Origin of the sequence: Pseudomonas sp. QC2, assembly GCF_002859085.1 — a bacterium.
Classification (GTDB): Bacteria; Pseudomonadota; Gammaproteobacteria; order Pseudomonadales; family Pseudomonadaceae; genus Aquipseudomonas; species Aquipseudomonas petroselini.
This window is the reverse complement of the sequence record NZ_PKKS01000008.1, coordinates 343,139-399,583: the sequence shown is the minus strand read 5'-3', so window position 1 is coordinate 399,583 and position 56,445 is coordinate 343,139. Positions and strand designations below refer to the sequence as shown.

The following is a 56,445-nucleotide window of genomic DNA, read 5'->3' as shown; positions in this document are numbered from 1 at the left end:
CCTCGCGCCAGTACTTGATGCCCCATCTGATTGAGTTGCGCCGAACGCCCTTTACGGTCGAACAACTCGACCCCAAGCTCGGCCTCAAGGCGTTGCATCTGCGCGCTGACCGCTGCTTGAGTCAGGCCGATTTTGCTGCCGGCGGCTGCAAACGTGCCTTCTCTCGCTACGGCGATAAGGGTTTTCAGTTCTTTGATCATGCGCAAATAATAGTTATGTTTCGTTTGAAAATATATTCATATTTTTGTCGTTGGAAGGGACTTTCAACTCAGTGGGGGCCAGGTTCCCATCCCGACACAGGGCGGGTTGCGGTACGTTTCCGAAGGTAACTCTCCAAACTGGTTTTTGTAGTACTGGGAGAACATTCCAAAGTGCCAAAACCCCCAGCGCATGGCGGCTTCAGACACCGAAGGCACGCCACTTAAAATGTCTTTGCGGGCGCCGTGCAAGCGCACTTGGCGGATATACGTGCACGGATTGACACCCACCACCTGAATGAATGCGCTGTGCAGTCCACGCCTGCTCATGTGCAAGTGTTCGCACAAAGCCTCCACAGAGTGGTTGGAGGTTGGTTGGCTCAAAATAAACGCGCGCGCCCTGTCTACCATTGCGCGATGAACCCGATGATCGCGCGGTGAAGAGGATGAGGTATGGGACAAACTGCCCATCGCTTCCAGTGCCGCGACGGCGACATCCTCGGAGAGTTGCAGGCGCGTGGCCTCACTGTCGATCGAGTCCGGACACGCCACGGCTGAACCCAGGCCTGATAACAGCAAGGATTTGTATCGAGCGATCCCCTGTGTATCGCCCTTGAGTAGGCAGGCGCCGTTGACCAGGCGGTCGGCGCTCACCCCGTAAAGGCCCTGGGACAGGGTGTTCAGGAATGACACGTCAATTGTCGCCGCCAGGATGTCGGACTTGGTTGTCGCACAGAAACGGGCTTCTTCACCTTGGCGCATGATGAATAACGAGTCGGCCTGCATTTCCCTGTTCTGCCAAGAGCACGTCCCTTCATGCAAGGTCACACCTATCATCACGACATCGGTGTCAGCGACCGAGCGTTGATCGACGGCTTGATTGATCCATTCTCTGAACACTTGGACTCGCCCAAGAGATGCACGCGCGACGCCGCCTTCAAAGTTGCCACAGGAGAGCTGGGTATAGTCCTGCATCCAGTCAGGAAGAATTCTCGATTGAAGGAACGGATCATTTGACCGCTCACATGCAACTCTTGGAAGTGCGCAGGGCGGGAGTGCGGTATCTGGATTGTGCTGCATCACGACAGTCTCCGAAGTCTGCCGTTGAAGCAGCAATGTTCGTTCCAGCTTGCCGCGCGCAATCAGCGCTTCAGATAAAAGAATTGATCGCTAAATGCACGGTAACGAAGCACGGGGTTTTACTTTTGGTGCGTACTAAAAAAACAGTCATGTTTGGCGTGCACCACGCGCCGATATTGGATAGCGGCGAATTTTACGCGGGCGCAACAATGATCACGACGCATGTTGTCGATTCGGCGAGTCGGCGTATCAGGGGGACTCCCTTTAAACGCGCGTCACTTTAGTTGCGGGTCAGACAACTGCGAACTTACTGACACCGTCAGGGCAGGGACGTCGAAGGTAGATCAGTGATCTCTTGCGGGAAAACAATATCCATAGGGGCGAATATGCACACTGCAGAGCCAGGCATTACTGATAGCAAACCGGGCTTGTCCGGGTCTTTAGGTGTTACCTCGATTGTGCTGATGGTGATTGCAACGGCCGCGCCATTAACCGTGATGGTTGCCAATACGCCGCTGATTATCTCCATGGGCAATGGCGCCGCAGCGCCTTTTGACGCAATGATTGCAACGGTGATCATGTTTCTCTTCAGTGTGGGTTTCATCTACATGTCGAGGTACATCACCAACGCAGGGGCGTTCTATTCCTATATCCAAAAAGGCATGGGGCGGTCCATTGGGTTGGGATCCGCGACCCTGGCAGTGATCTCGTACTTCATGATCCTGGTGGCGTTGGAGGCTTACATTGGCTTCGCCTTGTCGCAGCTGTTGTTGACCACGCTGGGTATCACTATTTCCTGGTGGCTCCTGGCATTAGCTATTACCGCGCTGGTAGGGATCCTGGGCTATCAGAAGATTGAACTGAGCAGCAAATTCCTGGGTGTGGCATTGGTGCTGGAAATTCTGATTGTGTTGGTGGTGGACGCTGCCATTATCGGCAGCGGCAGTATTGGCCCGGATGCGCTGGAGCCGTTTTCGGCGACCACTATTCTGTCGGGGTCGCCGGGCCTTGGGATCATGTTTGCCATCTATTGCTTCACGGGGTTTGAGTCGACGGTGGTCTATCGCGAAGAAGCGGTAAACCCGAATGTGACCATTCCAAAGGCCACGTACATCGCGGTATTTGTGATTGGCGTGTTCTACGCCGTGTCGATGTGGTGCCAGGTGAACGGTGTGGGGTTATCGCAAGTGGTACAGCAAGCGACCGATCACCCAGGTGATATGTATCTGACCATGGTGGAGCGATTCACCAACAAAGCCTTTGTGGATGTAATGCAGGTTTTGCTGGTGACCAGTCTGTTTGCATGCGTGTTGTCGCTGCATAACATCGTCGTTCGCTATCAATACGTCCTGGGACGCTTTGGCGTGCTGCATTCAAAGTTGGGGAGCGTGCATCAGAAACACGGGTCGCCCTTTGTGTCCTCGGTATTGCAAACAACGTTGTCGCTGCTGGCGGTCGCCATTTGCGCGCTGATCGGGATGGACCCGGTCACCCAGATCTATGCGTGGGGTGCGACAGCGGGAACACTGGGTTACATGGTGATCCTGTCCCTGACGTGCGTTTCGGTACTGGTGTTTTTCCGCCGAAGCGACACGCCACATCCGTTCTGGAACACCGTTGTGGCACCCACCGGCGGGTTCCTCGGATTGGTCGCTTGCCTGATCGTGGCGGTCCAGAATCTGCCCGCGCTGGTTGGCGGTGAGAATGCCGGACTTGCAGCCTCCATCATGGAAATGATTGTGATGATTTCATTTGTCGTGGGCTGTGCCGCCGCCTTGATGATGAAGGTGATGAGCCCTGCGAGATTTGCGCTGTTGAAACAGGTGGGTTGAGTTCCCTTCTTCCTCCTGCTGCACATGTGAACAACGGCAGGCGCTCCACAGGGCGCCTGCCGCTTGATCGTTTTTTTTGATAGCATGCGCCGCATTATGAAGAAGCCCGCCCATGACATGCGCCAGCACATCATTGATGTCGCCAGGTCGCTGATGACCCAGAAAGGTTACACCGCCGTCGGCCTTACCGAGCTGCTCGCGGCTGCGGGTGTGCCGAAAGGGTCGTTCTACCACTACTTCCGTTCCAAGGATGAGTTTGGCCAAGCGCTGCTCGAAGAGTACTTTGACGAGTACCTCACGCGTGTCGATGTGCAGTTGGCCAGTGAGGGCTCCGGCGCCGAACGTCTGCTGATCTATCTACGCTATTGGGCCGAGACACAGGCGTTTGATCATACCGATCAAAAATGCCTGGTGGTCAAATTGGGGGCGGAAGTGTGTGACCTGTCCGAAAACATGCGCGGTGTGCTTGAGAAGGGTACTGCCCTGATCATCGATCGGATGATTCGTTGTGTTGAGCAGGGCAAAGCCGATGGCTCCATCGCCGCGTCCGTTGACGCCGCGATGCTCGCTGAAGCGCTCTACCAGATGTGGTTGGGCGCCTCGTTGCTGGTCAAGGTCAACCGGACTCGCGAGCCCTTTGACGCGGCGCTTGAAATGAGCCGACGTTTACTGGCCTAACCTGGCCTTGTCATGCTGCTCGACGTAACAACATGCACGCCTGGGGCCTGATTAATCGCGGCTTCCAGCAGTGCCCGCGCGATCAGCGCCGGGGGGTTGAGTCGCCAGCGCCCCGGCAACAACGGCGCCGCGAGTTTCAACAAGAGGATCATGACGCGCTCGGCAGGGCGCACCTCTTCACGCTTGCCTCCAATGACACCCGGCCGTACATACGTCAGCGATTCAAATCCAACTTTCGCCAGATCCTGTTCCAGGCGGCCTTTGACTTGGTTGTAAAAAAATGAAGACCCTGCATCGGCACCGATAGCGGAATTGAGCACGTAGGTTGACGTGCCGTGATCAGCAGCTAACCTGGCCACTGCCAGTGGGTAGGTATGGTCGACGCGTTCGAAGGCTTCTTTGGAGCCCGCTGTTTTCAGCGTGGTGCCCAGGGTGCAGATCACGGCATCCGCTTGCCATTGCTCTGCCTGTTCATCCAGATGCTCAAAATCGGTGAGGGTCGCGATGAGTTTCGGGTGTGCCGCCAGCGCTTTTCGCGTCGGCGCATAGACCCTTCCGACGCGTGGGTCCGACAGCGCTAAATCCAGGACATGACGCCCGACCAGCCCGCTCGCGCCGACCAGCAGCAGCTTGATGGGGGTTGGTGGATTCATGCCTGTCGACGATCCCGATCAAACGGCTGAATAGCTTCATCGACCGGCGTAGTGCCTTGGGTCAGTTCGATGATGACGCGACTCACACCGTGCTGTTCGATGATCTGCAACAAGGCGGCGGCGACGTCCTCGCGCGGCACGTCGCCGTAGGGGATGGCAAGACCGGCGTGGACTTTGCCAGTGCCAGGCGAGTCCAGCAACGTGCCGGGGCGGAGAATGACCCAGTCAAGATCGCTTGCAGCGAGGTGCACGTCCGCGCGTTTCTTCACGGCCATATAGTTTTCGAAGGTCTCGGACACCGTTTTGCCACGCGATGCCTCTGGAAACGCCGAAACCAGAATAAAGCGCCGGATACCCGCTAACCGAGCCGCGGCGACAGACAGCTCCAGGCCATGACCGTCGATGGCATCCGTCATCTGTGCGCCGCCTTTGCCGCCGGCACCAGCCGCGAATACCACGGTATCACTGCCCGCCATCAGCTTGGCCAGAGCCTCTGCGTCAAGCTCAAGCAAGTTACCCGCAATGGGGATGGCGCCGAGCGCCTGGAGGCCCTCGGCTTGTTCCGCATGACGGTATAACGAATGTGGTTGATGGCCTCGTTCTGCCAGCTGTTGAGCAAGGCTTCGGGCCACTTTACCCGAACCACCGACGATAAAAACTGAGTGCATAGCTCCTCCAGATCAGGCGATGTTTTACAAAAGGCCCGCCCAAGCGAACCTGCAAACGGTGTTGACGAATGCATGCTTGGTTTTATTCTATATCGCTCACTACAGAATATGTCAAGCGACGGGCGCTACTCCTTAGAGCCACTTTGGCGAAATAGCACCTGTGTCAGGAGCGAAAAAGCGGCTGATCTCTAACAAATATAATTGTTTAAATTCATACAGATATATTGTTTTAATTGTTTTGCGGGGGCCGCTAGCATTCACGCACTATCAACGAATGCTGAAGAGTGGCCCCATGCAATTGCTCGGAAATCTGCTGAAAGCGGTTAAACCCTCGCCCACGCTGGCAATCACGCGCAAGGCCGCCGAACTGCGCCGCAATGGGGTAGATATCATCAGCTTGTCGACCGGTGAGCCGGACTTTCCCACCCCTGATCACATCAATGCAGCTGCCAAAGCGGCGATTGATGCAGGCCAGACCCGCTATACCGATGTGGATGGAACTCCGGAGCTCAAAGCGGCGATCGTTCGCAAGTTTCAGCGTGAAAACGGCATCACCTACACGACCGACGAAATCAGCGTCGGCACCGGCGGCAAGCAAGTACTGATCAATGCGCTGCAGGCCACCCTTAACCCTGGGGATGAAGTCATCATTCCTGCGCCTTACTGGGTGTCCTATCCGGACATGGTGCGCTTGGCAGGGGGCACGCCCGTTGAGGTCCCTTGTGCGGCCCATCAGCACTTCAAGATCACTGCCGAGCAACTCGAGCAGGCAATCACGCCGCGTACCAAGTGGCTGATTTTGAATTCGCCAAGCAACCCGACGGGTGCGGGTTATAGCGCGACTGAGCTTGATCGATTGGGCGCCGTATTGTTGGAGCATCCGCAGGTCTACGTGCTGACGGACGACATGTACGAGCACCTGAGTTACGACGGATGGGTATTTTCCACCCTGGCTTCGCAGGTGCCGGCATTACATGATCGCGTGCTGACCGTGAATGGCGTTTCAAAGGCGTATTCAATGACGGGCTGGCGCATTGGTTATGCGGGCGGTCCTAAACCTTTGATAGCCGCCATGGCCACCATTCAATCGCAGACCACCAGCAACCCCTGCGCGATATCCCAGGCCGCTGCCGTGGCAGCGCTGGACGGGCCTATCGACTTTCTGTCTGAGCGTAATGAAGTGTTTCGTCAGCGCAGGGATCTTTGCCTGGACGCTTTTAACACTACCCCCGGCCTGGTATGCCGCCGTCCGGAGGGCGCTTTTTATCTCTTCCCTTCATGCTCGGGGCTGTTCGGGCGCAAAACGCCAGCCGGTGAGGTACTGACGAATGATGTGGATGTCTGCCGGTACCTGCTCGAAGCTGCGCAGGTGGCGGTGGTACCGGGGAGTGCGTTTGGCCTGGAAGGGTATTTCCGTATTTCTTTTGCCACGTCGACCGCGACGTTGGAGCACGCCTGCAAGCGTATCACCAGTGCATGTCTCGCGTTGACGGCGCAATGAACATCCGCGCGCGTCAGGGTGCCGCGTCGATGATCCTGGCGTGAGTTGCCTACTGCTCCGTGCTTGATTCCAGAACCTCGAGTGCCGCGTTTTCGGCATTCTTGATGTGCAGGGTGGCCATGCGTTGGGCACCTTCGCCATCACGGTTTTTGATGCAGGCCAGCAACTCATCGATTTCAGCCAGGCTTTCGCGCAATCGTTCAGGCCTGGAGAAAGATGTTGCTCGAAGCAGGTTGATACGACTGAGCAGTCCCTGGAGTACTTCAGTGATCAGCCGGTTGCCGCAGCAGCCGAGCAACACGTCATAGATTTTTGATTTGGCTTCAATCAGTGCGCGGCGATCCGGATTGCTGGACTGCTTGTGCAGGTTGTTGACGGCCTTACCCAACTTGACGATATCTTTATCGGAGGCAAGCCTGGCAAATTCATGGGCTGCAAAACCTTCAAGAAGGCCACGTAGCGCGTAAAGTTCGCGAGCTTCAGCAATGTCCAGGCTGGCGACCACCGGGCCCCTGTGCGGCACGATCACGATCAGCTTTTCAGCTTCGAGCTTACGCAGGGCCTCTCGAAGGGGCGGGCGGCTCACTTTAAGCATCTCACAAAGCTCGCGCTCCACCAGCCGTTCTCCGGGGGCGAACCGTCCATTCATGATGGCCTCACGCAGGAAGCTCTCCACATGCCCTCTGAGTGTTTCAGGGCGGCTCATTACCGGCATTGCATCACTACTCATAAAACTCCCGCCTTTAGGTCACACACAGCTTGATGCGTAATAGATCTGTTTATATTAATAGCAGATTGTATGCAGGTAGGCTTGTAGAGCCATCATATGGAGCAGCACACAGGCTTTGAGGCGTAATTGTAATACAATGTTGACGGGTATTCATATTCGGCCGCTGATGAAGCGACCCCGCAGAAAGCGGGGGGGAAAGGGCGACGCGCCTTTAAATTGATGAGCGCTCGCCGCGGTGTGCGGCGAGCCTTGATTAAAGCAGCTCGTTATTTCCACCAATACTCGATCTGTACGCCAAAATTTGAACCGTTGCGACTGGTGCCGAATGCACCGCTATCAGATAGCGCCGTTCCTGGCACGAGCTCTGATGCCGCCTCTTGCGCTGCCTTGTTCCACTGCGCATAGGTGTAGTACAAGCGGATTTCCGGTCGGGCCCAGAAGTCTTGGCCGGCAGGGGACCAGGTGGGCGCAACCGTAAATTTATTCAACTTGCGCATGCCGCCAGACGCATTCACTTGGTCATGGCCCACTTCGGTGACGAGTTTGATATGTTCCGTCAGTGCATAGCTCGGACGTACCCCAACCGACAACCAGCTTTGCCTGCCGCCGATATCGCGTTCATCTTGCTGATAGACTACGTTGAACTGGCCCCCGAAACGCGGCGTTACCTGCCAGTCGAAATACTCGACGGCACGCCAACTGCGCGAGCTGTCGTCCAGCGTCGGATCGCCGGTGTAGCCCAGCCCCGTGCCCGAGCCCTCGCCGTACTGGAGGGCAAATGTGTTATGCCCTCCCAGAAACGGCGTTTGCTTGTGTTGGGCGGTCACTGCCCAGCCGTTATGGACTTGCTCGCGATTCGGCTTTTCGATGTAACTCAACCCCAGTTGAAGTACACCGCCGGGGTTCACTTGAATGCCGTCGACATTGAAGTCGTGGCGGTTTATGTAGTCGCGCTGGAATACGTTGTCCTTACGCGAGAAGGCATAGCTGTACTTGTAGTCGCCTAATTGAACATTCTCCACGCCAGCGCCTGTGGCACTCTGGTTCCAGTAAAAGTAGTCTGAAATCAGCACGTCGTTTCGTTTGTAAAACCGTCTGCCTGCCCAGAGCGAGCCGCCGTTGAGCGCGGCTACATTACTCCATTGGCCGTACAGTTGGGCCATCCTTGCCCAGCCGTCATCACCCGTGAATTCAGGGGTATGCCCGTAGCCTTCATAGAAGGCGGCCATGCCATCCACGCTCAACACCGACCCGTCATCAAACTTCGCCAGGTCTTGTCGCAATTCAAGTTCACTGTACTGCTCGCATTCGTTTCCCAGCCGATACTTCGACTGTGCTCCCGGAAGCTGGAAGCAGGATTGAGTGCCGCCACTGGAGGACCCACCCGCACCTGCGCGCAAGTAACCCGAAAACTCCAGTGCATGTGCCGACAGTGGGAACACTATCGACGAGCAGGTCATCACTACGACGTTTTTTATCTTTCTGTTCATGAAGGTGTCATCCTTTTTATTATTGTTTTGCATTCAAATGACTAACTAACAGCGACGCGTCATCGCCTCTGGCATGTGGAGATGCCAAGGGTGGTGATTCAGAAAGTATGAGAGCGGCAGGCCCGGCTATGCGGGCCTGACGTGGCGCTTTATTTTTGGCGAACGCCGGCGCTTATCGCTGCCACGGCGATGACCAGGCCCTGTACCATCAGCTTGCCGGGCTCCTGGATACCGAACACGGTCAGTGCCGCAAAGAGGTAGCCGAAGGCGAGCACTGCGATAAACGGGCCCATCACGCCGCCGCGCGCGCTGCCGAATGTCACTGCGCCCAATATCGCTGCTGCGATGGCATTCATTGCAATATCCAACCCTGGTTTGATACTGCCGACCCCCAATGCCGAGGTCTGTAGTAATGCCCCCATCGCCCCTAAAATGCCCGCTGCGACGTGGCTGATGAAGATCACTCGCTGCACGGGCAACCCGGAGATGGTCGAGGCCTTCGGGCTGTCGCCGATGGCGGCTAAAAACTTACCGAATACCAGTGTGCGCACCGCCAATGCGAACACGATGGTCAACCCGACCCATATGTAAATCGCGTATGACAACCCCAAAAGCCGTTCGCTGGTTACCAGGTTGAGCCATTTAGGAACTGCCCCAGGTGGCTGTCCTGTGGTCAACCAGGAAACAGCGCCGAGCAGTACCGTCGTCATGCCCAGCGTGATCATCACGGCCGACGCCCGAATGTAGGCGATAAAGATGCCGTTGAGCACGCCCACCAGCATCCCGAGCAGAATCGGGATGATGACGATAAGCGCAGGATGCAGGCTGGAGAGTACGCCTGATGTGACGAGGTAGATGGTCATGGCGGACACACCGACAACCGAGAGGTCAATTGACCCGGCTCTCATCACCAGTGCCTGCCCCAATACGATGATGCCCAGTGGCGCACACTGGCGCAGGATGATTGAGGTGAACATCGGGTTCAACAGGTTGCTGGCGAAGAAGGCAATGATCACCAGCAGCGCGGCGAGTACCAGATAAGAGGGGGGCAGTTGCAGGACCCAGTGCAACACGGTTTTAGCCCGTTGGCTGGTCGTCCTGGCTGCTAGGGGTAACGGTGTATAAGAGCGGGCGTTCATAGACCAATCTCCTTGCGACGTTGCAGGCTTACCACTGCCAGCAGCAGTAACCCTTTCACACCGATCTGGATAAAAGCGGAAATGTTGGACAGGTTCATCGCATTGCCGATCAGGCTTACCAGCAGTGCGCCCACTACAGTGCCCAGCAGGCTGCCAACCCCGCCGCTTAGTTGAGCACCGCCTAACGCCACTGCCGTCACCGAATCAAGGTTGAACGCGTTGCCGACTTTGGCGTCGCCCGAAGACAGACGGCCCGCCAGGTAGAGCCCGGCAATGAACGCAAACAGCGAGCTCAGCAGGTAAGCAGCAATGATGATGCGTTGCGTATTGATACCGTTCAGACGCGCATTCTCGGCACTGCCGCCGGCGGCAAACAGGTGAACACCAAACGGCCGGCGATATAGCAGCCAGGCCGCCGCCGCTACCGGTACGCCGATCCAGAACAGTGACAAGGACACACCTGCGACATCGCCGTTTACCAGCGTCGTCAGCCAGGAAGGCACATCACCGCCTGGTATCGGACGCAGCAGCAGCGCCAAACCTTGGGCAAAGCTCATGGTTGCCAGCGTCATGATGATGGGGTGAACGTTGAGCCTGGCCACCCCAACCCCGTTGATCAGGCCGATTGACAGCGCTGCCAGCAGGGCGATGCTGAAGGTCATCGCGGCCGGGTAGGGCATGGCCACTAGGGTCGTGGTGAGACTCACTACAGCACCGTTGGAAACATCGAGGCCGCCAGTGACGATGACCATCATTTGGCCAACCGAAGCGAGCACCAGCGGGGCGGTTTGCGCCATGACGTTGGAGAGGTTTTGCCGGGTTAAGAACTCGGGGGAGCTGAGGGCGGCGACCAGCAGGACCAATGCCAGAATCATCAGCGCGATACGCAGCGTGCCACTTCTTGAGTTGCGAGGCATGGCGAAAAGATTGAGGGCGCTCATAAGGCATGAACTCCTGTGTGGGAGGCGACGTGTACATCCGAGTGTTGCGTGCCAATGGCGGCGTGCAAGATGCGTTCTTCGGTCGCCTCCGACCCGCTCATTTGTGTGACGATCCGGCCCTCGTGGATCACCAGGATTCGATCGCACAAGCCGATCAACTCCAACAGCTCGCGTGAAAGCACCAACAGTGCTCCGCCCTGTTCGACAAATTCGCGCAGCAGGCGGTAAATCTCAGCCTTGGCGCCGACGTCCACGCCGCGCGTCGGCTCTTCAAGAACGATGACGTCGACCCCCGACGCCAGCCAGCGGCCGATCAAGGCTTTTTGCTGGTTACCTCCTGACAGCGACTTGACGATCACCCGCGAATCGCCTTTGCCGATGTTCATATCGCGCATAAGCCCGGCAACCACAGATTTTGCATTCGTCAGGATCGAGCCAAGGGGGCGTCCTATTTGCGTACCCAGCGCGATGTTGTCGGCGATCGACAGGTTTAAAAACAGACCTTCGCTTTTCCTGTCCTCGGGGATGAAGCCCAATCCGGCTTGAATCATCGGTTCAATACCGTTCGTTGGGTCCAGCCGGATCGTCGCGCCGGTGGAGGGGGACATTTTGACAATGTCCGAATGCGCAGCCGCTTTGAGTCCGACGATGGCGCGTGCAATCTCCCGCTGGCCCTGGCCCTCCAGGCCGGCCACGCCCAATATTTCGCCGCGATTGAGGGAAAATCGGACGTCGGGCGAATGCGCTTCGACCTTGAGTGCACGTACGTCGAGTGCCACGTTTTTGGCGACTTCGCCGCGCGGCGGGAAAAAATCGACGAGGTCTCGGCCCACCATCAGGGCGACCAATTCATGCTCGGTCAGTGACGCGGTTGGACGCGTGGCGACATGCCGACCATCCTTCATCACGGTCACGGTGTCGCACATCTCGAAAATTTCCCGCAACCGATGTGAGATGTAAATGATCGCCTTGCCGGCGTCCCTCAACTCGTAGATGAGCTGTTGCAGCCGCTCTACGTCGGCGGCATTGAGCGCGGCGGTCGGTTCGTCGAAAATGAAGATGTCAGCATCGGCGGATATGCCCTTGGCAATCTCGACGGCCTGTTGCTGTGCGACGGTCAGGTTTTTTACCAGGGTCTTTGGGTCGAAGTTGAGTCCGACCCGAGAGAGTATCTCGGTGGCTTTTTTCTCGGCGGTTGCGTAATCCATCGCTCCCATTCGTGTGCGCGGTTCGCGTCCCAGGAAGATATTTTCCGCGACCGACAGATTAGGGATGAGCGTGAACTCCTGGAACACCGTGGAGATGCCCTTGTGCAGCGCATCCAGAGGGGAGGAGAGCACCAGGCGTTCGCCGTTGAGTTCCAGGCTGCCGCTGTCTGGTTTGTGCACGCCCGCGATGATTTTCATAAGTGTGGACTTACCGGCGCCGTTCTCGCCGGTCAAGGCATGGATCGAACCTTTTTCAAGTGAAAAGTCGATGCCATGCAACACAGTGGTATTGCCAAACGTTTTGATGATCTTCTGTGCGCGTAGCATGGTTGATCCTCCGGTTAAAGGCGCAGGCATGCAAATGCCTGCGCGATGGCGTCATCAGGATTATTTGGTGCCGTAGTATTTCTGGAGGTGCTCTTCCGGTATTTCGGAAGGGCTCCAGAAGGCATCCGACAGGTCCATGCGCACGTATTTATCCAGAGTGTCGGTAGTGACCGGGTCGGGGCGGTTCACGTAATGCTTGTAGACAGGTTTGCCCTCAAGCAGCGCGACGGCAGCGCGTACCGCCGCAGCGCTCAAGCCGGGTGGGCAGATGGGGCCAATGGATTTCAGGTTGTCGGTCTTCCAGCGGCGCAACCAGCCGTTCATGGCTTCGCCGGTGATCGGGGGCAGGGTGGCTACGCCCATTTGCTGCAGTGCATCGGCGCAGCCGAGCGACATGTTCGCGCCGTCAGCCCAGATGCCGTTCACTTCAGGGTTAGACAGGTAGAGGCTTTCGCACATGCGCTTGGCATCATCGTAGGACCAGTTGGCGTATTGATCGGAAATGATCTTGATGCCTGGCGCGGCTTTGAAGGCTGCCATTGCGCCTTTGTAGCGATCCTCATCAACCGGGTGCCCCGCGACGCCCCGCAGCAACCAGATGTTGCCTTTGCCGTTAGTCTGCTTGATAAGGTATTCGGCCATCACCTTGCCGAAGAAGAAGTCGTCTCCCTGGATCTCGGTGGTGAATTGGTCGGTACTGGTTTTGCCCAGGTAAACGACGACGGGGATACCTGCCGCACGGGCTTTCTCGATACCTGCTGAAGCTGATGTGGTGGTCAGGGGCGCTACGATGAGCACATCGACTTTTTGGGCGATGAGGTCTTCAATGTCAGCGGCTTGCTTGGACTGACTGAGGTCCGCACTTCGGAAGAGGTATTCCTTGATTTGTGGGATACCTTTGACGGCTTGTTCGGCTTCGTGAGCGGTTTGATAGGTATGGGTTGAACCGGCAAGACCGTAGTGGCTCATGCCAATTTTCCAAGGCCCTTTTTTCTTGAATTCGTCAGGCTTGGTCTGGGGGTTGGTCCCGCTCGCAGGTGCGGTATCAGCCAGCAGGTAGAGATCTTCGGCGAAGACTACGGGAGCACACAGGGCTACGGTGCAAGACAGGCTGAGCGCAGCTGCCCACCGTTTGATGGATGATTTCATGCTTGACTCCGTTATTGTAATTATAAGCCAGCGACCGGGCAGCCAGGCTGCCCGGTAAACCCAGGGTTAGAAAGGTTGTGCCGTAGGACGGATCAGGATTTCGTTGACGTCGACTTCCGGCGGTTGGGACATCGCGAACGCAATGGCGCCGGCGATGGCGGTAGCTTTCATCGCGATGTCGCGCACTTTCTTCTCTTCGGCCTTGGCTTCGACGTCAGTGATGGTCGAGGCCAGGTTGGACTCAACGGCACCCGGCGAGATGATGGTGGTGCGAATGTGCTCACCAATCTCCTGGCGCAGGCCTTCGGAAATGGCACGTACCGCAATCTTGGTGCCGCAATACACCGCGCTGTTGCGGGTGACGATGTGGCCCGCCACCGATGCGATGTTGACGATATGGCCGCTGTTCTGCGCTTTCATCACGGGCAGGGCAGCAGCAATGCCATACAGGACGCCCTTGATATTGATGTCGATCATGGCGTCCCACTCGTCTACTTTGAGGGCCTCGATCGGGGACAGTGGCATGATCCCGGCGTTGTTCACGATCACGTCCAGGCGGCCGTAGGTTTCCACGGCGACGTCGACAAAGTGCTGAACGTCCTGGCGGCGTGTGACGTCGACCACTACGTGAGTGGCAGTGCCGCCAGCGCTCTGAATTTCCTTAACGATCTTTTCCATCGCGGACACGGTATTGGCAGGCGCACCAATGACGACTTTGGCGCCCAAGCCGGCCAGGTACCTTGCAGTTGCTTCACCGATACCGCTGCTGGCGCCTGTAATTGCTACAACTTTGCCTTTTACGTTTTCCATTTTTGTTGCCTCGTATTGTTGTTTTAAGGGAACGCATCATGCTTGTGGGGAGGTTCACGAAAGCTTGCGATAGGTCTTGACCGAAATAGGCTCGGCCAACAGTGGATTGAGCCTTTCGACTGTTTTGGCGACGTGCTCACTATTGGCATGCCCGTCAACGTCCTCCTGAGTGGCCCACCCATCGACGATGACGAACTCGCTGTTGTTTTCGGTCGATTGGTACACGTCGTAGAACAGACAGCCTTTCTGCTTCAACGATGGACCGGCCAGACCCTGGATCAGGGCGCTGCCTTGCGTAATGCTCTCGGGTTTTACGGTGAAGCTGGCAACCACATAGATGGCAGTCATAAGGGCTCCTTCAGAACAGCAAGACGGGTTTGATGACCTTGCCGGACTCGGCATCGGCGATGGCTTCGTTGATGTTTTCAAACGGGTAGTGGGTGATGAAACGCTCGAACGGAAACAGCCCTTCCTGCTGCAACTGCACCAACTGAGGGATGAATACCTGGGGGATCTGGTCTCCCAGAATCACGCCCTGAAGCTTGCGGTTGAATGCAATCCAATCGAGGAGGATCGGGATGTCTTTGCCCAGGCTATCGAGGCCGAGCAGGGCGCAGTGACCACCTGGGCGAGTCGACTCGACGGCGTTGCGAATAACGTTGGGCAAACCGACGGCATCGATGCTGAAGTCTGCACCGCCGTCCGTGATTTTCTGAATCTGCTCGACGATATCCGTAGCCCGACCGTTGATGACGTGTGTGGCCCCAAGGTCCTTGGCCATTTGCAGGCGCGAGTCGTGCAGGTCGACGGCGACAATCACGCTGCAACGTCGAATCTTTGCCGCCATGATTGCTGCCAGGCCCACCGCACCGCAGCCGAATATCGCGATGGTGGCGCCCACGGGCGGCTGCATCGCGTTCATGACGGTGCCTGCACCCGTGGCCATGCCGCATCCCAATGGAGCCGCGATCTTTAAGTCAAAGTCTTTGGGCAGCTTTACCGCATTGTTTTCTGTCGCAAGGATGTAGCTGGCGAACGAGGACTGGCCGACGAAATTCGATGCAATGTCCGCATCCAGGATGGCGCGTTTGCCATTGGGGCGAGCGCCGGTCAGGTTGTACTGGACGTAGTTCCTGCAGTTCATTGGGTGCGCGCGGCGACAATCCGAACAGTAGCCGCAGGAACTCTGGCTCAGCGCAACGTGATCGCCCACCTGCAGGCTTTTTACGTCGCTACCGACTGCCTCGATTATGCCGACGCCTTCGTGGCCCGGGATTACCGGGTGCTTCGGGCCAAAAATACCGTCTCGCAACAAAAGGTCGGTGTGGCAAATACCCGTGGCGACCGTGCGGATGAGGATTTCATTCCCCTCCGGTTCGGCGATCGTCAACTCTCTGAGTTCTAGCGGGCTTTTGGCCTGGGTGGCCACTGCAGCAATCATACGAGGCATGCGGACGTGCTCCTTAGGCGTCTTGAAGACGCTCATGAATGACTTGCAAGTATTCAGATGCCCGGCGGCGTTGTTATCGATGGTACCGATAAATGCGGGATGGGCAGGGCTGAAGCATCAATATTTGTGTTCTTGTATTACAATATTATTGGTGTGTTGTAATCGAATATATCCGAACAAAACCAAATTGCAATAGGTGATCGGCAGCTTTTCGGGACGTGCCGGGTATTTTTTCCATATGGGCTGAAAGCCCCGAATATTGGGCGCGCACGCGTGCCTGGCCACTGATCGAGCCATTTAAAAGGTGAGACGGATAAGGAGATATACCGGGTGTTTACTCGCTTGCGATCAGCAAGGAAGGCACCCGGTCCAAGCGTTTGAAATTGTCAGGTCAGATGTTCTTGAGGTCTCGCCGGAATGTCTCCGGGCTGATGAACATAGTGGTTGCCGCAACCAGAGCGCTCAGGGTCATCATGAGGATCACTGCCCAAGGAGAGCCGTCAGCCCAAAGGATCAGTGCGCTGGCAAGCATTGGGGTAATACCCCCCAGCAGAATCGAGGCCGCCTGGTAGCCGATTGAAATCCCGGTATAGCGCACCGCGGTGGGGAACAGTTCTGAGTAATAGGCCGCCAGTGTGCCGTAGACCGGACCATGGCCGAGGCACAGTACCGCGATAAGCGCTATCGCCAGCAATACCAGCGAGCCACTCATGGCCATCAAAAAGAACGGGTAGGCGGTGATTGCGATAAATAACGCGCCCCCTATGAATACCGGACGGCGCCCGATGCGGTCTGAGACGGCACCCCAGAAGGGGATTGAGACAATGTTGAATAGCGCCGCCAGCATCACCACCAGGAGCACGTCGCTCTTGGGTATCTGGGTGTACTGCGACACAAAGGCGAGAATGAACACGGTGTAAATATAGTAATTTCCACCTTCTGCAAAACGCACGCCCAGCGCCAGAAGCAGTGGCTTGCGTTGAGTCGTGAACACTTGCGAGATCGGACTTTTTCGCTGCGCGACAGACTTTGTCATGGCTAGAAAGGCCGGTGATTCTTCGGTCTTGAGCCTTATGAAAAGACCCACTGCGGCCAGCAAGACACTGAACAGAAAAGGAATACGCCATCCCCAACTGAGGAAGTCCGCTTCCGGTAATGCAGACGCCGCAGCGAACGCCGCTGAACCCAGCACTAGGCCCGCAGAGACGCCGGTTTGGGGGAATGCTCCCCACATGCCTCGACGATTATCAGGCGCATGCTCCACGGCCATGAGCACGGCGCCTCCCCATTCTCCACCCACTGCAAACCCTTGCACGACGCGCAGCAGTATTAGCAGTGCGGGGGCCCACATGCCGATCTGTTGGTAGGTCGGTAGCATTCCGATCAATGTTGTCGAAATGCCCATGAGCATTAGGGTCAGTACCAGGGTTTTTTTACGCCCCAGTCTGTCGCCCATCTGTCTCGCAAAAAAACCACCCAGCGGCCGTGCGATGAACCCTACGGCGAACGAGCCGAATGCCGCGATGGTGCCAGCAGCAGGACTGAAGTTGGGGAAAAAAAGGTGGTTGAACACCAGCGCAGCGGCGACGCCATAGAGCGTGTAGTCGTACCACTCAATGACGCTGCCTATGACGCTGGAGATCAATACGCGCCGTTTGCCTGCATCGATTCTGTCACTCGGCAATGGCATTTCCCCGGTGAGGGGAGAGGCTTTAGTAGTCATATATCTACCTTATTATTGTATTACAATATTAGCGTCCTACTATCGTACTCTAGGGGTTCTTCACGCGTCTGCCAAGTATTTGGAACGTCGTCGTTGGCGCTGTGCGCTGGCGGGCGACGAAAGGTCTGTTGGGCATCCTGTCAACACTCACCAGGCTGAGCGGGGTGAATCAGTATTCTTGACATATTGTAGTACAATAATATAGCGTGAATTTGCTCAATAAATACAATAAAGGGTGCCGGGAACCCATGGTCCGCACCCATGCGCAAATGAGGTCTTCAATGGTCATCGATACCGGTCTGAAGGAAGTCTTCGATTACATCGTCGTAGGTGCAGGTACAGCCGGATGCGTTCTCACCAACCGTCTGAGCGCTGGGGGCAAGAGCGTTTGTGTGCTTGAGGCGGGGCCTCGTGACACGAACCCGCTGATTCACATTCCTGCGGGGTACATCAAGAATATTTACAGCAAGACGTTGACTTGGAATTTCGAGGCAGAGCCGAGTCCAGGTACCAACAATCGACGCTTTTCGCTGCCTCAGGGGCGGGTGTTAGGCGGATCCAGCTCGATCAACGGTTTGAATTACGTCCGCGGTCAGGCCGCTGATTACGATGGTTGGGCCGCCGCAGGAAACCCAGGCTGGGCGTACCAGGATGTGCTTCCGTATTTCAAACGCTCAGAAGCGTGGGAGGGGCCAGAAAACGCTACGTTTCGTGGTCGCCGTGGTGAGCTGCCGATCTCGCCCCTGGACTGGCATCACCCGGTCAGCGACGCGCTGGTAGATGCCGCTGAGTCAATCGGGATTCCACGCAATCCGGATCACAATGCGGGCAGGCAGGAGGGCGTGGGGTTCTTTCAGCGCACGATTCACAACGGGTTTCGCTACAGCTCCGCCAAGGCGTTCCTGCGTACGGCGGAAAAACGCAAGCACGTCAGCGTACGTACCGATGCCCAGGTGACGAATATCATTTTTGAGGGCAAGCGTGCGGTGGGCGTCCGTTACATCCAGGGTGGCCCTCATGGCAAGGTGGTCGAAATTCACGCCCGGCATGAGGTGATCCTGTCTGCCGGTGCACTCAATACCCCGAAATTGCTGCAGATTTCCGGCGTGGGACCGGTCGATGTGCTGGCTGAGATTGGTGTTCCGGTCGTGCATGCGCTGGAGGGCGTGGGGCGGAATCTGCGCGATCACTATGCGGTTCGGATGGTTTCGCGCGTTAAAGGAATCCGCACCATCAATCAGATGGTGCAGGGCCCCGCGCTGTTGCTAGAAATCGGGCGTTGGTTGCTGCGTCGCCCCAGCCTTCTGGCGGTCAGTCCTTCCCTGGTTCACTTGTTCTGCAAATCCGATCCTTCGGTGGATCGCCCGGATCTGGAGTTTGCGTGTTCACCTGCCAGCTTTCGTGAGGGCGTCGTGGGCCTGCTCGATTCTCACCCTGGGCTTACGTTAGGCGTATGGCAGGAGCGCCCCGAGAGTTTGGGGTACGTGCGTGCGCGCAGTCGTGATGCGTTCGACAAGCCGATAATTCAACCCAACTACCTGGCCCACGAGACGGACCAGAAAGTCCTCATTGGTGGGATGAAAGTGGCCCGCCAGCTTTTCCGCAGCCCCGCCTTGGCACGATTCGTTGAGTCGGAAACCTCTCCGTCCGCTGACCTGCAGACCGATGATGAGTTGCTCGACTTCGCCAGGCGCATGGGCACCACGGTGTATCACATGATGGGCACGGCCCGCATGGGCCCTGAAGATCAGCCGTTAACCGTGGTTGACGCCGAGCTTCGCGTGCATGGTCTGCAGGGCTTAAGGGTGGTAGACGCCTCCATTATGCCGTCGATGCCCTCTGCCAATACGAACGCGACCACCTACATGATTGCGGAAAAAGCCGCCGATATGATCCTGGGGCAAAAACTCCCGTCAGTTGAGATCGGCGCATGAAGGGGGCAAGTGTTGTGCTCACGAGGGTCAGTTCCTCGGCGGGTTTTGATGACGCCACCGTCGCTTACGCGGCGGGCGCCCAACGTGTTTTCCAGCAGCTTCAAGACGCGGCAAGCAGGCTTGCCGCTGTGTTGCTGGCGATGTCGTTTGAGCGCTCGAGAGCCGCGCTGGATCATGCTGCCCGCCTGGCTGCTGTCGCGCAGATAGCAGAGGGCCGGGATCTTTTGCTGGGCCTCACATCAACCCAAAGGACTGCGCATTTTCACCGGCATATGAAGGGTGGGCTGGAGCGCCTCACACAAACCGCCAAGGCGATTGACGGCACCTTGTCAGGCCATTCGGCGGCGCTCGATCCATTACCTCTGTTGCAAGCGGCGTGGAAAGAGCTTGAGTCTGCATCCCGATGCTTGCCGGGATTCGAAGTGGTGGATTTCAGCCATTCATGCTGTGCCAATCACGCGGCTGTAATCGTGAGCAATACGTAGACAAAATCCCAACAACAAGAAGGATAGGAAAATGTCGAATTACTCAATCTGGATGCTCGAATACGCATGGGTACCTGATGCCGCTGAGAGCTCTCTGGTGTACGGGAAGCACAATGCTGGAACCGCAAAGCTCCCTTATTGCTACACGTTGCTAAAAGGCCAGGGGCGTACCATCCTCCTGGACTGCGGGCTCAACAACGCGTCCCACGGTGCCGAATTCGTCAATCGCTTCAATGTCCAGAATTGGTTCGGGCCACAAGATGTCTTGGCTGAAGTGGGCTGTAAGCCGGAAGAGGTGACGGATGTGGTACTCACCCATGCGCACTTTGATCACATGGGAGGGCTGGAGCTTTTCCCCAATGCAACCTTCTATATTCAGCAGGAAGAGTTAGCCTCCTGGGTGTCGATCATGGCAATGGAGCGCCGGTTCCGTTGGCTGCTCACTGCAACTGACACCGGTGACATGATCTACGCCGTGCAGTTGGCGCGTGAAGGCAGAATGCGTGGGCTCAAGGGGGATATTGAAGATCTGTTCCCGGGTGTTGATGTGCGCCTGGCGAAAGACACCCACACTGCTGCGTCGCAGTACATTGTTATCAGGAACGATAACAAGCCGCAAAGTGCCGATGTGTTCGTCTATACCGGTGATTTGGTTTACCGCCATGAGAATCTTCATGGCGGCAACCCGGCCGATCCCTTTTATCTTCCGGTAGGGCTGGCATTCGGAAGTCAGACCAATTTAATCATGACCTCCGATGAAATAATGAAAACGGTCGGCGGAGAGATGTCGCGGGTGCTTGCTCCCCATGAAACAGAAATGGCCAATCTGTACCCAAGCCGGGTCACGAAGAACGGGCATTATATTGTCGAGGTGGCGTTGGGGGAGGGGCAGCAGTCGTTCGTGAATTGAATCACGGAGATCGCCAGGAGGGTGCAGTGCTTCCAGCACCCTCCATTGTCAGAGGTCGTCCGCGCCTATGCGGGCTCTACGAGGGCAGGAGCAAGCATGGCTACCGCTGTGGCGCCTATGCCTTGGAGGTCTTCACGGCTGGCAGCGTCATGCGCTTGCAGCGACATGCCTTCGAGCAGGGTATTCAAGGCAGAGGCGAGCAGGCGGGTATTGGTGTCGTGGCGCAGTTGCCTGTCCGCAACCGCGCGGTCCAATCGTTGCTGCAGGTAGTCACGGCCCTCCTGACGCAAGGCCTTGAGGGTTGCGGTGACTTCGCCGGCATCGTCGGAGACATTGACGGCCGCGAGTACGACCATGCAGCCACAGGGGGCTTCGGGTTCGGTCAGGATCGACGCTGAGGTGTGGAAGAAGTCGCTGATGGCGCGCACGATGTCCGGCTCGGTGTCCATGCGCTCCCACGTGGCATCCCAGAAGGTCGTTTCGTAGTAGGCAACCGCTTCCAGAAACAACTTGGCTTTGTTGCCAAACGCCGCATACAGGCTGGGAGGGCTGATACTCATGGCTGAACACAACTCCGCCACAGAGGCCGGCTCGTAGCCACGCTTCCAAAACACTGCCAGCGCATGCAGCAGAGCCTGGTCGCGGTCGAACGCGCGCGGGCGGCCTTTTGCGCGTGGAACAGGGGTTGGGGCGGGGTCGGTCATTGAGTGCAGCACCTTGGGGCGTATCGCCAGACAGCATGCCTGGAATAGATTTCTCCCCTAATGATACACAAAATGAACTTTTCGGTTGCGCAGCATAATGTTGAGATTTCAGGTCTACCGTGACGCGTGTCAAAAGGGCGGTACGGTGTATCGCTCAAGTACATGGCCAATACCGCTCAATAGCGGTATCACATGCTTCGCAATATCATCGGCGACTGCGGTGGGCACCATCTCTGCGTTTTGGCGAAAAAACAGTGGGTCCTGAAAAATCAGCCTGAGCTTCGACAGGCTGTTGCTGACCGCGGGCTGTCCGATGTTCAAGCGCTCGGACGCCCTGGTGACACTTTTTTCCTGATAAAGCGCAGCGAAGATCACCAGGCAATTGAGGTTGAATTGCGCAAGGCACTCGGTATTGAACGTTGACGTGGGGGGAGGGGTGTTCATGAGCTTGACCCTGTCATTTGTCGCCGTTGGTCGTAGAACGTGAAGCTATTCTAAAATTTACTAGACGACCGGTCTAGTTTTAATTAGAGTGGCTGCATTATGAAAAAGCATCATTCTGAAACACGCCAACACATCCTGGATGTCGCCAGGACGTTGATGACTCACAAAGGCTACACCAGCGTAGGGTTAGCTGAGGTGGTAGCGGCTGCGAGCGTACCGAAAGGTTCGTTCTACCACTACTTCAAATCCAAGGAAGAATTTGGTCAGGCATTGCTTGAACAGTATTTTTCCGACTACCTCGCAACAGTCGACACGCTGTTGATGGGCTCTGCACCCGCCGCGCAAAGGTTGCTGAGTTACTTCCAATATTGGGCGCAGACCCAGTGCTCTGATTTGCCTACCGACAAGTGCCTGGTGGTCAAGTTGGGCGCCGAGGTCTGTGACCTCTCGGAGGGCATGCGCCTGGTGCTCGACCGAGGTACGCAGGCTATCCACGCAAAGCTTGAGCGCTGTATTGAGCAGGGGCTTGTCGATGGCTCGATCACGTCCGTAGCGCCAAGCGCGACGCTTGCGCAATCGCTCTATCAGGTTTGGCTCGGCGCTTCGTTGATGATGAAGATCGGCAAGCGCGACGACGCCTTTGAAATATCCCTGACTCTGGCAAAGCGACTTTTGTCGTAGCTATTTTTTACCAACTTACTAGACGACCGGTCTATTTAAAAGAGGTCTATCATGACAGACAACGCCACTCGTACCGACTTATTCACCCCCATCAACCTGGGCGCGATGAAACTTGCCAATCGTATTTTGATGGCACCTGTAACCCGTAGCCGCTATGCCGAAGATGGTATCCCCAACGAGCTGCACGCTGAGTATTACGCTCAACGCGCCACCGCGGGCTTGATCGTCGCCGAGGCCACCAATATTTCCGCGCAAGGCCGCGGTTACGCGGCCACTCCAGGCATCTGGAGTGAGGAGCAAGTTGCGGGCTGGAAGAAAGTCACGGACGCCGTGCATGCCGCCGGCGGGAAGATCGTCAGCCAGCTATGGCATGTGGGGCGGTTCTCCAGTGTCGAGCTGCAACCTGACGGTGCCGCACCGGTCGCGCCTTCCGCGATCAAGGCCGAAGGCGACACCTATACCACCAACGGCTTCGTCCCGGTGTCGATGCCACGGGCGCTTGAAACCGATGAGATCCCGGGGATCATCGAGCAGTACAAACGTGCTGCCGAGAATGCCAAGCGTGCTGGTTTTGACGGGGTAGAGGTTCACTCGGCCAACAGCTACCTGCTGGACCAGTTCCTACGGGACTCGACCAACCATCGCACTGACCAGTACGGCGGCTCCATCGAGAACCGTGCGCGCCTGACCCTGGAAGTGACCGAAGCAATCGTCAAGATCTGGGGCAACGACCGGGTTGGCATCCGCCTGTCGCCGGTCACGCCTGACGCAGGCAACACGCCGCCCGACAGCAACGTGATGGCGATGTACGGCTACCTGATCCAGCAGTTGAACGCCTTCGACCTGGCGTACCTGCACTTCGTTGAAGGCGCGACCGCCACCTCGCGTGAAGTGCCGGAAGGCGTGGACATGGACGCATTGAGCGCGCAGTTCAACGGGCCCTTCATCGGCAACAACAACTACGACCTGGACATGGCTATCGAGCGCCGCGCCCAAGGCAAGATCGACGCCGTAGCGTTTGGTCGCCTGTTTATCTCCAACCCGGACCTGGTTGAGCGCTTGCGTCGTGGGGCCGAACTGACCATCGCACCGCGCGAGTCGTATTACGGCGGCGGCGCCAAAGGCTACACCGACTGGCCTGTCGGCAACTACTGATCCGCTTATATCCGCGATAACCCCAAAAACTGCCCGCACAGACGGGCAGTCACCAACGAGAGGAACGCCCATGAACTATCTGCAGAATAAAACCGCGATCATCACTGGCGCATCGTCCGGCCTGGGTGCTGCATCGGCACGTGCCTTGTCCGAGAAAGGCGTTCGAATTGTCGCAGCAGCCCTGGACCAGCAAGGCCTGGACGCCATCGTCAGCGAGTTGAAAGGCAAGGGCGGGGACGCGGTAGGTCGCGTCAGCGACGTTACCAACTCTGAGGATATGAAAGCGCTCGCGCAATTCGCCCAGGACTCTTTCGGTTCGGTGGATATCCTGATCAACAACGCAGGCTTGATGCTGTTTTCCAATTGGGTCGACCTGGCCACCGATGATTGGGAAAAGATGATCAACGTGAACATCAAAGGCTACCTGCATGGTATCGCGGCGGTGTTGCCGTTCATGCTGAAACAGAAGTCGGGCCAGATCCTGAATATGGATTCGGTCGCCGGTCACCAGGTTGGGCCGGCTGCGGGTATCTACAGCTCCACCAAATTCTTCGTGCAGGCCATGACTGAGTCGATGCGCAAAGAGCTGGGCGTGCAGCACGGCATCCGTGTCAACACGGTCAGCCCGGGTGTGATCAACACCGGTTGGGCCGATAAAGTCACCGACCCGGCAGGCCGTAAAGCGGCTCAAGAGCTGAATAAAATCGCTATCTCGCCGGACGACATTGGTCGCGCAGTGGTGTATGCACTGAATCAGCCTGAAAACGTCACCGTCAACGACCTGATCATTTCGCCGACCCGTCAGGATTGGTAAGTCATAAGCGTTGAAATCACCCAGCCCAGGCACCGGCGCAACGCCGTGTGCCTGGGCGCTACAGGATCCGTCCTGTCTCCCCCTGTAAAAGCAATGAGACCCTTCAATGACACACCGTATTTTGATTGTCGGCGGTGGCGCTGGCGGTCTGGAACTTGCGACGCGTTTGGGCAAGACCCTTGGCAAGCGCGGCACCGCTCACATCACCCTCGTTGACGCCAACCTCACCCACATCTGGAAGCCACTGTTGCATGAAGTCGCGGCGGGCTCACTCAATGCCCATGATGACGAGTTGAACTACGTGGCCCAGGCCAAGTGGAACCACTTCCATTTCCAACTCGGCCGCATGAGCGGCCTGGACCGTGCCGCCAGATCCGTTCGGCTTGCACCTACCCTGGATGGCGCCGGCCGGCAGCTGGTGCCTGAACGTGTTTTGAACTATGACACCCTGGTCATCGCCGTCGGCAGTACCACCAATGATTTTGGCACCGTCGGTGCGGCACAGCACTGCCTGTTCCTCGACACCCGCGAGCAAGCCGAACGCTTCCATCAGCAGTTGCTCAACCATTACCTGCGTGCACAAGCGCTCGGCGTTGCAGGTGAGAATATCCGTGTGGCGATCGTCGGTGCAGGCGCAACGGGCGTGGAGCTGGCTGCCGAGTTGCACAACGCTGCCCATGAGCTGGCCGCCTACGGGCTGGATCGCATTCAGCCGCATGACATGCACATCACCTTGATAGAAGCGGCCCCCCGTGTGCTGCCAGCGCTACCCAAGCGCATCAGCGATCCCGTGCACCGCACGCTGGAAAAACTGGGGGTGACCGTGATGACAAACGCCGCCGTCAGTGAGGTCACCGCCGAGCACCTTAAAACCCGCAACGGAGAATTGATCGAGGCCAGCCTCAAGGTTTGGGCGGCCGGTATTCGTGCACCGTCCTTCCTCAAGGATATTGATGGCCTGGAGACTAACCCCATCAACCAGCTGAAGGTGCGACCCACGTTGCAAACCACGCTGGACGACAATGTTTTTGCGTTCGGTGACTGTGCCGCGTGTCCTCAGCCGGGGAGTGAGCAGAATGTGCCGCCGCGTGCTCAGGCCGCCCACCAGCAAGCGTCAATGCTGGTCAAGAGCCTGCAGGCCAGGCTTGAAGGTAAAGCCCTGCCGACTTATGTCTACAAGGACTATGGCTCGCTGGTTTCGCTGTCACGCTTTTCGGCGGTGGGTAACCTGATGGGTAAACTGACGGGCAGTGTGACGCTGGAAGGATGGTTGGCGCGGGTGTTCTATGCATCGCTGTACCGCATGCACCAGGTCGCGCTCTATGGACTGGTGCCTACCGCATTGCTGATGTTGGGTAACCGTCTGGGACGAGGCACCGAGCCTCGGTTGAAACTGCACTAGATCATTAACTGGGAGCGCGCAGCGCCTTGTGGGCTGCGCTCTTGGCGCGTCAGCGCGGGGTGTCGCCAGGCACCGGTGCGTGTTCGGGAATAAGTTTCTGCTGCTTGAGCTGTGCCCAAAATGCGCCGGGGATCCGTGTCGAAAACGCTGCGACGTTCTGCTGAACCTCCGCCACCGACTGAGCGCCGAACACCAGCGCCCGTACAGCTGGATGACAGGCGCAAAACTGCAACGCCGCAGCCGACATCGCCACACCATGGTCGGCGCAGATCGACTGTATGACGGCCACGCGCGCTGCGATGTCGGCCGGAACGGCACGATAATCAAACATTGCGTCGGGACGTGCACCCATCGCCAGCACGCCTGAATTGAAGGCGCCTGCCGCGATGATCGAAACGTCGCGACGTTGCAATTCATCAAAATGCCCGTTGAGTGGCTCATGGTTGAGCAGCGTATAACGGCCGGCAATCATCGCACAGTCGAGGGCGAACTCCCGCGCCACCTCCACGACCACTTCGGTTTCATTGACACCCAGGCCAACGGCAGACACCACCCCTGTGCTGCGCAGTTCGTCCAGTGCCTTGAATCCACTCTCACGGATCTGATTCCAATAAACTTCAGCCCGTCGACCATGCCAGGCACGTCCCAGATCGTGCACCAGGAGTACGTCGATACGATCCAGGCCGGAGCGCTCAAGGCTGTGGTCCACCGAGCGCATGAATCCGTCATAGGTATAATCGTACTGGTAGTGAGGGTTGTGCAGGAACCATCTTGAGTCCGCCGGGCGCTGGGCAGCCGGGATGTCGCCGGTGTCGAGTACCCGGCCTACCTTGGTGCTGACGACCACATCGTTGCGTATATTCAGTTCGCGTAACGCACGACCCAAGGTGTATTCCGCGCGGCCCGTGCCATACATCGGTGCCGTGTCAAAATAGCGGATACCCGCTTCATGAGCTGACTGCACGATGGCCAGCGCCTGGTCGTAATCGATGTGGGCGTTATAGCCGATCTGCACCGTGCCCAAGCCGACGGCACTGAGTGCCACTTTGGCTTGACCGAGCGGGCGTTTCTCGATGGGGTTCATTACGCGTCCTCCTTTGTCGCGACGTCCAACGCTTCTCCGATCGCATAAAAGTGGCCACCTGCGATGTAGTGCAGGCTACGAAAGTCCGGGTGCGCACGCTCAAAGTGCCAATGGCCGTCGCTGAATACCCGTGTGTCGGCCCAGGCAGCGACGACTTCACCGATAAACAGGTCGTAGGTCGACTGGTTGTGCGGTTCGGGCAAAAGTTTGCACGCAAGCCAGGCTGAGCAGCCGGCCACGAATGGCACGTCATGCCCGCTGAAACTGAACAGCTCGACGCCGCTATGAGCCAGCTTCTGTGGATCTTCCTGCAGGCTGACGCTGCCGACATCGCGGGTCAATTGCAGCTGTGCCACGGTGGGAACCTGAATCACAAAGAGGCCGCTACGCTCTACCAGTTCGCGGGTTTTGGCGATCTTGTCCAGCACCACAGTGACTTTGGGCGGTGAGAAATCCAATGCACAGGCCCATGCCGCGGCCATCACATTTCGAGTCTCCTCGTGTTGAGCAGAAACCAGCACGGTGGGACCGTGGTTGATCAGCCGATAAGCTTTTTCAAGCGGCACTTCGGCAATGTGGTCGTGCATCGTAACTCCAGAAAAATTGAACCCCGCATCCATTGCTGGAGCGGGGTAGGGCACATTCACGCGGTGGCGGCTTGGTTCAGGTAAACCTGGAGGCTTTCATGACCACCGACAATGAGCGACTCGATGGTCGAGGTCCATTGCCCCTCTGGGTCAGGCTCGCGCGTATCGAAGGTCGCAGACCACAGAATCACGGTTTCGTCCTTGCCAGTCAACGGGATCAGGCGCACGGTCAACACGTAGTTGTCGACGGGCAGTGGCGCTTCAACGAAACGGTAGGAGAACTGCAGATTTACCGCGTCTATCGACAACAACTGCTCGCGCAGAATGGCGCCATCCTGCAACGTCAGCCGACGGATGCAACCGACCAGACCGTCCGGCTGACCGTCTTCGATGACGCTCTGCGGGATCGCCGGGTGCCACTGGCTGATTTTCCCGAAGCGCTTGAGTACATCCCAAACGCGCTCGGCGCCGCCGTCTACAACGGCGCTGTATTCAACTTTTGCCATGATTTATCACCTTAAGAAACAGCATTGCGTTCAGGCCGCTCGGATCAGCCTTCGAACTGGTGATAAACCTTGGCGATCACCTTCCAGGTGCCGTCGATTTTGATCAGTGTCAGGTAATCGTTGTAGTCGGCGCCAATCGCGTCCTTTTCCATGTCCACCCGTACCACGGCGGTGGTTGGGGTGATCGCCAGCACGTCCAGGCGAGTGCTGATATCCGGGGCCTTGCCATTAGTGCGGACGAAGTCGAACAGATTGCTGATCGGGCCGCCCAGCAGTTTGCCGTTGGTGAAGCCGTACATCACCGCTTCCTTGTGGAAGGCCTGCTCCAGCACTTCCGGGCTGCCGGCACGCAGGCCGTCTGCGTATTGCTGGGCCACGGCGACAACGGCGTTGTAGTCCTGGGTGGGTACTGCCTTGATGTTCTTGCTCATGGTCAAACTCCTTTGCATGGTTTTGGCGCCAATGGGGCGCGGTTCAAGCGGGTGGGTTAAGGAGCAACGTGGGTGTGGTAGATCTTGCTGATGACGGTCCACTTTCCATCAACCTTCAGCAGGTTGAAGAAATCGGTGAAGCAGAAGCCGGAGATGTCATTGGTATCGATGCGTGCGCTGGCAGCGGTGCCCACGATATCGACGTTGACGATGGCACCTTTGGCTTCCGGTGACGGCCGGAAGGCGCTGTCGATGATGTCGAACAGACCTTGGATCGGGCCTCCGGTCAGCTTGCCTTCGCTATCTACACCAAAGATGGTGGCCTGCTCGCTGAAGGCAGGTTTCATGATGCTGCTTTTGGCTTGCTTGCCACCTTCGTTGTAGTGGTTCAGCACCGTGACGATGGCGTTGTAGTCTTCGACGTAAGTTGGGTTGCTCATGGTGTTACTCCTAGTTTGAAGAGGGTTGAAGAAGGGCTTGGTTGATTGCTTTGCGTGCATATCGAGCGATGGTCAGTAAGGCGATCAATGCAACGACCAGTCCCGCCCAAGTCATCATTTGAGTCGAGCGATTGGTCGTTACCTCGCCACTGATTATCTGTGTGACATCAGCCGCCAGAGAGCCCAGATACGCATACAGAAATGTTCCAGGGAGCAGGCCGATCCAGGTCGCCAGAAGGAAATCTCGACGGGTGATTCGGCTGGCTCCGAGTCCGTAGCTCAGCGGAGCGAACGGCACGATGGACGCCAGGCGCAAGAGGAAAACAATTCGAAAACCTCCAGACTCGATAGCGCGGTCGACCGCCGCTGATGTGGGGCTGTTCGCCAGGCGTCGTTTGACCCAAGGGCGCAGAAGCGATCTGCCCAAGGCGAACGCGATCGCTGCAGACAGCAAACCAGCGGGCGAGATGAGCAGCGTTCCCCACATCGGGCCGTACAAAAAACCGGCGAGCGCCGTGAGCACCGAGGCGGGTACGAAGGCGACCGTGCCCACCACAAATATCGCGGCATACAGCGCAATCCCGACGACGTCTAGCGAGCGAATAATCTCGATCCACTGCGCGATGTGGTGTACGGCGAGGTCTATCACGTTGCCTATCCCATTCATTCGGTCGGTGGGAATGGTTCCCGTCCGGCACATCACTGAAAGCTATTTAGGTAGCGATCGCTACATATTGTGTGTATTTTATAGTGATCACTACAGTTAGTGTCAAGACATTTGCTGTCGGTGTTGGTGAAGGCGAAGTGGACGTTCGACGGTGCTTTGCGATCAATGCCTGACGGCCTGCTGGAGAGCACCATGACGCAAAAGTTTTACGCACAGGACACCTGTTTCTACAGCTCCATGGGCACCTACGGTTTTGAGGACAGGTGCGAGATGACTAAGGCGGTGGGTTATGACGCCACCTATCTTTCAATCTGGGATGGACGCAACTGGGCAGCTGTCCAGCAATTGAGCAGCGTAAAGGAGCGTTACGACCTGGAGGTAGCGGGCATCTATGTGGTGCTCAACCTGCGCCTTGGCGTAGAGGCAGAGCAGAACGCGGGCATCTATCAGATGCTGAAAGTGGCACCGCCAGGCTCCACCGTTGAATTGGCGATTAAAACCGCGGGGGACTTCGCGCGTTCGGATCCTGCGGGCGATGAGCCTGTGGTGCGCTGGTTGGCCGAAGCCTTGTCTATCGCGCAGCAGCGCAATATCCGCATCCTGATCTACTCGCATTTACTGCACTGGAGCGAAAAGCACGACGACGCCCTGCGTATTTGTGAGCGACTCAATCACCCCAATCTGGGGATCGTTTTCTGCGGCTACCACTGGTACGCCGGCGACGGCGAGCGGCTGGGCGCCACGCTCAGGCGGGCGCTGCCCTTTCTCAAGCAAGTGAATCTTTCAGGTTCACGCCGTAGCCCTCTGGGCTGGGGCCAGACCGCGACCATTGAAACCCTCGACCAGGGCGAAATGGACAATTTTGCGGTCATGGCGCTGTTGAAGCGGTTGGGTTACGACGGCTATATCGGTTGGCAAGGATGGGATGAAAGCGGCGATGCCTTTACCAAGCTGCGCAAGTCGCTGGAGGCCCTGCGCAGCATGGACGAGCGCGTGCGCAAATTCCCGCATTGGGCCCGTCACGTCGATCATCAATAAGGAGTTTTTATGTTTTCGTTGTCCAGTACACCGTACCAGGCGTTACCGGGTTTTCGTCGGACCTTCCAGCCTGGGAAACTGACCCTCGGTTTGTTTTTTCCGATAGAGGCTTACGAGGGCGATATGCCCACAATGCGCAACCAGGTCGCGTTGGCTCAGCAGGCGGAAAAGGCCGGTTTTGCCTGCTTATGGTTTCGTGATGTCCCGCTGCGCGATCCGACGTTTGGCGATGTCGGGCAAATCTACGACCCCTGGACTTACCTGGGCTATCTTGCCGGGCAAACCCGGGATATCGCACTGGGAACCGCCGCGATCGTTGTTCCCATTCGTCATCCGCTCCATTTGGCCAAGGCTGCAGCGAGCATCGATCAACTCAGCGGAGGCAGGTTGTTGCTCGGCGTGGCTTCTGGCGACCGTCCGGTGGAATACCCTGCTTTCAATGTGGAATCCCACAGCCGTGGGGAGCGATTCGTCGAGCATCTGGAGGTTATGCGCAAATCCCTCAGCACTCAGTTCGAACCGATTCGCTGGAGCGAGGGCGAGCTGAGGCATGCAGACCTGGTGCCCAAACCCTCAGGCCAATCCATTCCATTACTTATCACCGGCAGTAGTCGCCAGACATTGCAGTGGATCGCCAGGGAAGCCGACGGTTGGATCTCTTACCCGCGCGCCTTGGATAAGCAAAGGGATATCGTTCGCCTCTGGCACGAGACTGTGCGCGAGCAGGCAGGCGATGCCTTCAAGCCATTCAGTCAGTCCCTCTTTATCGACCTGACCCTCGACCCCGATACTGCCCCCACACCTATTCACCAAGGCTTCAGGTTAGGCCGCAATGCACTGCTGGAGATGCTGCACACCCTGCAATCCTTCGGGGTTAACCACGTGATGATCCAGCTCAAATATGGGCAGCGCTCGGCCCAGGAGGTTCTGGACGAATTGGGAGAGTTCATCGTGCCGCAATTTCCCGCGTTGACACGAGGTGTCTAAGCTGCATCAACCATTGTTACTCAAAGGTAAAGACTGTCGTTTTACAAGGCTGTAAACAGGAGAGCGTCATGAGCATACAGACACAGATGCAGGCTCAGGTGTTGAGCGATTATGCCGACGGTACGTTCACCCTGACCCAGGTTGATCGCCCTTTGGCTGGAGCCGGCCAAGTACTTGTCAAGATAGCGGCAAGCGGGGTCAACCCGATTGATTTCATGATTCGCAAGGGGCAGGCGCCCTATGCGATGCCTGAACTTCCCGCGATCCTCGGCACTGACCTCGCCGGCGTGGTGGAAGCCGTGGGCGAGGGTGTCACCGGCTTTAAGGTTGGGGACGCGGTGTATGGGCTGACGGGTGGCGTACGTGGCCTGCAAGGTTCCATGGCTGAGTACGCCGCCGTCGATGCCGACCTGCTGGCGCCCAAACCGAGTAACCTCAGCATGCGCGAAGCCGCGGCGATACCGTTGGTATTCCTGACCGCGTGGGAGGGGCTGATTGACCGTGCTGGCCTGCAATCGGGGCAGTCTGTGCTGGTGCAAGGCGGCGCCGGTGGAGTAGGGCACATGGCGGTACAAATCGCGGTTGCTCATGGCGCCAAGGTGTTCGCCACAGCATCATCCCAGAAGCGCGCAATTGTTGAGTTCTATGGTGCAACGGCCATCGACTACCGCAGCAGTACGGTTGAGCAGTATGTAAAACAGCATACGGGTGGGGCAGGTTTCGATCTGGTTTACGATACCGTCGGCGGTCAGACCCTTGATGATTCGCTGGTAGCCGCTCGCGCCTATGGTCATGTATTGAGTTGCTTTGCGTTCGGCACTCATAACCTGGCGCCAAGCTCGCTGCGGTGCGTGACGGTGTCCGGGATATTCGTATTGTTGCCGATGTTGAGCGGGGAGGGGCGTGCGCATCACGGTGAGATTCTGCGGCATGCCACACGCCTTGCCGAGGCAGGCAGGCTCGTTCCTTTGCTGGATGAGCAGCGCTTCTCCCTGGCAGACGCACACGCCGCGCATACGTTGCAGGAGTCGGGCAAGATGGTTGGGAAGGTGGTTATTGATGTCGTTTGATGGCTGTCGACAGATCGCGGCACTGTAATCACAACAAAAAACGCAGCCCGAGGGCTGCGTTTTGGTGTTCGAGGTTTAACGGCTGTGCTCGGTGTTCCAGGTCTTGATGGCTTCCGTCGCGACCCGGAACGCCGCCAATGCGCTCGGCACACCCGCGTAGATTGCAGCCTGCATCAACGCTGCGCGAATCTCCTCGACGGACACGCCATTGGTCAGCGCGCCCTTCACATGCACGCCCAGCTCATGGTGCTGGTTCATGGCCGTCAGCATGCCGATGTTGAGCAGGCTGCGGGTTTTGAACGGCAAGGTCTCGTCACCCCACACGGCACCCCAGCAATACTCGGTTACCAAGGCTTGCATGGGTTTATTGAAATCGTCTGCCGACGACCAGGACTTCTCAACGTGGGCGGCACCCAGTACGGCTTTGCGATTCTCGAAGCCTTTATCAAACAGTTCTTTATTGCTCATGGTTTCACCTGGCTCAGGGGAGGGGAGGTTAGAGATTGATGTCGATATCACGCGTCTCGCGCAGGAAAAACAGGCCGACCACAAACGACACGCCGATCCATGCCACCGGATACCACAGGCCGAAGTAGATATTGCCCATCTGTGCTGAAAGGGCGAAGGCGATGGTGGGCAACAGTCCGCCGATCCAGCCGCTGGCAAAGTGGTAGGGGAACGACATGGACGTATAACGAATACGCGCCGGGAACATTTCCACCAGCATGGGCGCGACCGGCGTCAGCGAGATCACGCCGCAAAACACCAACGCCATCAACAGCAGGAAAACTTTGCCGCGCTGGAACTTCTCCGGGTCGGCTTTGAGGGGGTATCCCGCCTGGTCCAATTGGCTCTGCAACGAGGTTTTCAGCGCACCCATGCGGTCCTTGGCGACCGCTGCGTCGAGGCCTACGGTGCCTTCAGAGACCAGCTGTGCCGAACCCACTTTGATCACCGCGTGGGCTTGGCCAGGCAGTGATTGGGTTTCGTAGCTGATGCCGGTTGCGGAGAGGGCCTGCTTGGCAACGTCGCACGGGCTGCTGAAGGTCCGGGTACCGGTCGGATTGAACATGAATGAGCATTGGGAAGTGTCGGTGACCAACGTCACCGGCGTGCGCTGTTCAGCGGCCATCAAGTCAGGGTTGGCGTAGAGCGCCACGCCTTTGTAGATAGGGAAGATGGACAGTGCCGACATCAGGAAACCCGCCAACAGGACGGGTTTGCGTCCGAGGCGATCACACAGCCAGCCGGCCAGCAAAAACATCGGCAGTGCAGTCATCAATGCCAGCGTCAGCGTGGTGTTGGCTTGCTGGGGATCGACCTTGAGGTTCTGGGTCATGAAGAACGTGGGGTACAGCACTGCGATGTAGTAAGCGCAGGTCATGCCGCCACAAATACCGAACAAGGCGATTACCAGGCGGCGCAGGTTGGCCTTGTCCAGAAAGGTTTCGCGCAGCGGTGATTTCGACAGGCGTTTCTCGGCTTTCATTTTCTTGAACGCCGGCGACTCTTCCATGCCCATGCGCACGGATATCGAGATGCCCAGCAGTACCAGCGAGAACAGGAACGGGATGCGCCAGCCCCAGGTATTAAAGTCGTCGCCGCTGATGTAACGGCAGGCCAGGATCACACCGAAAGCCAGCAGCAGCCCCAGGGTGCCGGTGGCCGAGATCCACGCCGTATTGAGGCCGCGCTGGCGATTGGTCGAGTGTTCGGAGACGTAGGTCGCCGCTCCGCCATACTCACCGCCCAGCGCAAGGCCTTGCAGCATCCGCAGTGCGATCAACAGGCTGGGGGCCAGGATCCCGGCGTATTCATAGGTGGGCAGCAGGCCCACCGCCACCGTAGAAATACCCATGATCACAATGGTAATGAGGAAGGTCTTTTTGCGCCCGATACGGTCGCCGATACGCCCGAATACCACTGCCCCAACCGGTCGCATCACAAAGCCGACCGCAAAGGTCAGCAACGCGAAGATAAACCCGGTGGCGGTGTCCAGGCCGGAGAAGAAATTAAGCGCGATCACCGACGCCAGCGCGCCATACAGGGTGAATTCGTACCATTCGAACACGGTGCCCAGGGACGCGGCAGCGATTACTTTGAGCGTAGAGCGGTCTACACCTTGGGTGGATTTCAAGTCCACCGACTCAGCAGTCGTTTTCATTTTTTCACAACCTGTATTGTTTTTATTGGTGTGTTCAGTTGGCAAGCGAAAAGCCGACGATGGCCTTGGTTTCCAAGTAGTCCATCAGTCCGTGCGCCCCCCACTCTCGGCCATTGCCGGACTGTTTGAAGCCGCCGAAGGGCGCGCCGATATCGGCCGGCGGATAGTTCAGGTGAACCTGGCCTGCACGCAGGTGCCCGGCCATATCGCGGGCGTGGTTCAGATCAGCGGATTGCACGTAGGCCGCCAAGCCGTAAGGCGTGCCGTTCGCGATTGCGATGGCTTCTGACTCGTTGTGATAGGCAATGATCGACAACACCGGGCCGAAGATTTCCTCTTGGGCAATGGTCATGTGCGGGGTTACGTTGGCGAACACCGTGGGCTGGACGTAATAGCCCTGTTGCAGGCCCTCGGGACGGCCGACGCCACCGCAGACCAACTCAGCGCCTTCGTCAATGCCGCGTTGCACGAGGGTTTGTACGCGTTCGAACTGAGCCCTGTTGACCAGCGGCCCCAGCTGGGTATTTTCATCCTGCGGATCACCGACACGATACTTCGCCACCTCGATCCGAGCGATTTGCACTACGTCGGCCATGCGTTCCGCCGGCACCAGCATGCGAGTCGGGATCGAGCAGGATTGCCCGCTGTTGGTGAAGCACGCGGCGATGCCCTTGGAGACTGCTTGGCTGAAATCAGCATCGCCCAGCACTATATTGGCCGACTTGCCCCCCAGCTCCTGAGCGACGCGTTTGACCGTGTCGGCAGCGGTTTTCGCCACGCGAATACCGGCCTGGGTAGAGCCGGTGAAAGACACCATGTCGATGTCCGGGTGCGCACTGATAGCGTGGCCCACGTTGGGTCCGTCGCCATTGACCAGGTTGAAGACCCCTGGCGGTACGCCCGCTTCGTCCAGCACCTCGGCAAATAGCAAGGCTGAGAGCGCAGAGAATTCGCTGGGCTTGAGGACGATCGTGCAGCCGGCCGCCAGCGCCGGGGCGATTTTCACCACGATCTGGTTGATCGGCCAATTCCACGGAGTGATCAACCCGCATACGCCGATCGCTTCGCGACGTATCTGGGTCGTGCCCTGCAACTCGTCGAACTCGAAACTGCGCAGCACGCGAATGATTTCCTCGATATGCAGCGAGCCCCGTGCCGCCTGGGCCGCCCGGGAGAAGGCAATCGGCGCGCCCATTTCCAGGGTCATCGCCTGGGCAAACTCTTCGTATCGACGCTTATAGATGCTCAATACCCGCTCAAGCAAATCGATGCGCTGCCCCGGTGTCCAGCGTGAATAGTCCGCGAACGCCCGGCGTGCAGCGTGTACTGCGCGCTCCACATCGTCGGCGTTGCCCATGGCCAGTTCACCATAGGCTTGCTCGTCAGCCGGATTGATCAGGGTAAACGTGGCCTTGCCCATCGGCTCGACCCATTGCCCATCAATGTAGAACTTGTCTGTAGGGTACATGGCGACACTCCTGCTCAATCGAACGTGATGATCTGGCGAACGGCTTCACCGTCACGCAGGCGATCCATGCCGACATTGATCTCATCCAGGGTCAATCGGTGCGTCACCAGCTTGTCGATCGGCAGGCGACCGAGACGGAATAATTCCAGGTAGCGCGGGATGTCGCGACTGGGCACGCTGCTGCCCATGTAGCTGCCGCGCAAGGTGCGCTCGTCAGCCACCAGGCCGACCATCGGCACCTCGAATGTCGCGTCCGGTCGAGCCAGGCCGGCGGTGACGACCTCGCTGCCGCGCTTGCCGACTTTCCAGGCCGTTTGCAACGCAGCGGATGCCCCCGCGAACTCCAGCGCCACATCAACACCTCCGCCGGTCAGGTCGCGGATGGCTTCGACCAGGTCAGGGTCGGCTGCATTAAACACATGCTGCGCCCCCAACGATTTGGCCATCGCCAGTTTTTCCGCATTGGTATCGATGGCGATCACTTGGCTTGCGCCCGCCGCTAGCGCGCCTAGCTGCGCCGCCAGGCCTACGCCACCCATGCCGACGATTGCGACGGTCGAGCCCAGTTTGATACTGGCGGTATTGGTCGCTGCGCCAACGCCGGTCAAGACGGCGCAGCCAAACAGTGCCGCATGTTCCAAGGGAATATCTCGGGCCACGCGCACCAGAGAGCGTGTCGAAACCACGGCGTATTCGGCGAATGCGGAGATGCCCGAGTGATGATTGAGGACTTGTTCCCCGCGCTGCAGGCGTCGATCACCGCGCAACAGCGTGCCAGCCGCGCCCGCCACCGCACCGGGGCCGCAAAGGGCAGGGCGCCCGCCCGAACATTCAACACAATGGCCACAGGAGGCGACGAACACAGTCACGACATGATCACCCACAACCAAGTCGTCGACATAAGGCCCGACCGCGATGACCACACCCGCGGCTTCATGCCCGATTACCATCGGCAGCGGACGTGGTCGCACGCCTTCGATCACGGACAGATCGGAATGGCAGATGCCGGCTGCGGCGATCTTGATCAATACCTCGCCGGGTCCCGGATCTCGTAGCTCAATCGTATCGATGCGCAAAGGTCGGCTTTGGGCAAATGGAGCCGGCAAACCCATCTGGTCCAACACGGCAGCTCTGATTTGCATGGGGATTTCCTTTAAATCAATTGTTTTTATGAGGGCGCGCTCAGCGATTTAGTCGTATCACTGTATTACAATATTACAGCTTCAACAATACAGGGGGTTTCAGGCAGCAAGTCGTAATTGGTCTGAATTATTGACATATTGTATTACAATACTTAAGGTGTTCTCACAAAGCGCCCGGGGTATCTGAGCACCTTGGCCAAAAAAACAATTAACCATCGAGATACGCTATGAACGACGATAACCAAGGCACTCGCCCTACAGTCCTCTTCATCGGGCTGGGGATGATGGGGCGCCCGATGGCAAGTCTTATTGCCAAGGCGGGATACCCTTTGTTGGTGAGCGACACCAACGACCAGGCTGTCAGTGATCTGTGTGCCGAAGTGGGCGCCCGTCGCCTTGAAAGTGCGCAGACACTTGCCGATGTCCGTATCGTCATCACCATGTTGCCCAACTCCCGCATCGTCAATCAGGTGCTTGTGGGCGACTATGGTGTCGCCAAACGCCTGGCGCAGGGCGCCTGCGTGATCGACATGAGTTCCTCGGAACCGCTCGAAACCCAAGCGCTGGGCAAACAACTGAATGAGCTGTCGCTGTGTTTCCTTGATGCGCCGGTTTCCGGTGGCGTGAAACGCGCTATTTCCGGGACGCTGCAAATCATGGTGGGCGGGGATGTCAACGTGCTCCAGCAACACCGCGAGCTGCTGGACGTCATGGGCAGCTCAACCCACGTTGGTCCAAATGGTGCAGGTCATGCGGTCAAGGCGTTGAACAACTTTGTGTCTGCCACCGGGTTGTTGGCCACCGTTGAGGCGCTGCATGTGGGTGAGAAATTCGGTGTAGATCCGGCAGTGATGACCAGCGTGCTCAATAATGCTTCCGGCGGTAACTTCACCACGGCCAACAAGGTCAACCAGTTCATGCTCAGCGGCACTTACGCATCGGGCTTCGCATTGCAACTGATGGTCAAGGACCTGAAAATCGCCGTCACCCTTGCAGAGCAGATGGGTCAGCAGATGAAGCTCGGCCATGAGTGCCTGGCCGTCTGGCAGGAAGCGGCGCAAAGCACCACGCCTCAGACCGATCACACTGAGATGTACCGCATCATCGATGCTCACGGCTAGTCGACAAGCTGCGCGCTACCGTCCGGGGCGTCACCGCTACGTCCCGGCTCTTCGTCCAACTGCTGGGTATCCGAACCATGAACATCGCCCCCGCGATTGAGCCTTTTGACGTGTTCGCGGTGAAATATGCCGAGCATCGGCGCACCGCCTCCTCGAACTTCCTCGGCGGCGACCCGCACGATGGGCCGATGCCCATGGATTACTTTATCTGGGTCGCGACCAACAGCACCGGCACTTGGGTGATTGATACCGGCTTCAACCAGGCCACGGCCCGCCAGCGTGGGCGAGACTTCATTCGTTGCCCGGCTGAATCGTTGCGGATGCTCGGTATTGATGCGGCCGCTGTCGACAACGTGATCATTACCCACCTGCATTACGATCATGTGGGCAACTTCGACCTGTTCCCATCGGCCACTTATCATCTTCAAGACCATGAGATGCTGTTCGCAACCGGACGGCACATGGCGCACACGTGTGCACACGAGGCCTATGACGTCGAGAATGTGGTCGGGATGGTCCGCGAGGTCTACCGCGGGCGTGTGCAGTTCCATGACGGTGACGCCACGTTGACGCCCGGCCTTTCCGTGCACCTGGTGGGAGGGCATACCATGGGTTTGCAAGTGGTGCGCATTTTTACCCGCCGAGGCTGGGTGGTACTGGCCTCCGACGCCAGCCACTACTACCGCAATTGTATCGAGGACCGTCCATTCCCGATCGTCTTCAATGTGGACGATATGCGCAGTGGCTGGGCCCGAATCAGATCGTTGGCCGATTCCGAGCATCATATTGTCCCGGGGCATGATCCCTTGGTGATGAATCGCTATCCACCGCTTGCTGGCGCGTCGGAAGGCTCGATCTGCGTGCTCCATGAGCACCCCACATATCGGTGATTCCTGACGGCCTTGGCTGTCGGTGTCTGATCAATATTATTTATATGAACCAGTAAATCTTATTGTTTTTATTCCTGGCGGCTGCTCGCTACTGTCCAACCCGCGCGTAACCAAGTCGCCGCCTGACTCAAGGCCACCTCGTTCTACGCAATCCTCTTATAAAAATGACTCGATAACATTCTGGAGTGCAGATGAACGTCAAACAGAAGTTGACCTGGGCGTTTGTTGTGATCGCCTGCTTGCCTGTCTGCCTGATTGCGACACTGGTGGTCATGGATTTGCGCAACGCCGCCCGCGATGATTTTATCGAGGGCAGTAACCGGGAAATACGCCAGGTTGAAACGGCGATGCAGTTGTACTTCGAAAGTATTCGCCAGAACGTCGACTACCTCGCCTCTCAGCCGTTATTGCGCAACGCTGACGGCAGCCTGAAAAACTACAGTGGCGCCAACGCTCCCAGCATTGCGCAAGGCGTGCTGGATAAGCAGATCTTTGATTTTTATGCGCACTTGGCCAATAGCCATTCGGCGTATTCCAACATCATTTTCGGTAACAGCACCGGCGGTTTTGTGTCCTGGCCCGACAACCCGAACCGGGCCAATTACGACCCCCGCGAGCGGCCTTGGTATAAGTCTGCGTTGAGCAGTCCAGGCAAGACCCTGCGTACCGATGCTTACTACTACGCGCCTAAAGATGCGGTGTATGTCAGCGTTGTGCGCAGCATCGATACCCAACTGGGTAGCAACAGTGGCGTGATCAGTATCGATGTGTCGTTGCAGCAACTCACCGAAATCATCAAACACATCAAACTCGGCGAGAGTGGTTACCTGATGCTGGTCGAGCGCGACGGCAAGGTGTTGGTTGACCCTCAGCAACCTGCGCATAACTTCAAGACGCTTACAGAGATCGGCGGCGGCTATGAACAGTTGGCCAACGCCCGGAAAAGCGCGTTTGAAGTTGAGCTCAACGGTGAACGTTATATGGCCAACGTCTGGCCCTCCAGCCAATTGGGTTGGAGCTTTGTGGGCCTGATCAAACAGCAGGAGGTGATGAGCTCTGCGACCCACTTGGCGTGGGTGATTGCGATCATTGCGGGCGTGCTGGCGCTGGTATTTGCCCTGGTGGGCGCGAGCTTCGCAGGCTTGATCGTAAGACCGATCCGCAGCGTCGCCAGCGGCTTGCAAGGCATCGCCGAAGGCGACGGCGATCTGACGCAAAGCCTTCACGTGCGCGGCAAAGATGAAACGGCGCAGTTGGCCAACTGGTTCAACCAATTCCTGGCGGCGATCCGCAGCATGATCAGCAGCATCGGCCAGGCTGCACATAACATTCTGACCACATCCAACGCTGCCACGCAGGTATCCAGCGACATGGCTGAGGTCGCAGGGCGCCAGCGTGAGGCCGTGGATATGGTTTCGACCGCCTTCCATGAAATGGTGGCCACCGCCAACGAGATTGCGCGTGCCTGCAGTCAAGCTGCCGAGTCAGCCGACAGCGGCTGGACAAAAGCACGCGAGGGTCAGCAGCAGATTGATGCGGCGGTCAGCAGCGTTGACCAACTGAGTCATGAAATCGAGAAGTCCGCCGAGTCGATGCAACAACTGGAACGTGACAGTAACGATATCCAGTCGATCCTCGGCACCATTCGCTCAATCGCCGAGCAAACCAACCTGCTGGCACTGAACGCCGCCATTGAGGCTGCACGCGCTGGCGAGCAGGGCCGTGGGTTTGCCGTGGTCGCCGATGAGGTCCGGGCGCTGGCCAAACGCACGGCGGACTCCACCGCCGAGATCGACGGGCTGCTGGGCACCTTGGCCAAGCGTACGGGCCTTGTCACGCACCAAATGCGTGCCAGTCTGGATGTCTCGCAACAGTCGGTTAGCCGAATCGGCGTGGCACGTACCAGCTTCGGCCTGATTCGCGATTCTGTAGATGTGATTCGAGACATGAACACTCAAATCGCCACGGCAGCTGAGGAGCAGCATCAAGTCGCCGAAGGCATCAATCTGCATATCAGCCAGATCCATGGCGATGCGCAACGTGTCGCAGAGTTGGCTGAATCGGCGCGTTTGAATTCATCGGGTTTGGCCGGGTTGTCTGCGGAGCTGGACAGCCTGGTCCGGCGTTTCCGTACCTGACAAGCGCGCAGGATGAGGGCCAGTGCCTGCATTGGCCCTCGTTGTGTGACGCTATTGCTTACTCATACCAGGCCGGCGATTTCAGCGCATTCCGCACGAACTCAGTGCTGTGACCGATCCACAATTGCGAGTGGGTCTGCTTGAGGAAATCTTCCATGGCTTGTCGCGATTCAGGCGTGCCGGCGTGCTTTTCCTTGTCCGGCATGCGGTTCTTCGTACGTTCTTCGGGGTAGTGGTAAAGGTCGCCGGAAATCAAGACCCCGCCGTATTGCTTGAGCTTCACGTACAGCGATTGATGGCCGGGGGTATGCCCCGGGGTTTGTTTCAAAATGACTGAGCCATCGCCGAAGACATCGTGATCGCCTTTGAACAGTTGTTGGGGGTTTTGTTTGAGTGAGGCGAAAGACGCCGCGTTTTCCGGGGTGGCCTGTGCAGTGAACATGAAATCCTGCTCGGCTTTGGAAGTCAGCCACGTTGCGGTCGGGAATTCGCTGATGTTACCCACGTGATCGAAATGCGAATGTGAAAGCGCGAGGTAGTTGATGTCCGTTGGTGCGACCCCAATGTCGGCCAACTGGCTGAGCAGTGTCTTGGTAACGATTTGTCCATAGCCATCGATGGCATTTTCATACACCGGTCGTCCGATCAAACGGTCAGACAGCCCGGTGTCGAACAACAAAACGCCTTTTGGGTGCATGACGAGGTAGCAGGTGACGGGCATGTTGGTATCGACCACTTCTTCACGCGTCAGGTTGTACGATTCCGGGTGGTTGTATATCAGCTGTCCACAATCGAGCACGTAGACGCGCAAGGTTTTTACGATCGGCAGCGGAGCCATCGCAGGCCGATGCTGAGCGGGTGAAGAGGAAGGTGTTTGGGCGTTGACCCAGCCTGCGCCGCATAGCGCAACTGCCATGCACAAGCCTAACCCAAGTGTCTTTTTACCGATTGCAATGCGCTTATTTTTCATCACGTTCTTCTTGTTTTATAAGGTGAATGATTACGCACGTTATCGCCACGTGGGTCGCCGCTGAGTGCGTGAATGGAGCCAATCACCCCATAAAAGCAAACGCCGCGCGTAGCCAGTGAGTGCGCAAATCACTCTAATTAATTGTATTACAATGTGTCAAAGTTATTGATTGGTTTGGGTGTGGCGCATTGACTGAAGCTGATGGCATAACGCGCATTGGGAGGTCAGAGGTTTTCGTCGATGACGATCTTCATCACCAGCGGGAGTACGGGTGGCGTATCAATTATCCCCTGCTGATGCAGCAGGTAATCGATACAGGCTTGCACCTGGCCTTCCGGGTCTTGGTCCAGCACCAGCGACATCACACCCTGGCGCAGCAGGCTTGCATGCAATGCGCTGGCCTCATGACCGATCCACACGGGGTGTGCATCTGCCTGGGCGAGGGCCGCCTGGATCCCCAACGATCCGCTGCCGGTGTCGTATAGTCCCGCCAAAGGTTGATCTGCAAGGCATTGCGCGACGGCTGCGCGGGTGAGTTCATCGTTGTCGAAGCACTCGATTGGGCCTATGACGCGCGTGTCGGGTGCATGTTGCGCCATCACGTCGATAAAGCCTTTGGCCCGCTCCTGGTGAGCAAAAAAATCCAGTGAGTTGACAACCAGCAGTACCACCCCGGGCCGCTGGCCGACCCACTGACTCATCAACCGTCCGGCGCTGCGCCCGGCGGCATGGTTGTCGATGCCGACATACACAGCACCTTGCACATCGGTGAGGTTGCTGGTGAGTAAAACGGTGGGCGTGCCGCCCTGCACGATGGCGTTTAATGCTTGGTGCACGGTGGGTGTATCGGGGGCGATCACGATCATGCCGTGGCGACGTGAGCGCGGTTTGCGCAGGGCGTCGAGCAGTTGCTGCGGTGAGCCCTCCGCCCAGCGTTGATGACGCAGGGTAAGGTGGGCGCTGAGGCGTTGGGCTTGGCGTTCGAAGGCTGCAGCCAGACGCTTGAAATGGTCGGTGGCGCTGTCGCTCAGCAACACATCGACAATCATCGGGCCGGTAAATGGCGCAGGCAGGCCCGGGCGGATGCCCAGGGCGCGTGCCACGGTCAGGACCTTGCGCCGTTTAACATCGGACACCTTGCCACGGTCATTGAGCACTCGGTCTACGGTGCTCAGGCTGACGCCCGCCAATTCTGCGACCTTCAACAGACCGTGACGCTTGAGTGTGCTGCTCATGCTAAGCACGCTTCCTGTGAGGGGTGGGCCTGTGAGTGTACCGGCAGGCCCTATACGGCGTCAGTGAGAGGTACCGTCCACGCTCAATTGCGCCGGCAATTTGCGCGCCTCGCGTACCTCGGCAACTTGATTGGCGGTCACCTCCGGCGCGGCATTACCCCAGCTGTTGCGGAGGTAGGAGAGTGTTGCCGCGATCTGTTGGTCCGACAGCTTCCATGCAAAGCTGGGCATTGCGCCGCTGGTGGGATTGTCGAGGGTCACCGCGCCGCGGCCGCCTTCCAGCACCGTGGTGATCAAGCTTCGCGCATTCTCAGCCTGGATACCGGGGTTATCGGCCAGGCTCGACGCCAGTTGATTGATCCCCTTGCCATCGCTGTTGTGGCACGCCGAGCAATTAGCCGAGTACACGTTGGCGCCTTGTTGCATCAATGGGGTACTCGCCTTGAGCGCCCGCGGGCTGCGGGTATCCGAACCGGGTAGGGTCTTGAGATAAGCGGCGATGGCGTACAGGTCTTCGTCGCGCATGTGCTGGGTCGAGTTGGTGACCGCTTCGGCCATCGGCCCGGACGCTACGGCCACGTGGTTGCTGCCGGTCTTTAGGTATTGCACCAGTTGCGCATCGCTCCAGCCGCCGATACCCACGTAGGGGTTGCCGGTAATTTCCGGTGCATGCCAGCCGGCCAGTTCGCCGCCTTGCAGGTACGCGCCACTCTTGTCACCGCCGAGGAAATTCTTCGGCGTATGGCAAGCCGCACAGTGCCCTAGGCCGTCGACCAGGTAGGCGCCGCGGTTGACCTGCTCGGTAGCGCCTGCCACCGGTTTGAACGTGGTGTTATCAAAGAACAGCAGGTTCCAACCCATCATCATCAGGCGGATGTTGAACGGGAAGGGCAGTTGATTGGACACGACTTCGTTATTCACCGCCGGCACTGTTTGCATGTAGGCCCAGAGGTCATGCATATCCTGGTCGCTGACTTTGACGTAGGCGTTATAGGGCATCGCCGGGTAGAGGTTCTCTCCGTGCCGGCCTTTGCCTTCACGCACCGCACGTGTGAACTCCTGCTCGGTCCAGGCACCAATGCCGGTATTTTTGTCGGAGGTGATGTTGCTGGCGAGCAACTTGCCGAACGGCGTTTCCAGTGCATAGCCTCCAGCAAAAGGTTTTCCATGACGGGGATCGGTATGGCAGGCCGCGCAGTCCCCGGCGATGGCCACGTAACGGCCACGCGCTACGGCGAGGTCTTCCTGTTGCTGGGTGCTTGGCGCCTTGATCCCGGCACTGTGGTCGGCCTGTTGCCCTGGCTGGGCAATGCTGTCCGCTGCATCGGCAACGCTGAATGCACCGTACAGGCCAATGGCCGAGCCCAGGGACAACACGGCAGTGGCTGTCAGGGCCATGCGAAGACGCGTGTTCATGCTGGCATCTCCACCAGTGGGCCGGGTTTGGCCAGGTATTGATCGATGATCGCCTTGGCAGTCCACAGGCTCAGAGCACCGATGGTCGAGGTGGGGTTGTAGCCGGCGTTGTTGGGGAACGACGAGGCGCCCAGCACAAATACGTTGTGCACATCCCAGCTCTGCTGATAGCGGTTGAGTACGCTGGTTTTCGGGTCCAGGCCCATGACCGCTCCACCGATGGTGTGGTCACTGGACGGTAAGTACGGCCCGTAGTTGACTGCGGCGGCATCAAAGCCGTTAACGATTTTCGCGCCCATGGCCTTGCCGATTTCTACAGCTTTTCCTTCGGTGAAACGGGCCATGCGCCGATCGTTTTCGTTGTAGTCAAATGTAACGCGAATCAACGGGTCACCGTTGGCGTCGTGGTACTCCGGATCCAGATCCAGATAGCACTCGTCGTGGGAAAAACTGGTGCCCTGGTTGAAGATGAACGTGCCGTTCTGGAAGGCATGGTTATAGGCCTTTTTCCATTCGCTGCCCCAGCGTGGCGTGCCTGGCGGCACGGCGTCGGCGTTACCGATGGGGCGTGCGCCACGGGCGACCACGAGGATTCCGGCCCCGCCGATAAAGTCCTTGCCGGTGTGGTCGAAGTTGTCGCCGTTATAGTCGTCGACCTGGGCGGAGAGGGCGCCTGCGCCAATGTACTGATTGAGTTGTTCGTCCTCGAAAAACAGATTGGCACCGGACACGGTCTGGAAGCTGTAGGCTCGGCCCACGACCCCGGTGCGCGTTTCGGGATCGTAGGGTTTGCCGATTTTCGAGAGCAACAGCAAGCGTACGTTTTGCATCTGGAAGGCAGAGAAAACGACGATGTCTGCCGGTTGCTCCCACTCCATCTTATTACGGTCCAGGTAGCTCACACCGGTGGCGGTTTTTCCGTCTGCGGCGAGGTTGGCGCGCAGCACGGCCGACTCAGTCAGTACGGTAAAGTTGCTGCGTTGCATCAATGCTGGGATCACGCAGGCATTGGGGCTGGACTTGGAAAAGTTGCCGCAGCCGTAATACAGGCAGTAACCGCAGTAGGTGCAAGGCCCCATGCGCACTCCCAGCGGGTTGGTATAGGCCTGCGACGCCTGGCCGGCGGGTACCATGAACGGGTGCAGGCCAAGTTTTTTGGTGCCGGCAGTGAACAGGTCGGTCAGCCGAGTGGTCGCCAGTGGCGGCAGCGGGAATTCACTCTTGCGGTTGCCTTCAAAGATGTTCGCGCCGTCGATCTTCTCGCCATTCAACACGCCGGCCTTTCCCGATACGCCGGCGATCCGTTCGAAGCGCTCATAGAAGGGCTCCAGGTCGTCATAGGTGACGCCCCAGTCCTGCACGATCAGGCCCTTTTCAATCTGCTGCTTGCCGTAGCGCTTAAGGGTAAAGCTGTAAGGCTCGAAGTCGAACGGCAGGAAGCGCCACGCCATGCCGGCCCAGTGCGTACCTGAGCCGCCGACGTTGTAGCCCAACTCGTTCATGCTCCAGTCGCGGGTCGGCAGGGCAGTTTGCGAACGGTTGTTGCGGAACGTGGTGGTCTCGATGGCCGGCGGCAGCAGCATGCTGCGGCGGGTGTCCCAGCGCAGTTCGTCGGTGTCTACCGAGGGCGGAAAATCAGTGGCGGTTTCAAACCACGGACCACGCTCGATCGCGATGACATTCAGCCCGGCGCGGGTCAGTTCTTCGGCAATCAGCGAGCCGCACCAGCCGAGGCCGACAATCACTGCGTCGACTTTGGGGCGTACATTGGCCATTCAGGAATTCCTCTTCGTTACAGCGAATCACGGTCAGTCGGCGATGATGGCGAGGCCTCATCACTCAAGTGTTCTGGGGGGATCAGAGCGTGTTATCGATCAGGCTGGTGGGGATGATGTTGAGCTTCTGGCCCTTCTTGGCGATGACGTCACGGAAGTCATAGCGCGCCCCCGGGAAACCAAGCATTTTCCAGCTCGCCATGCCTTTGTTGCCGCCGTAGATCGGATCAGACAGGAAGCCTTCACGCACGTTGGCCAGCACCTGTTCGAAGATCTCCTTGGCGCCGTCGTCAAACTCGGAACCAACCTTGACCGCGGTTTTTTCGAAGCTGCGCAGCACCAGGTCCTGTTGCTCGCCTTGCAGTTGCAAAAAGGGTTTGCCGAACTGCGCCTGGCTGTATTCGTCAATCGCCACGAGCCCTTTGCGCCAGCGGTCGGCGGGGGTGAGTGCCGACTGCGTGCCTTGCTCGAACGTACCTTTGACGAAACGTCCCAGCCGATACAACGTGGCGCCCTTGCCGTAGTCACCGGCTAATTGGCGGTCGATAAACGTCGCGCAACCGGCTTCCTTGCCTCCGATCGACAGCTCGTCCGTTGGAATCAACCGTTCGGCAATCGCTTCGGTGGTCTGAAACTCATGTTGATTGAAGAACGCCAGGCCGCCCTGACGTACGCTGGGCAGCGCTGGTAGGCTGGCCGTGGCCGGTTCCCAGGGTTGGCCACCGGTAATTTCTTCGGCGCGTGCAACAGGTAATGTCGACGCAGCCGCCAGCGCGATGGCCGATGATAAGAAGTCTCTGCGCTGCATGGGGGTTCCTTAGAGGCTCAGGCACGTTTCCCATGCGCGCACGGCTGCGCCCGCAGGGCTTGGGGCCAGCGGCAATCACACGAACATGGGCGGCGCAAGAAGAACGAGCGTGGTGATTCAGAATGTTTCGAGTGGGGAGTTTAGGGTGCGTCAAATGACCGCGCTATTAAAACTTTTGACGTGGAACCCTCATAATATCGGAGGAAGAAAAGCGTCAATCTATTGATAAAACGATTGATTTTACGCAGTGGTGTGCGGGTTCTGAAGGGCAGTTCTAAGCGCGCACCTATCGGATGAAACTGGTTTCTTAGGCTCTCATGGGGGCGCTTTCTAGCCAACCTGCTTTAGCTGGTCGCGCGCTCGCGCTATAGATCGACAGGAGACCTACTTTTTCAACAGAATCGGCCGATTGCTGCCCATCGGGGCAGCACGCGAGAGGCTAAGACGGTACGTATCGGAAGTGTATTATGACAAACAGAAAAAAGCCGCAACTCTGCAGGATCTGCGCCCCCCTACCTATCTGACTGTTCCACTATCAGGCCTCTGGTGGACAGCACTTCAGACAGGCCAGAATGGTTCGAACCTATATTCGGCATCCCGCCCCTATGACCCTCGATTCCAGTTCGTGTCTTATAAAAAGCCCGTCGCATGCCGAAGCTCTGGTTCCGGCTTCTACCTAGGACTTGCGGAGCCGAGATGAAAGGGTTTCACGTCGGATACGCTCGAGCAACGAGTCTAAATCCGTATCAGGATCGAGGAGCAAAAAGCTCTCTAGAAGAAGGGTCAGTGGATGCACATCCATTCTGCCAGCAAGCTCTGATGCTTTCTCCAAAGTAACGTTCTTGAGACCTCGCTCAAGCGTGCTGAGGTATGTCCTACTGCTGACGATTCCAAAATCTTCTTGGGTCAAACCTTGGCGAATCCGTGTATTGCGCAACGCGATGGCAAACGCTTCTCGCAGCTCCATTTTGATTAATCCACAAAAGGAACTATGAGGCCTTCTTGAGCTCTATAGGACTACAATCTATAGTGTTCATTTGACGGAGTTTTTATGGCCGGAGTACAGATGAGTGCATGTCAGTTATCCGTCACAAAGAATGAGCGAAGTCCCTCAACAATGCTCATTGTCGCAGTGGCGAATGTCTCTGAGCCGGAGCTGGGTGTAGAAATTATCAAGCGCATTTCGGGCCAAAATCTGATCGATCTTTTCAACGAACTGGATCGGCCTGATTCCGATAAGGCTATCGTTGGTGTCCTGCTGGCAGTTCCTCCAGAATTTAACGGATCTCAGCGATGGATCGCTGAAAGTGTGTTTGATTTTGGCCGCGCCGAGCTAAGGGTAGCGGATGACACTTGCTTAGATACATACGCCTACCGGCTTGCTTCAAAGGCTGTATTCAGAGACAACGCAAGGGTCGACCCAGCAGATATATTAGGCTGGAGATCACTCTATGAAACGCCCAATGCGAATGGTGACGTTGATCCAGAGCTAGTCGCCCATCAAACCTGGTTATCTATCGTGATCACTCGAATGGTCAACGCGGTAAATCTACCTGATGCGGAGGAAGCCACTGAGTAGTTACTAACTCTTCATTGGTGCCGTAGGTCAATTCCAAAGGCGACCTTTTGAAAGCCAACGCGGGGAGGAGGGTACGGATACTTCCGTCTTTTGAACTCACAAACTTAACGCTAGTCATCTGCCGACGATAGGGTATTAAGAACGCGACGGCTACGCTCACCTCCCAACAGTATTCACGAGAGGCGCCCATGAAAGGAAGACATAAAGTCACAACCTCTAAGTGGTTTTTGAAGGCTAAACTTGAGGCCGATGCTCAGCGCATGATGGCAACTAGACCTAATGAAGCAGCTAATAGATTTCTTGATGCGGCATTGCAATTTGGAATCGAACATGAACCTATTGGGCGCCTTGCTGGTGGTTAGCATAAGCTATTATCGCCAGCTTAGGCTTGACCCAGATGCTGAAACATAACTGACCAAGGCCCCTACATCATGAACCGTACTAATGCTGAAAGGAATAATCCGGAGGCTTCTGCGGTTGGCCGATTTCCGCTGGTACCAAAGAACTTCGATGGTTCACTATCTGCCCTCCACTAACGCCAGGTGTGGGTCGAATCTGGGGTGCAATGGTTAGCGCACTGAATTTTGAGCACCTTGTGCATCGATTGTGGGGATAAGTTGAGGATAACCGGTCAGCTCATACTGGCCTGAACCCCCGTCTGCAAATCCGAAGGCACATGTCATTGACCTTGAGGAAATATATTATTGCTATGGGATGAGTACGCTATGGACACTACTTTGAGAATCGCCATGCTTGTAGAGGAAGGCAAGCAACGAATTATATCCTCCGGGGACTGGCTGATAGCTGCGGAATTGAGTGAGTTGACGGCTCAAACGGTTGATGAGCTAAAGACTAGAGTTTACAGCTTGATGGGTGAAGGTCGAATTTTTGCCATAAACTACGAAGGCGTCGATTACCTTCCTACATACGCTTTTGACGCCAACGGCGGCTACCAGCCAGTCCCAGTACTGAAGGCAGTCATTGAGATATTGGCGACGCGCAAAGATGCTTGGGGGATGGCTTTCTGGTTCGGCTCCTCAAATTCCTACCTCGGTGGAAGGCAGCCGAAAGAGGTGATACGAATTGACCCCGGCATAGTCCTGTATGCCGCGAGCGATGAAGTTCGTGGCATTTTTCATGGATGATAAGGCGCACCAAACCTACAACCTCAACTCGTCGAACGCGAGCGATAGCATCGACAGGGACGGGGCAGTCATGAGATTAGTCAGCGATGGGCTCTTGGACGCAAGAACTGGCTCTTTGCAGGATCGTTAGGCAGCAGCAAACGGGCGGCAGCGATCATGAGTTTGATCCAGTCTCCGCGCCTGAATGGTCACGATCCGTAGGCATATCTGAAGGATGTTCTTACGCGGCTGTCGACTCAGCGGGCGAGTGAGTTTAATCAGTTAATGCCGCATAAGTGGCAACCGGTTTCATCACGCAAGGCGTGATGCCCGGACGCTAAATTTTGATCTATATATCACAACGATAGACACAGGTATCCACGGAGGTAGGATATCGATTCAGTGAATCAGCCAAGTTAGGAGGGAGGGTCCAATGACTGAATCATTACGGACGACTGTAAAGTGCCAAGACCCAGGCGACGGAAGCGGGGACGTCATCATTGATCTCCCCCCAAAGGTCCTTGCAGCACTGAACGTGGGGCCCGGTGATTTGCTTAGCATCGAGTTGGCTAACGCCGCGATCGTGCTCAAAGGTATTCGCGATGCAAATACCATATCCTAAAGCGTATTCGACCCAATGCTGTCAGTCGAGCCTCCGGTCGATGTCGACCATGGGCTACCCGTTCATGGCGAGGAAATATCCGAATATATCCTGATCACTATAATTTATAGTGCGTCCGATATATTGGTATAAATCAGTTGATGTCAGATCTGTCGTATACGTTTAATCTGCCTATCTGTACACAATGTTTGAGGTGGGCATGGCAAGGGATCTGCTACCGGCCATTCGATCGCCACGGTCGCTGGACGATTGGTCGTCGGGCTCTCTGTGGGCTTCTGCAAGAAGGGCCTGGGCGTGACCTTCGAGGAAGTCGAAAACCTCCTCTTGGATATACCCGTTGTATTGCTTGCGCCAGCCCTTTGATACGACCCATTCTGGTCTAAGCACTGCATAGTCAGCTTACTCAAGAGGCTGCCGCGCACGTCGTAGTTGTCATTAACCACCTCAAGCAACGTGTCGCATCGTTGCAAATACTCGGTTTCTTCCCTCAGTTCGATTTCCAATGCCCGCTTGGCCATTTCCAACGTGAAGGCCACACACTCAGTCGCATCAGGCTTCTTTACCCGATAGCCTTCAACTCCATCGCATTGACCAAATGGGCGTACCCCACTAGATTTCCCATTTTTTCCGCTGTTGTTGGGTAGATTTTCTTAACCGCGCCAAGATTTTCTTAAAATGTGCGCCGAACGCTCAGAAAATATTAACCGAAAATTGTCGTGCAACCACTATTTTGGGCTCTCCGCTTATCTGCGGTAAACGTCCCGCAATCACACCTTGCCGCATTGCGCTTTCTAAACGACCTGGGCTTTGAACGGATTGGGACAACAGCTACGTTGGCGCATGGAAATCCTAGCGATAGGGGTGATCGCGTTCGCTTAAAAATACGCGGACACCACCGCACTTAATGCTGGAGTTCGGTAGATGACTTGGTCGGAAGGTTAAATGTATATAGCGAGACCCATGACTTTTCGGCACAGGTAGACCTCACAATTTCCGCCAATCCTCAAAGGCGGAAATCGGGCATAAGGAGGAGGGCAGCCATTGATCCTCAGCTGACCAGCTTCGAGCGACTGACGTGGCGGTGGTCTAGCAGCAGCAGTAGGTAGAGCGAGCACTCCTTCATGCACTCAAAGTCTTGAGGGGGACTGGGCGTGGAGTGTGAGAAATCACGATGAAATGCGGGTTTGATCATGTCAAAGCACATCGCAACACCTCTGGAAGGAGATCCAACGGTGGTATTACGATGAAGCCGGAAACCTCCGCACATGTCGGTGTACGATATCGTCTAAAATATTTCGGTCGAGAACGGAGCTAGCACCCAATGAGTGATGCATTGCCAACTACTTTGATATGCCGGGATCCAGGTGATAGCAGCGGGGACATCGTCATAGATCTCCCACCGAATATACTAGCGGCAATGGGCGTCGGTTTGGGTGATTTCTTAAGCATCGAGTTGGTCGACGGATCGATAGTGCTAAAGCCAATTCGTCGAATCAAAGCTGAAGGTCGGGTTGACTCAGATTGAGCAGGCCGGTAGCTCGCCCATCTGAATCTCAGGACGTTCGAGTAGCACTAAGATGGAAGGAAATATCCAAATGCAGGAACAATTCCGCAATTTAGATTTTTACTTCTCTGAAATTTCGATCTTCACTTCCGGGTACCGATGAACGGAACGAGTATGGGCAACGGCGTAGCATTGTACATGATTTAACTTATGGGCGATGTCAGATGTTCATAAGTAATTCCCATCCTTGTTCTTAGGGACTACAGGCCTAATCGAGTGGAAGATGTTCATCGATCTATGTTCATGGGGAGTTGGCCAGCCCCCGCGCGGCGTATTTCCGTAGATGCAATGTAGGAGCGCAATTACGGGGCTACCCGGCCGGCCGTCCTCGAACAATTACTGTAACCGCGCCTCGCGTAGATCGAGGACTGCAGCCAAACCCCACGCGTCAAGAGTAGTGGAGTCATCTGGCCATCCCGTATGATGGCCGCCCCCCTTGTCGCTCGGTGCCGCTTCGCAATGTCAATCGCCCCGCTTGATCGGCTTATCTCTATATCATCAAGCCCTGACGAGTACGCAGGCGCCCAGCGGCTAAGTGATCTGGCCGAGGCCCCCTATGTTGTATTGCTCGGCGCGCCTGGCATGGGCAAGACCGTGGCATTCGAGCATTTTGCGGAGCGAGCGGGTGCATCGTGCATTTCTGCCTTTTGGTTCCGCCGCAAAGATCTTTCCGATGCCACGATGGTGTTTATCGATGCTCTCGATGAAGTCCCCATACAGAACGCCATTGAGATTGCAAAGAGCTTAGAAGAGCTACCGGCGATGCGATGGCGAGTGAGTTGTCGAGCAGAGGACTGGAACGAAGGTGGAAAGCTCAGCAGAGCGTTCGGTCAGGGCTTGGCAGCCCTTGACGAGGCCCCCGTCGTGGCTCAGTTGCAACCGCTCAGTGAGGAGGAAGCGGTCGCCGTGCTCACGGCGTTTGGCTGCTCAGAGCCCATCAGGCTCCTCTCCACGCTGCAGGCGCTGCGATCGACGCCCTTCGTGTTATCCCCGCTGGGGCTGAAGTTTCTCATGAGTGTGAAGCCCGAACGGTTGCCGTCGCTCACCCGTTTCGAGCTGTACGAGTCCGGTGCACGCCATTTCGCTACGGAGCACAATCCCTCCAAGGCAGAAGGCCGACAAGGCGGCGAACCTGCGCCCGATGTCGTCCTAGACCATGCCGGGCGTGTCTTTCTTACCCTGCTCCTGGCTGGAAAGCATGGCTTGCAGCGATCTGGTCCCATCGCAGAGACCATGCTGTCGGTGCATGACGCGGGGCTTGACCCGGTCGCTCGCGAGACTGTCCTGGACACCGCGTTGTTCATGAAGAAGGGCGAGGACTTCCTGCCCTTTCATCGCAGCATCCAGGAGTTTCTGGCTGCGCGCTACCTGGCCCGCTTGGTGACAGGCGCCCTCGGGGGCGCAAGACTGCATATCGAACGCGCGGTTGCACTGTTGGTGTCGGTCGATGGGTTGCCATCTGAAGGTCTGAAGGCGCTGTACGCCTGGTTCACCTGTCACCTAGTCAACGAGGGCGCACTACACCACGCCCAACGGCTGGTCCAGCGCGACCCGGAAACGCTGTTACTGCATGGCGATGCGGCCACGCTTCCCGTCGCGTCGCGCGTCACCGTACTGCAGGAGGTTGGGGCACGCGATCCGTTTTTTCGCTGGACTCCGGAGCAGTGGGGACCGGTGCGGATCTGCTCCGTGGGACTTGTCTCCCCGGACCTTGTGCCGCTGGTGATTGAGCTGCTGCAAACAGAGGCGTCCACGCACCGACTCAGCATGTTGCTGGAGGCGTTGTCGACCGGGCCGGCGCTGGCATCCACCGCTGACGCCTGCTGGAGCGTCGCGTTACGCCAGAGTGACGTGCAATGGTGCCGCGAGCAGGCCATTGATGCCTGGCTACATAATGCGGCGACATCAGCGGATGACATTTGGAGGCGGATCGACGAGCTCTGTACCTCCGGGGAAGCGTCGCGCGGTCACTTGCGCAGCATCGCACAACTTTTTTGCGCGATCCCCGCGCAACAGTTGGTGGTCGGCGACGTGGAGCGGGTTCTGGCTAGCCTGCAAAGAGCCAATGATGCACTTCTTCCGCGGGCTGCGCCGGAAGATGGACGCATGGAGAGCACCTACGCGATCAGGGACATCGCCTGGCATGTGGCAGCAGATTTGTGGCGCCCCCTGATATTGGATGCACCGAAGCGCTGGCGGCTACAGGCAGGCGTGGGTGCCTTGGAGCACAAATTCGCCTCGGTGCTGTGCATTGCTGCCTTGTCCGGCGACGGCGTAACCGTGGATGAGTTCGCGCACATGATGGTCGCGACCGGTGTGATCACCGGGGCCGAGTCAACCTGCAAGAAGGCTGCCGGAGAATGGTTGATCGCTCGGTCCACCTCCGAGGAGGTGTTGCACGCGTTGCTTTTGATTGCGGACCAGGACGTAGCCGATAGCGGGTCGCTTGCCCTCGGACTGCTCGCGCTTGGCCTGAAGCCTAGCGAAACGCTGGTGCGCCTGATGCTGAACTCTGAGCCACTGATATCCAACGTCGGTTCAGCATACGTCGGCAGACAGGTGGGTATCTGGGCACTGGAACGAGGGGAGCCCGTACCGGCCTGGCTGATCCCGGTACTCCACGAGAGCCCGGGTGCTGCTGCTGACGCCGCCCTGCAATACGTACGGCTACAGGTCGAAGAAGAATCGGAGCGGCAAGCGCACCAACAGGATAGCATCGAGCAGTGGCTGGTCCGTCAAATAGCCGAATGGCAGTTGCAGTTACCCTCAGTGGTAGCAGGCAAGGTCGACGGGGCCTTCTACTGGGGGGCAGAAGTATATTGCGGTAGTCGCCCGATCACGAGTCGTCATGTAAGCGGGATAGAAGCGCTGCAGGAAGTGTTCGGTGAGCCGCTGGCTCAGTCCATCCTTGAAGGGCTCGCCCGTGTGTGGTCGAAAGGTGAGCATGAAGATGACCGCGGGGCTAGGGGGGCCATCACAGCTGCGTCTGCTTCCATTCACCTGGCGGGCGGGCGGGATTTCTCCGCGGAACCTGCGGGACGAATTCTCCAGGTCCTTTTCGCCACAGTGTCGATGCGGGATGCCTATCTCAAGGAACGCTTAGAGGCCTGCTGTATTGATCAACTCAATCGATCATTCATAGACGATCCTGCTTACTTTGGTCAGCTCGCTCATAAGCGGGACGCCAGTTGGAATGCACTTTTGTACAAGCTGGGAGAGCATCCAGCGTCGTCCAAGTTACATGCGTGGGCCGTGCAGGTGGCATTGGAGCAACCTGATACGCTGAGTGGAAGTCTTCTAGACAGCGTGCTTCGGCTGGCTGAACTTAATGTTGATGCACCAGCACTGACACCACTGTTGGCTGATGTGTTGTCCCATTGGTCGAACCAGGGCGACGGTACTGATGCTTTGATCACTGGCAGCGATCGGCGCTGCGCTGACCGCCTGCGCTGGGCATACTTTGCCGTCTGCCTGCAGTCGGATGTGTTCAGCAATGACTTCGTACATGCCCTGG

The 56,445-nt window shown here is 57.3% G+C and carries 53 protein-coding genes and 2 pseudogenes (2 of these 55 only partly in view); 23 read left to right on the top strand and 32 right to left on the bottom strand.

Annotated features, from left to right (window positions below; genetic code table 11):
- Both QCBJ_RS08540 and QCBJ_RS08535 read right to left on the bottom strand, forming a co-directional pair.
- A protein-coding gene (locus QCBJ_RS08540; RefSeq protein ID WP_102060547.1) for a LysR family transcriptional regulator crosses the window boundary here: on the bottom strand, positions 1-200 show its 5' portion. 676 nt of this gene lie to the left of the window's left edge; the window shows 200 of its 876 coding nt (coding positions 1-200); its start codon is at positions 198-200; the stop codon falls past the left edge of the window.
- Between the two features lie 63 nt (positions 201-263).
- Positions 264-1,277: a helix-turn-helix domain-containing protein gene (locus QCBJ_RS08535; protein WP_064052612.1), complete on the bottom strand. Its 1,014-nt coding sequence runs from the start codon at positions 1,275-1,277 to the stop codon at positions 264-266.
- Positions 1,278-1,663: 386 nt separating this feature from the next.
- Between QCBJ_RS08535 and QCBJ_RS08530 the strand changes: the two genes are divergently transcribed.
- Both QCBJ_RS08530 and QCBJ_RS08525 read left to right on the top strand, forming a co-directional pair.
- Complete coding sequence (locus QCBJ_RS08530) at positions 1,664-3,109, top strand: APC family permease (RefSeq protein ID WP_064052512.1); 1,446 nt, start codon at positions 1,664-1,666, stop codon at positions 3,107-3,109.
- 96 nt (positions 3,110-3,205) lie between these two features.
- Positions 3,206-3,787 (top strand): TetR/AcrR family transcriptional regulator, encoded by a 582-nt coding sequence (locus QCBJ_RS08525; RefSeq protein WP_177410649.1) that lies wholly within the window; start codon positions 3,206-3,208, stop codon positions 3,785-3,787.
- Here QCBJ_RS08525 and QCBJ_RS08520 read toward each other — a convergent pair.
- Positions 3,784-4,440 (bottom strand): NAD-dependent epimerase/dehydratase family protein, encoded by a 657-nt coding sequence (locus tag QCBJ_RS08520; RefSeq protein ID WP_082893877.1) that lies wholly within the window; start codon positions 4,438-4,440, stop codon positions 3,784-3,786. The genes QCBJ_RS08525 and QCBJ_RS08520 overlap by 4 nt on opposite strands.
- Positions 4,437-5,108: an NAD(P)-binding oxidoreductase gene (locus tag QCBJ_RS08515; RefSeq protein WP_102060546.1), complete on the bottom strand. Its 672-nt coding sequence runs from the start codon at positions 5,106-5,108 to the stop codon at positions 4,437-4,439. Before QCBJ_RS08515 ends, QCBJ_RS08520 begins: the two co-directional genes overlap by 4 nt.
- A gap of 292 nt (positions 5,109-5,400) precedes the next feature.
- Here QCBJ_RS08515 and QCBJ_RS08510 point away from each other — a divergent pair, with 292 nt between their 5' ends.
- Complete coding sequence (locus QCBJ_RS08510; RefSeq protein WP_064052515.1) at positions 5,401-6,609, top strand: pyridoxal phosphate-dependent aminotransferase; 1,209 nt, start codon at positions 5,401-5,403, stop codon at positions 6,607-6,609.
- 49 nt (positions 6,610-6,658) lie between these two features.
- Here QCBJ_RS08510 and QCBJ_RS08505 read toward each other — a convergent pair whose 3' ends face one another.
- The 10 genes from QCBJ_RS08505 to QCBJ_RS08460 form a co-directional block, all read right to left on the bottom strand.
- Entirely contained in the window at positions 6,659-7,339 is a 681-nt protein-coding gene (locus tag QCBJ_RS08505; RefSeq protein WP_064052516.1) for a GntR family transcriptional regulator, read from the bottom strand.
- Between the two features lie 266 nt (positions 7,340-7,605).
- Positions 7,606-8,799 (bottom strand): maltoporin, encoded by a 1,194-nt coding sequence (locus QCBJ_RS08500; protein WP_371916660.1) that lies wholly within the window; start codon positions 8,797-8,799, stop codon positions 7,606-7,608.
- 179 nt (positions 8,800-8,978) lie between these two features.
- Entirely contained in the window at positions 8,979-9,968 is a 990-nt protein-coding gene (locus tag QCBJ_RS08495) for an ABC transporter permease (RefSeq protein ID WP_102060545.1), read from the bottom strand.
- Positions 9,965-10,909 carry an ABC transporter permease gene (locus tag QCBJ_RS08490; RefSeq protein ID WP_102060544.1) on the bottom strand — a complete coding sequence of 315 codons (945 nt, stop codon included), beginning with the start codon at positions 10,907-10,909 and terminating at the stop codon, positions 9,965-9,967. The genes QCBJ_RS08495 and QCBJ_RS08490 overlap by 4 nt, the downstream gene beginning before the upstream one ends.
- The gene (locus QCBJ_RS08485; protein ID WP_102060543.1) at positions 10,906-12,444 is read right to left on the bottom strand and encodes a sugar ABC transporter ATP-binding protein; all 1,539 of its coding nucleotides are present in this window, start codon (positions 12,442-12,444) and stop codon (positions 10,906-10,908) included. Before QCBJ_RS08485 ends, QCBJ_RS08490 begins: the two co-directional genes overlap by 4 nt.
- A 60-nt stretch (positions 12,445-12,504) precedes the next feature.
- Positions 12,505-13,593 carry an ABC transporter substrate-binding protein gene (locus tag QCBJ_RS08480; protein WP_102060542.1) on the bottom strand — a complete coding sequence of 363 codons (1,089 nt, stop codon included), beginning with the start codon at positions 13,591-13,593 and terminating at the stop codon, positions 12,505-12,507.
- 66 nt (positions 13,594-13,659) lie between these two features.
- Complete coding sequence (locus QCBJ_RS08475; RefSeq protein ID WP_102060541.1) at positions 13,660-14,403, bottom strand: SDR family oxidoreductase; 744 nt, start codon at positions 14,401-14,403, stop codon at positions 13,660-13,662.
- 54 nt (positions 14,404-14,457) lie between these two features.
- Entirely contained in the window at positions 14,458-14,751 is a 294-nt protein-coding gene (locus tag QCBJ_RS08470) for a putative quinol monooxygenase (RefSeq protein ID WP_158242094.1), read from the bottom strand.
- 10 nt (positions 14,752-14,761) lie between these two features.
- Positions 14,762-15,853, bottom strand: a complete 1,092-nt coding sequence (locus tag QCBJ_RS08465) for an NAD(P)-dependent alcohol dehydrogenase (RefSeq protein ID WP_102060539.1) — start codon at positions 15,851-15,853, stop codon at positions 14,762-14,764.
- A 391-nt stretch (positions 15,854-16,244) separates the two neighbouring features.
- A complete protein-coding gene (locus QCBJ_RS08460) occupies positions 16,245-17,576 on the bottom strand; it encodes an MFS transporter (RefSeq protein WP_256581472.1) in 1,332 nt (443 codons plus the stop codon).
- 281 nt (positions 17,577-17,857) lie between these two features.
- On the opposite strand from QCBJ_RS08460, the gene QCBJ_RS08455 reads away from it, so the two are divergent.
- Genes QCBJ_RS08455 through QCBJ_RS08445 form a run of 3 tightly spaced genes read left to right on the top strand, consistent with a single transcriptional unit; the run spans position 17,858 to position 20,905 of the window.
- The gene (locus QCBJ_RS08455) at positions 17,858-19,510 is read left to right on the top strand and encodes a GMC family oxidoreductase (RefSeq protein ID WP_102060538.1); all 1,653 of its coding nucleotides are present in this window, start codon (positions 17,858-17,860) and stop codon (positions 19,508-19,510) included.
- Positions 19,507-19,995, top strand: coding sequence for a hypothetical protein (locus QCBJ_RS08450; protein WP_064052527.1), 489 nt, complete (start codon positions 19,507-19,509; stop codon positions 19,993-19,995). The genes QCBJ_RS08455 and QCBJ_RS08450 overlap by 4 nt, the downstream gene beginning before the upstream one ends.
- Before the next feature lie 31 nt (positions 19,996-20,026).
- Complete coding sequence (locus QCBJ_RS08445; RefSeq protein WP_064052528.1) at positions 20,027-20,905, top strand: N-acyl homoserine lactonase family protein; 879 nt, start codon at positions 20,027-20,029, stop codon at positions 20,903-20,905.
- A 65-nt stretch (positions 20,906-20,970) separates the two neighbouring features.
- Here the strand turns inward: QCBJ_RS08445 and QCBJ_RS08440 are convergent, their stop codons facing one another.
- Positions 20,971-21,609 (bottom strand): TetR/AcrR family transcriptional regulator, encoded by a 639-nt coding sequence (locus tag QCBJ_RS08440; RefSeq protein WP_102060537.1) that lies wholly within the window; start codon positions 21,607-21,609, stop codon positions 20,971-20,973.
- 129 nt (positions 21,610-21,738) lie between these two features.
- Entirely contained in the window at positions 21,739-22,053 is a 315-nt protein-coding gene (locus QCBJ_RS08435) for a LysR family transcriptional regulator (RefSeq protein ID WP_102060536.1), read from the bottom strand.
- Between the two features lie 99 nt (positions 22,054-22,152).
- Between QCBJ_RS08435 and QCBJ_RS08430 the strand changes: the two genes are divergently transcribed.
- The 4 genes from QCBJ_RS08430 (at position 22,153) to QCBJ_RS08415 (ending at position 26,105) form a co-directional block, all read left to right on the top strand.
- Positions 22,153-22,734: a TetR/AcrR family transcriptional regulator gene (locus QCBJ_RS08430; protein ID WP_102060535.1), complete on the top strand. Its 582-nt coding sequence runs from the start codon at positions 22,153-22,155 to the stop codon at positions 22,732-22,734.
- A gap of 51 nt (positions 22,735-22,785) precedes the next feature.
- A complete protein-coding gene (locus QCBJ_RS08425; protein WP_102060534.1) occupies positions 22,786-23,889 on the top strand; it encodes an alkene reductase in 1,104 nt (367 codons plus the stop codon).
- A gap of 70 nt (positions 23,890-23,959) precedes the next feature.
- Positions 23,960-24,703, top strand: coding sequence for an SDR family oxidoreductase (locus tag QCBJ_RS08420; protein WP_102060533.1), 744 nt, complete (start codon positions 23,960-23,962; stop codon positions 24,701-24,703).
- A gap of 106 nt (positions 24,704-24,809) precedes the next feature.
- Entirely contained in the window at positions 24,810-26,105 is a 1,296-nt protein-coding gene (locus QCBJ_RS08415) for an NAD(P)/FAD-dependent oxidoreductase (protein ID WP_102060532.1), read from the top strand.
- Positions 26,106-26,154: 49 nt separating this feature from the next.
- Here QCBJ_RS08415 and QCBJ_RS08410 read toward each other — a convergent pair whose 3' ends face one another.
- The 6 genes from QCBJ_RS08410 to QCBJ_RS08385 are packed head-to-tail and all read right to left on the bottom strand — an operon-like array spanning position 26,155 to position 29,802.
- Entirely contained in the window at positions 26,155-27,189 is a 1,035-nt protein-coding gene (locus tag QCBJ_RS08410) for an aldo/keto reductase (protein WP_102060531.1), read from the bottom strand.
- The gene (locus tag QCBJ_RS08405; protein ID WP_102060530.1) at positions 27,189-27,776 is read right to left on the bottom strand and encodes a flavin reductase family protein; all 588 of its coding nucleotides are present in this window, start codon (positions 27,774-27,776) and stop codon (positions 27,189-27,191) included. The genes QCBJ_RS08410 and QCBJ_RS08405 overlap by 1 nt, the downstream gene beginning before the upstream one ends.
- 56 nt (positions 27,777-27,832) lie before the next feature.
- Entirely contained in the window at positions 27,833-28,282 is a 450-nt protein-coding gene (locus QCBJ_RS08400; RefSeq protein WP_102060529.1) for an SRPBCC family protein, read from the bottom strand.
- Between the two features lie 44 nt (positions 28,283-28,326).
- A complete protein-coding gene (locus QCBJ_RS08395) occupies positions 28,327-28,713 on the bottom strand; it encodes a nuclear transport factor 2 family protein (protein WP_064052537.1) in 387 nt (128 codons plus the stop codon).
- A 56-nt stretch (positions 28,714-28,769) separates the two neighbouring features.
- Complete coding sequence (locus tag QCBJ_RS08390) at positions 28,770-29,153, bottom strand: nuclear transport factor 2 family protein (RefSeq protein ID WP_102060528.1); 384 nt, start codon at positions 29,151-29,153, stop codon at positions 28,770-28,772.
- 10 nt (positions 29,154-29,163) lie between these two features.
- Positions 29,164-29,802 carry a TVP38/TMEM64 family protein gene (locus QCBJ_RS08385; protein WP_256581471.1) on the bottom strand — a complete coding sequence of 213 codons (639 nt, stop codon included), beginning with the start codon at positions 29,800-29,802 and terminating at the stop codon, positions 29,164-29,166.
- A 210-nt stretch (positions 29,803-30,012) separates the two neighbouring features.
- Here QCBJ_RS08385 and QCBJ_RS08380 point away from each other — a divergent pair, with 210 nt between their 5' ends.
- The 3 genes from QCBJ_RS08380 (at position 30,013) to QCBJ_RS08370 (ending at position 32,915) form a co-directional block, all read left to right on the top strand.
- Positions 30,013-30,858: a sugar phosphate isomerase/epimerase gene (locus tag QCBJ_RS08380; protein ID WP_102060582.1), complete on the top strand. Its 846-nt coding sequence runs from the start codon at positions 30,013-30,015 to the stop codon at positions 30,856-30,858.
- Between the two features lie 9 nt (positions 30,859-30,867).
- Positions 30,868-31,845 carry an LLM class oxidoreductase gene (locus QCBJ_RS08375; protein WP_102060526.1) on the top strand — a complete coding sequence of 326 codons (978 nt, stop codon included), beginning with the start codon at positions 30,868-30,870 and terminating at the stop codon, positions 31,843-31,845.
- Positions 31,846-31,913: 68 nt separating this feature from the next.
- Positions 31,914-32,915 carry a zinc-dependent alcohol dehydrogenase family protein gene (locus QCBJ_RS08370; protein WP_102060525.1) on the top strand — a complete coding sequence of 334 codons (1,002 nt, stop codon included), beginning with the start codon at positions 31,914-31,916 and terminating at the stop codon, positions 32,913-32,915.
- Positions 32,916-32,990: 75 nt separating this feature from the next.
- Here the strand turns inward: QCBJ_RS08370 and QCBJ_RS08365 are convergent, their stop codons facing one another.
- From QCBJ_RS08365 to QCBJ_RS08350, 4 genes are read right to left on the bottom strand one after another with little or no spacing between them, the layout of a single operon-like run.
- Positions 32,991-33,383 (bottom strand): carboxymuconolactone decarboxylase family protein, encoded by a 393-nt coding sequence (locus tag QCBJ_RS08365; RefSeq protein ID WP_102060524.1) that lies wholly within the window; start codon positions 33,381-33,383, stop codon positions 32,991-32,993.
- Between the two features lie 28 nt (positions 33,384-33,411).
- Positions 33,412-35,079, bottom strand: a complete 1,668-nt coding sequence (locus QCBJ_RS08360; RefSeq protein WP_064052543.1) for an MFS transporter — start codon at positions 35,077-35,079, stop codon at positions 33,412-33,414.
- Between the two features lie 34 nt (positions 35,080-35,113).
- Positions 35,114-36,547: an aldehyde dehydrogenase family protein gene (locus QCBJ_RS08355; protein ID WP_102060523.1), complete on the bottom strand. Its 1,434-nt coding sequence runs from the start codon at positions 36,545-36,547 to the stop codon at positions 35,114-35,116.
- Positions 36,548-36,561: 14 nt separating this feature from the next.
- Positions 36,562-37,689 carry a zinc-dependent alcohol dehydrogenase family protein gene (locus tag QCBJ_RS08350; protein WP_102060522.1) on the bottom strand — a complete coding sequence of 376 codons (1,128 nt, stop codon included), beginning with the start codon at positions 37,687-37,689 and terminating at the stop codon, positions 36,562-36,564.
- A 227-nt stretch (positions 37,690-37,916) separates the two neighbouring features.
- Here QCBJ_RS08350 and QCBJ_RS08345 point away from each other — a divergent pair, with 227 nt between their 5' ends.
- The 4 genes and pseudogenes from QCBJ_RS08345 to QCBJ_RS30655 all read left to right on the top strand — a co-directional run bounded on the left by QCBJ_RS08345 (position 37,917) and on the right by QCBJ_RS30655 (position 41,838).
- Entirely contained in the window at positions 37,917-38,810 is an 894-nt protein-coding gene (locus tag QCBJ_RS08345; protein WP_064052546.1) for an NAD(P)-dependent oxidoreductase, read from the top strand.
- Between the two features lie 77 nt (positions 38,811-38,887).
- Positions 38,888-39,700 (top strand): N-acyl homoserine lactonase family protein, encoded by an 813-nt coding sequence (locus QCBJ_RS08340; protein ID WP_102060521.1) that lies wholly within the window; start codon positions 38,888-38,890, stop codon positions 39,698-39,700.
- Positions 39,701-39,891: 191 nt separating this feature from the next.
- A pseudogene (locus QCBJ_RS30660) lies at positions 39,892-40,980 on the top strand (cache domain-containing protein); the annotation flags it as partial.
- Between the two features lie 15 nt (positions 40,981-40,995).
- A complete protein-coding gene (locus tag QCBJ_RS30655) occupies positions 40,996-41,838 on the top strand; it encodes a methyl-accepting chemotaxis protein (protein WP_371916659.1) in 843 nt (280 codons plus the stop codon).
- 58 nt (positions 41,839-41,896) lie between these two features.
- Here QCBJ_RS30655 and QCBJ_RS08330 read toward each other — a convergent pair whose 3' ends face one another.
- The 6 genes from QCBJ_RS08330 to QCBJ_RS08305 form a co-directional block, all read right to left on the bottom strand.
- Positions 41,897-42,808: an N-acyl homoserine lactonase family protein gene (locus QCBJ_RS08330; RefSeq protein ID WP_082893879.1), complete on the bottom strand. Its 912-nt coding sequence runs from the start codon at positions 42,806-42,808 to the stop codon at positions 41,897-41,899.
- Positions 42,809-43,032: 224 nt separating this feature from the next.
- Entirely contained in the window at positions 43,033-44,043 is a 1,011-nt protein-coding gene (locus tag QCBJ_RS08325; RefSeq protein WP_102060519.1) for a LacI family DNA-binding transcriptional regulator, read from the bottom strand.
- Positions 44,044-44,103: 60 nt separating this feature from the next.
- The gene (locus tag QCBJ_RS08320) at positions 44,104-45,459 is read right to left on the bottom strand and encodes a cytochrome c (RefSeq protein ID WP_102060518.1); all 1,356 of its coding nucleotides are present in this window, start codon (positions 45,457-45,459) and stop codon (positions 44,104-44,106) included.
- Positions 45,456-47,234 (bottom strand): GMC family oxidoreductase, encoded by a 1,779-nt coding sequence (locus tag QCBJ_RS08315; RefSeq protein ID WP_102060517.1) that lies wholly within the window; start codon positions 47,232-47,234, stop codon positions 45,456-45,458. Before QCBJ_RS08315 ends, QCBJ_RS08320 begins: the two co-directional genes overlap by 4 nt.
- Before the next feature lie 82 nt (positions 47,235-47,316).
- On the bottom strand, positions 47,317-48,042 hold the full coding sequence (locus QCBJ_RS08310) for a gluconate 2-dehydrogenase subunit 3 family protein (protein ID WP_102060516.1): 726 nt from the start codon (positions 48,040-48,042) through the stop codon (positions 47,317-47,319).
- Positions 48,043-48,718: 676 nt separating this feature from the next.
- A complete protein-coding gene (locus QCBJ_RS08305) occupies positions 48,719-49,009 on the bottom strand; it encodes a helix-turn-helix transcriptional regulator (protein WP_102060515.1) in 291 nt (96 codons plus the stop codon).
- Between the two features lie 84 nt (positions 49,010-49,093).
- Between QCBJ_RS08305 and QCBJ_RS08300 the strand changes: the two genes are divergently transcribed.
- The 6 genes and pseudogenes from QCBJ_RS08300 to QCBJ_RS08270 all read left to right on the top strand — a co-directional run.
- Positions 49,094-49,621: a hypothetical protein gene (locus tag QCBJ_RS08300; protein WP_256581470.1), complete on the top strand. Its 528-nt coding sequence runs from the start codon at positions 49,094-49,096 to the stop codon at positions 49,619-49,621.
- 188 nt (positions 49,622-49,809) lie between these two features.
- A complete protein-coding gene (locus QCBJ_RS30125) occupies positions 49,810-49,983 on the top strand; it encodes a hypothetical protein (protein ID WP_158242093.1) in 174 nt (57 codons plus the stop codon).
- A gap of 363 nt (positions 49,984-50,346) precedes the next feature.
- On the top strand, positions 50,347-50,766 hold the full coding sequence (locus QCBJ_RS08295) for a hypothetical protein (RefSeq protein ID WP_102060513.1): 420 nt from the start codon (positions 50,347-50,349) through the stop codon (positions 50,764-50,766).
- A gap of 87 nt (positions 50,767-50,853) precedes the next feature.
- A pseudogene (locus QCBJ_RS08290) lies at positions 50,854-51,072 on the top strand (transposase domain-containing protein); the annotation flags it as partial.
- A 106-nt stretch (positions 51,073-51,178) separates the two neighbouring features.
- Positions 51,179-51,367, top strand: coding sequence for an AbrB family transcriptional regulator (locus QCBJ_RS30345; protein ID WP_102060512.1), 189 nt, complete (start codon positions 51,179-51,181; stop codon positions 51,365-51,367).
- Positions 51,368-53,513: 2,146 nt separating this feature from the next.
- Positions 53,514-56,445: the 5' portion of a hypothetical protein gene (locus QCBJ_RS08270; RefSeq protein ID WP_145994225.1), read on the top strand. Its footprint extends 1,022 nt past the window's final position; the window shows 2,932 of its 3,954 coding nt (coding positions 1-2,932); it begins with the start codon at positions 53,514-53,516; its stop codon lies beyond the right edge, outside the window.

Coding starts and splice junctions, on each gene's coding strand:
- QCBJ_RS08535 (WP_064052612.1), bottom strand. CDS start 1,277: ATGCAGCACAATCCAGATACCGCACTCCCGCCCTGCGCACTTCCAAGA.
- QCBJ_RS08530 (WP_064052512.1), top strand. CDS start 1,664: ATGCACACTGCAGAGCCAGGCATTACTGATAGCAAACCGGGCTTGTCC.
- QCBJ_RS08525 (WP_177410649.1), top strand. CDS start 3,206: ATGAAGAAGCCCGCCCATGACATGCGCCAGCACATCATTGATGTCGCC.
- QCBJ_RS08520 (WP_082893877.1), bottom strand. CDS start 4,440: ATGAATCCACCAACCCCCATCAAGCTGCTGCTGGTCGGCGCGAGCGGG.
- QCBJ_RS08515 (WP_102060546.1), bottom strand. CDS start 5,108: ATGCACTCAGTTTTTATCGTCGGTGGTTCGGGTAAAGTGGCCCGAAGC.
- QCBJ_RS08510 (WP_064052515.1), top strand. CDS start 5,401: ATGCAATTGCTCGGAAATCTGCTGAAAGCGGTTAAACCCTCGCCCACG.
- QCBJ_RS08505 (WP_064052516.1), bottom strand. CDS start 7,339: ATGAGTAGTGATGCAATGCCGGTAATGAGCCGCCCTGAAACACTCAGA.
- QCBJ_RS08500 (WP_371916660.1), bottom strand. CDS start 8,799: ATGACCTGCTCGTCGATAGTGTTCCCACTGTCGGCACATGCACTGGAG.
- QCBJ_RS08495 (WP_102060545.1), bottom strand. CDS start 9,968: ATGAACGCCCGCTCTTATACACCGTTACCCCTAGCAGCCAGGACGACC.
- QCBJ_RS08490 (WP_102060544.1), bottom strand. CDS start 10,909: ATGAGCGCCCTCAATCTTTTCGCCATGCCTCGCAACTCAAGAAGTGGC.
- QCBJ_RS08485 (WP_102060543.1), bottom strand. CDS start 12,444: ATGCTACGCGCACAGAAGATCATCAAAACGTTTGGCAATACCACTGTG.
- QCBJ_RS08480 (WP_102060542.1), bottom strand. CDS start 13,593: ATGAAATCATCCATCAAACGGTGGGCAGCTGCGCTCAGCCTGTCTTGC.
- QCBJ_RS08475 (WP_102060541.1), bottom strand. CDS start 14,403: ATGGAAAACGTAAAAGGCAAAGTTGTAGCAATTACAGGCGCCAGCAGC.
- QCBJ_RS08470 (WP_158242094.1), bottom strand. CDS start 14,751: ATGACTGCCATCTATGTGGTTGCCAGCTTCACCGTAAAACCCGAGAGC.
- QCBJ_RS08465 (WP_102060539.1), bottom strand. CDS start 15,853: ATGCCTCGTATGATTGCTGCAGTGGCCACCCAGGCCAAAAGCCCGCTA.
- QCBJ_RS08460 (WP_256581472.1), bottom strand. CDS start 17,576: ATGACTACTAAAGCCTCTCCCCTCACCGGGGAAATGCCATTGCCGAGT.
- QCBJ_RS08455 (WP_102060538.1), top strand. CDS start 17,858: ATGGTCATCGATACCGGTCTGAAGGAAGTCTTCGATTACATCGTCGTA.
- QCBJ_RS08450 (WP_064052527.1), top strand. CDS start 19,507: ATGAAGGGGGCAAGTGTTGTGCTCACGAGGGTCAGTTCCTCGGCGGGT.
- QCBJ_RS08445 (WP_064052528.1), top strand. CDS start 20,027: ATGTCGAATTACTCAATCTGGATGCTCGAATACGCATGGGTACCTGAT.
- QCBJ_RS08440 (WP_102060537.1), bottom strand. CDS start 21,609: ATGACCGACCCCGCCCCAACCCCTGTTCCACGCGCAAAAGGCCGCCCG.
- QCBJ_RS08435 (WP_102060536.1), bottom strand. CDS start 22,053: ATGAACACCCCTCCCCCCACGTCAACGTTCAATACCGAGTGCCTTGCG.
- QCBJ_RS08430 (WP_102060535.1), top strand. CDS start 22,153: ATGAAAAAGCATCATTCTGAAACACGCCAACACATCCTGGATGTCGCC.
- QCBJ_RS08425 (WP_102060534.1), top strand. CDS start 22,786: ATGACAGACAACGCCACTCGTACCGACTTATTCACCCCCATCAACCTG.
- QCBJ_RS08420 (WP_102060533.1), top strand. CDS start 23,960: ATGAACTATCTGCAGAATAAAACCGCGATCATCACTGGCGCATCGTCC.
- QCBJ_RS08415 (WP_102060532.1), top strand. CDS start 24,810: ATGACACACCGTATTTTGATTGTCGGCGGTGGCGCTGGCGGTCTGGAA.
- QCBJ_RS08410 (WP_102060531.1), bottom strand. CDS start 27,189: ATGAACCCCATCGAGAAACGCCCGCTCGGTCAAGCCAAAGTGGCACTC.
- QCBJ_RS08405 (WP_102060530.1), bottom strand. CDS start 27,776: ATGCACGACCACATTGCCGAAGTGCCGCTTGAAAAAGCTTATCGGCTG.
- QCBJ_RS08400 (WP_102060529.1), bottom strand. CDS start 28,282: ATGGCAAAAGTTGAATACAGCGCCGTTGTAGACGGCGGCGCCGAGCGC.
- QCBJ_RS08395 (WP_064052537.1), bottom strand. CDS start 28,713: ATGAGCAAGAACATCAAGGCAGTACCCACCCAGGACTACAACGCCGTT.
- QCBJ_RS08390 (WP_102060528.1), bottom strand. CDS start 29,153: ATGAGCAACCCAACTTACGTCGAAGACTACAACGCCATCGTCACGGTG.
- QCBJ_RS08380 (WP_102060582.1), top strand. CDS start 30,013: ATGACGCAAAAGTTTTACGCACAGGACACCTGTTTCTACAGCTCCATG.
- QCBJ_RS08375 (WP_102060526.1), top strand. CDS start 30,868: ATGTTTTCGTTGTCCAGTACACCGTACCAGGCGTTACCGGGTTTTCGT.
- QCBJ_RS08370 (WP_102060525.1), top strand. CDS start 31,914: ATGAGCATACAGACACAGATGCAGGCTCAGGTGTTGAGCGATTATGCC.
- QCBJ_RS08365 (WP_102060524.1), bottom strand. CDS start 33,383: ATGAGCAATAAAGAACTGTTTGATAAAGGCTTCGAGAATCGCAAAGCC.
- QCBJ_RS08360 (WP_064052543.1), bottom strand. CDS start 35,079: ATGAAAACGACTGCTGAGTCGGTGGACTTGAAATCCACCCAAGGTGTA.
- QCBJ_RS08355 (WP_102060523.1), bottom strand. CDS start 36,547: ATGTACCCTACAGACAAGTTCTACATTGATGGGCAATGGGTCGAGCCG.
- QCBJ_RS08350 (WP_102060522.1), bottom strand. CDS start 37,689: ATGCAAATCAGAGCTGCCGTGTTGGACCAGATGGGTTTGCCGGCTCCA.
- QCBJ_RS08345 (WP_064052546.1), top strand. CDS start 37,917: ATGAACGACGATAACCAAGGCACTCGCCCTACAGTCCTCTTCATCGGG.
- QCBJ_RS08340 (WP_102060521.1), top strand. CDS start 38,888: ATGAACATCGCCCCCGCGATTGAGCCTTTTGACGTGTTCGCGGTGAAA.
- QCBJ_RS30655 (WP_371916659.1), top strand. CDS start 40,996: ATGATCAGCAGCATCGGCCAGGCTGCACATAACATTCTGACCACATCC.
- QCBJ_RS08330 (WP_082893879.1), bottom strand. CDS start 42,808: ATGAAAAATAAGCGCATTGCAATCGGTAAAAAGACACTTGGGTTAGGC.
- QCBJ_RS08325 (WP_102060519.1), bottom strand. CDS start 44,043: ATGAGCAGCACACTCAAGCGTCACGGTCTGTTGAAGGTCGCAGAATTG.
- QCBJ_RS08320 (WP_102060518.1), bottom strand. CDS start 45,459: ATGAACACGCGTCTTCGCATGGCCCTGACAGCCACTGCCGTGTTGTCC.
- QCBJ_RS08315 (WP_102060517.1), bottom strand. CDS start 47,234: ATGGCCAATGTACGCCCCAAAGTCGACGCAGTGATTGTCGGCCTCGGC.
- QCBJ_RS08310 (WP_102060516.1), bottom strand. CDS start 48,042: ATGCAGCGCAGAGACTTCTTATCATCGGCCATCGCGCTGGCGGCTGCG.
- QCBJ_RS08305 (WP_102060515.1), bottom strand. CDS start 49,009: ATGGAGCTGCGAGAAGCGTTTGCCATCGCGTTGCGCAATACACGGATT.
- QCBJ_RS08300 (WP_256581470.1), top strand. CDS start 49,094: ATGGCCGGAGTACAGATGAGTGCATGTCAGTTATCCGTCACAAAGAAT.
- QCBJ_RS30125 (WP_158242093.1), top strand. CDS start 49,810: ATGAAAGGAAGACATAAAGTCACAACCTCTAAGTGGTTTTTGAAGGCT.
- QCBJ_RS08295 (WP_102060513.1), top strand. CDS start 50,347: ATGGACACTACTTTGAGAATCGCCATGCTTGTAGAGGAAGGCAAGCAA.
- QCBJ_RS30345 (WP_102060512.1), top strand. CDS start 51,179: ATGACTGAATCATTACGGACGACTGTAAAGTGCCAAGACCCAGGCGAC.